General features: G+C 58.3%; 46 protein-coding genes, 1 tRNA gene, 1 rRNA gene and 5 pseudogenes (1 of these 53 running past the window's edge). 22 read left to right on the top strand and 31 right to left on the bottom strand.

Features of this window, described 5'->3' with window-relative positions:
* The 3 genes in view from BLQ55_RS00255 to BLQ55_RS00245 are tightly spaced (each overlapping or abutting the next) and all read left to right on the top strand, a layout consistent with a single transcriptional unit that may run on beyond the window.
* Positions 1-766, top strand: partial view of an ABC transporter substrate-binding protein gene (locus BLQ55_RS00255; RefSeq protein ID WP_092202487.1) — the 3' portion only. The gene continues 248 nt to the left of window position 1, outside the view; 766 of the gene's 1,014 nt are visible here — the last part of the coding sequence; its start codon lies off the left edge, out of view; the stop codon is at positions 764-766.
* Positions 763-1,779 (top strand): FecCD family ABC transporter permease, encoded by a 1,017-nt coding sequence (locus tag BLQ55_RS00250; RefSeq protein WP_092202485.1) that lies wholly within the window; start codon positions 763-765, stop codon positions 1,777-1,779. The genes BLQ55_RS00255 and BLQ55_RS00250 overlap by 4 nt, the downstream gene beginning before the upstream one ends.
* Positions 1,776-2,567, top strand: coding sequence for an ABC transporter ATP-binding protein (locus tag BLQ55_RS00245; RefSeq protein WP_092251764.1), 792 nt, complete (start codon positions 1,776-1,778; stop codon positions 2,565-2,567). Before BLQ55_RS00250 ends, BLQ55_RS00245 begins: the two co-directional genes overlap by 4 nt.
* A gap of 49 nt (positions 2,568-2,616) precedes the next feature.
* Here the strand turns inward: BLQ55_RS00245 and BLQ55_RS00240 are convergent, their stop codons facing one another.
* The 5 genes and pseudogenes from BLQ55_RS00240 to BLQ55_RS00225 form a co-directional block, all read right to left on the bottom strand.
* Positions 2,617-4,842 (bottom strand): OsmC domain/YcaO domain-containing protein, encoded by a 2,226-nt coding sequence (locus BLQ55_RS00240; protein WP_092251762.1) that lies wholly within the window; start codon positions 4,840-4,842, stop codon positions 2,617-2,619.
* 51 nt (positions 4,843-4,893) lie between these two features.
* A complete protein-coding gene (locus BLQ55_RS32725; protein ID WP_371128511.1) occupies positions 4,894-5,706 on the bottom strand; it encodes a methyl-accepting chemotaxis protein in 813 nt (270 codons plus the stop codon).
* 111 nt (positions 5,707-5,817) lie between these two features.
* Positions 5,818-6,840 (bottom strand): annotated as a pseudogene (locus tag BLQ55_RS32720) (HAMP domain-containing protein); the annotation flags it as partial.
* Between the two features lie 726 nt (positions 6,841-7,566).
* Positions 7,567-8,628, bottom strand: coding sequence for an ankyrin repeat domain-containing protein (locus BLQ55_RS00230; protein ID WP_092252116.1), 1,062 nt, complete (start codon positions 8,626-8,628; stop codon positions 7,567-7,569).
* 79 nt (positions 8,629-8,707) lie between these two features.
* Complete coding sequence (locus BLQ55_RS00225; RefSeq protein WP_092251758.1) at positions 8,708-9,925, bottom strand: MFS transporter; 1,218 nt, start codon at positions 9,923-9,925, stop codon at positions 8,708-8,710.
* A gap of 330 nt (positions 9,926-10,255) precedes the next feature.
* Here BLQ55_RS00225 and BLQ55_RS00220 point away from each other — a divergent pair, with 330 nt between their 5' ends.
* From BLQ55_RS00220 to BLQ55_RS00195, 5 genes and pseudogenes are all read left to right on the top strand, one after another.
* Complete coding sequence (locus BLQ55_RS00220; RefSeq protein ID WP_092251756.1) at positions 10,256-12,313, top strand: methyl-accepting chemotaxis protein; 2,058 nt, start codon at positions 10,256-10,258, stop codon at positions 12,311-12,313.
* A gap of 103 nt (positions 12,314-12,416) precedes the next feature.
* Positions 12,417-12,493: transfer RNA gene (locus tag BLQ55_RS00215), tRNA-Met, on the top strand.
* Between the two features lie 279 nt (positions 12,494-12,772).
* A pseudogene (locus tag BLQ55_RS00205) lies at positions 12,773-13,717 on the top strand (DNA/RNA helicase, superfamily II protein); the annotation flags it as partial.
* A 90-nt stretch (positions 13,718-13,807) separates the two neighbouring features.
* Positions 13,808-14,650, top strand: a complete 843-nt coding sequence (locus BLQ55_RS00200; RefSeq protein ID WP_092251752.1) for a coiled-coil domain-containing protein — start codon at positions 13,808-13,810, stop codon at positions 14,648-14,650.
* Between the two features lie 66 nt (positions 14,651-14,716).
* Entirely contained in the window at positions 14,717-14,905 is a 189-nt protein-coding gene (locus BLQ55_RS00195; RefSeq protein ID WP_092251750.1) for a hypothetical protein, read from the top strand.
* A gap of 667 nt (positions 14,906-15,572) precedes the next feature.
* Here the strand turns inward: BLQ55_RS00195 and BLQ55_RS00190 are convergent.
* The 3 genes from BLQ55_RS00190 to BLQ55_RS00180 are packed head-to-tail and all read right to left on the bottom strand — an operon-like array spanning position 15,573 to position 20,375.
* Positions 15,573-16,994 carry an SEFIR domain-containing protein gene (locus tag BLQ55_RS00190; protein WP_092251748.1) on the bottom strand — a complete coding sequence of 474 codons (1,422 nt, stop codon included), beginning with the start codon at positions 16,992-16,994 and terminating at the stop codon, positions 15,573-15,575.
* Positions 16,995-17,031: 37 nt separating this feature from the next.
* Entirely contained in the window at positions 17,032-18,663 is a 1,632-nt protein-coding gene (locus tag BLQ55_RS00185) for a UvrD-helicase domain-containing protein (protein WP_092251746.1), read from the bottom strand.
* Positions 18,664-18,665: 2 nt separating this feature from the next.
* The gene (locus BLQ55_RS00180) at positions 18,666-20,375 is read right to left on the bottom strand and encodes an ATP-dependent nuclease (RefSeq protein WP_092251744.1); all 1,710 of its coding nucleotides are present in this window, start codon (positions 20,373-20,375) and stop codon (positions 18,666-18,668) included.
* Positions 20,376-21,372: 997 nt separating this feature from the next.
* Between BLQ55_RS00180 and BLQ55_RS00175 the strand changes: the two genes are divergently transcribed.
* Positions 21,373-22,347 carry a hypothetical protein gene (locus tag BLQ55_RS00175; RefSeq protein WP_143011679.1) on the top strand — a complete coding sequence of 325 codons (975 nt, stop codon included), beginning with the start codon at positions 21,373-21,375 and terminating at the stop codon, positions 22,345-22,347.
* Between the two features lie 135 nt (positions 22,348-22,482).
* Positions 22,483-22,704 (top strand): annotated as a pseudogene (locus BLQ55_RS00170) (hypothetical protein).
* 245 nt (positions 22,705-22,949) lie between these two features.
* Here the strand turns inward: BLQ55_RS00170 and BLQ55_RS00165 are convergent.
* Entirely contained in the window at positions 22,950-23,864 is a 915-nt protein-coding gene (locus tag BLQ55_RS00165; protein ID WP_092202423.1) for a LysR substrate-binding domain-containing protein, read from the bottom strand.
* 112 nt (positions 23,865-23,976) lie between these two features.
* On the opposite strand from BLQ55_RS00165, the gene BLQ55_RS00160 reads away from it, so the two are divergent.
* Genes BLQ55_RS00160 through BLQ55_RS00150 form a run of 3 tightly spaced genes read left to right on the top strand, consistent with a single transcriptional unit; the run spans position 23,977 to position 26,032 of the window.
* The gene (locus tag BLQ55_RS00160) at positions 23,977-24,333 is read left to right on the top strand and encodes a hypothetical protein (RefSeq protein ID WP_092202421.1); all 357 of its coding nucleotides are present in this window, start codon (positions 23,977-23,979) and stop codon (positions 24,331-24,333) included.
* Complete coding sequence (locus BLQ55_RS00155) at positions 24,333-25,259, top strand: DMT family transporter (protein ID WP_092251740.1); 927 nt, start codon at positions 24,333-24,335, stop codon at positions 25,257-25,259. The genes BLQ55_RS00160 and BLQ55_RS00155 overlap by 1 nt, the downstream gene beginning before the upstream one ends.
* Before the next feature lie 44 nt (positions 25,260-25,303).
* Positions 25,304-26,032, top strand: coding sequence for a helix-turn-helix transcriptional regulator (locus BLQ55_RS00150; protein WP_092251738.1), 729 nt, complete (start codon positions 25,304-25,306; stop codon positions 26,030-26,032).
* Here BLQ55_RS00150 and BLQ55_RS00145 read toward each other — a convergent pair.
* From BLQ55_RS00145 to BLQ55_RS31090, 11 genes are all read right to left on the bottom strand, one after another.
* Positions 26,019-26,717 carry a 4'-phosphopantetheinyl transferase family protein gene (locus BLQ55_RS00145; protein ID WP_092251736.1) on the bottom strand — a complete coding sequence of 233 codons (699 nt, stop codon included), beginning with the start codon at positions 26,715-26,717 and terminating at the stop codon, positions 26,019-26,021. The two genes, BLQ55_RS00150 and BLQ55_RS00145, sit on opposite strands and share 14 nt — an antisense overlap.
* Positions 26,714-27,085 carry a hypothetical protein gene (locus BLQ55_RS00140; protein WP_143011678.1) on the bottom strand — a complete coding sequence of 124 codons (372 nt, stop codon included), beginning with the start codon at positions 27,083-27,085 and terminating at the stop codon, positions 26,714-26,716. The genes BLQ55_RS00145 and BLQ55_RS00140 overlap by 4 nt, the downstream gene beginning before the upstream one ends.
* A gap of 10 nt (positions 27,086-27,095) precedes the next feature.
* Complete coding sequence (locus BLQ55_RS00135) at positions 27,096-28,370, bottom strand: GNAT family N-acetyltransferase (protein ID WP_092251732.1); 1,275 nt, start codon at positions 28,368-28,370, stop codon at positions 27,096-27,098.
* A 192-nt stretch (positions 28,371-28,562) separates the two neighbouring features.
* On the bottom strand, positions 28,563-29,120 hold the full coding sequence (locus tag BLQ55_RS00130; protein WP_092202409.1) for an RBBP9/YdeN family alpha/beta hydrolase: 558 nt from the start codon (positions 29,118-29,120) through the stop codon (positions 28,563-28,565).
* On the bottom strand, positions 29,110-30,822 hold the full coding sequence (gene cmlS, locus BLQ55_RS00125) for a chloramphenicol-biosynthetic FADH2-dependent halogenase CmlS (protein ID WP_092202407.1): 1,713 nt from the start codon (positions 30,820-30,822) through the stop codon (positions 29,110-29,112). Before cmlS ends, BLQ55_RS00130 begins: the two co-directional genes overlap by 11 nt.
* A gap of 15 nt (positions 30,823-30,837) precedes the next feature.
* Positions 30,838-31,458, bottom strand: a complete 621-nt coding sequence (locus BLQ55_RS00120) for an LbetaH domain-containing protein (RefSeq protein WP_092202405.1) — start codon at positions 31,456-31,458, stop codon at positions 30,838-30,840.
* On the bottom strand, positions 31,455-32,822 hold the full coding sequence (locus tag BLQ55_RS00115) for an ANL family adenylate-forming protein (protein ID WP_092251730.1): 1,368 nt from the start codon (positions 32,820-32,822) through the stop codon (positions 31,455-31,457). Before BLQ55_RS00115 ends, BLQ55_RS00120 begins: the two co-directional genes overlap by 4 nt.
* The gene (locus tag BLQ55_RS00110; protein ID WP_092202401.1) at positions 32,819-33,514 is read right to left on the bottom strand and encodes an SDR family NAD(P)-dependent oxidoreductase; all 696 of its coding nucleotides are present in this window, start codon (positions 33,512-33,514) and stop codon (positions 32,819-32,821) included. The genes BLQ55_RS00115 and BLQ55_RS00110 overlap by 4 nt, the downstream gene beginning before the upstream one ends.
* Position 33,515: 1 nt before the next feature.
* Entirely contained in the window at positions 33,516-34,400 is an 885-nt protein-coding gene (locus tag BLQ55_RS00105) for a hypothetical protein (RefSeq protein WP_092202399.1), read from the bottom strand.
* Between the two features lie 26 nt (positions 34,401-34,426).
* Positions 34,427-34,735: a hypothetical protein gene (locus tag BLQ55_RS00100; protein ID WP_092202397.1), complete on the bottom strand. Its 309-nt coding sequence runs from the start codon at positions 34,733-34,735 to the stop codon at positions 34,427-34,429.
* Positions 34,732-34,950, bottom strand: coding sequence for a hypothetical protein (locus BLQ55_RS31090; RefSeq protein WP_139207984.1), 219 nt, complete (start codon positions 34,948-34,950; stop codon positions 34,732-34,734). Before BLQ55_RS31090 ends, BLQ55_RS00100 begins: the two co-directional genes overlap by 4 nt.
* Before the next feature lie 10 nt (positions 34,951-34,960).
* Between BLQ55_RS31090 and BLQ55_RS00095 the strand changes: the two genes are divergently transcribed.
* From BLQ55_RS00095 to ggt, 3 genes are all read left to right on the top strand, one after another.
* Positions 34,961-36,190: a cation:proton antiporter gene (locus tag BLQ55_RS00095; RefSeq protein ID WP_092202395.1), complete on the top strand. Its 1,230-nt coding sequence runs from the start codon at positions 34,961-34,963 to the stop codon at positions 36,188-36,190.
* A gap of 47 nt (positions 36,191-36,237) precedes the next feature.
* Positions 36,238-38,622 (top strand): penicillin acylase family protein, encoded by a 2,385-nt coding sequence (locus tag BLQ55_RS00090; RefSeq protein WP_092252114.1) that lies wholly within the window; start codon positions 36,238-36,240, stop codon positions 38,620-38,622.
* A gap of 163 nt (positions 38,623-38,785) precedes the next feature.
* Entirely contained in the window at positions 38,786-40,624 is a 1,839-nt protein-coding gene (gene ggt / locus BLQ55_RS00085; RefSeq protein WP_256326502.1) for a gamma-glutamyltransferase, read from the top strand.
* Here the strand turns inward: ggt and BLQ55_RS00080 are convergent.
* From BLQ55_RS00080 to BLQ55_RS32710, 4 genes and pseudogenes are all read right to left on the bottom strand, one after another.
* Positions 40,606-40,839 carry a helix-turn-helix domain-containing protein gene (locus BLQ55_RS00080; protein WP_092202394.1) on the bottom strand — a complete coding sequence of 78 codons (234 nt, stop codon included), beginning with the start codon at positions 40,837-40,839 and terminating at the stop codon, positions 40,606-40,608. The two genes, ggt and BLQ55_RS00080, sit on opposite strands and share 19 nt — an antisense overlap.
* Before the next feature lie 7 nt (positions 40,840-40,846).
* On the bottom strand, positions 40,847-41,401 hold the full coding sequence (locus BLQ55_RS00075) for a DUF2975 domain-containing protein (RefSeq protein ID WP_092202392.1): 555 nt from the start codon (positions 41,399-41,401) through the stop codon (positions 40,847-40,849).
* An 88-nt stretch (positions 41,402-41,489) separates the two neighbouring features.
* Positions 41,490-41,921: pseudogene (locus BLQ55_RS32715) on the bottom strand (methyl-accepting chemotaxis protein); the annotation flags it as partial.
* A gap of 108 nt (positions 41,922-42,029) precedes the next feature.
* A pseudogene (locus tag BLQ55_RS32710) lies at positions 42,030-42,716 on the bottom strand (PAS domain-containing protein); the annotation flags it as partial.
* 308 nt (positions 42,717-43,024) lie between these two features.
* On the opposite strand from BLQ55_RS32710, the gene BLQ55_RS00065 reads away from it, so the two are divergent.
* Complete coding sequence (locus BLQ55_RS00065) at positions 43,025-44,443, top strand: short-chain fatty acid transporter (RefSeq protein WP_092202388.1); 1,419 nt, start codon at positions 43,025-43,027, stop codon at positions 44,441-44,443.
* 113 nt (positions 44,444-44,556) lie between these two features.
* Positions 44,557-45,726, top strand: a complete 1,170-nt coding sequence (locus tag BLQ55_RS00060; protein ID WP_092251728.1) for a hypothetical protein — start codon at positions 44,557-44,559, stop codon at positions 45,724-45,726.
* A 130-nt stretch (positions 45,727-45,856) separates the two neighbouring features.
* Here BLQ55_RS00060 and can read toward each other — a convergent pair whose 3' ends face one another.
* Entirely contained in the window at positions 45,857-46,501 is a 645-nt protein-coding gene (gene can, locus BLQ55_RS00055) for a carbonate dehydratase (RefSeq protein WP_003185433.1), read from the bottom strand.
* A gap of 132 nt (positions 46,502-46,633) precedes the next feature.
* Here can and BLQ55_RS00050 point away from each other — a divergent pair, with 132 nt between their 5' ends.
* A complete protein-coding gene (locus tag BLQ55_RS00050; RefSeq protein WP_092202383.1) occupies positions 46,634-47,038 on the top strand; it encodes a serine kinase/phosphatase in 405 nt (134 codons plus the stop codon).
* A gap of 184 nt (positions 47,039-47,222) precedes the next feature.
* Here the strand turns inward: BLQ55_RS00050 and rimI are convergent, their stop codons facing one another.
* Both rimI and BLQ55_RS00040 read right to left on the bottom strand, forming a co-directional pair.
* Positions 47,223-47,675, bottom strand: a complete 453-nt coding sequence (gene rimI, locus BLQ55_RS00045) for a ribosomal protein S18-alanine N-acetyltransferase (RefSeq protein ID WP_047229376.1) — start codon at positions 47,673-47,675, stop codon at positions 47,223-47,225.
* The gene (locus BLQ55_RS00040) at positions 47,668-48,447 is read right to left on the bottom strand and encodes an energy transducer TonB (protein ID WP_092202381.1); all 780 of its coding nucleotides are present in this window, start codon (positions 48,445-48,447) and stop codon (positions 47,668-47,670) included. The genes rimI and BLQ55_RS00040 overlap by 8 nt, the downstream gene beginning before the upstream one ends.
* A gap of 181 nt (positions 48,448-48,628) precedes the next feature.
* Here BLQ55_RS00040 and mksB point away from each other — a divergent pair, with 181 nt between their 5' ends.
* From mksB to mksF, 3 genes are read left to right on the top strand one after another with little or no spacing between them, the layout of a single operon-like run.
* On the top strand, positions 48,629-49,909 hold the full coding sequence (gene mksB, locus BLQ55_RS00035) for an Mks condensin complex protein MksB (protein WP_060743131.1): 1,281 nt from the start codon (positions 48,629-48,631) through the stop codon (positions 49,907-49,909).
* Positions 49,899-50,600, top strand: a complete 702-nt coding sequence (gene mksE, locus BLQ55_RS00030) for an Mks condensin complex protein MksE (protein ID WP_014340217.1) — start codon at positions 49,899-49,901, stop codon at positions 50,598-50,600. Before mksB ends, mksE begins: the two co-directional genes overlap by 11 nt.
* Entirely contained in the window at positions 50,597-53,437 is a 2,841-nt protein-coding gene (gene mksF, locus BLQ55_RS00025; protein WP_003205592.1) for an Mks condensin complex protein MksF, read from the top strand. Before mksE ends, mksF begins: the two co-directional genes overlap by 4 nt.
* Before the next feature lie 262 nt (positions 53,438-53,699).
* Here the strand turns inward: mksF and BLQ55_RS00020 are convergent, their stop codons facing one another.
* The 4 genes from BLQ55_RS00020 to rrf all read right to left on the bottom strand — a co-directional run bounded on the left by BLQ55_RS00020 (position 53,700) and on the right by rrf (position 57,528).
* Positions 53,700-56,003, bottom strand: a complete 2,304-nt coding sequence (locus BLQ55_RS00020) for a PqiB family protein (RefSeq protein WP_092251726.1) — start codon at positions 56,001-56,003, stop codon at positions 53,700-53,702.
* Positions 55,996-56,619 carry a paraquat-inducible protein A gene (locus tag BLQ55_RS00015; protein WP_092202375.1) on the bottom strand — a complete coding sequence of 208 codons (624 nt, stop codon included), beginning with the start codon at positions 56,617-56,619 and terminating at the stop codon, positions 55,996-55,998. Before BLQ55_RS00015 ends, BLQ55_RS00020 begins: the two co-directional genes overlap by 8 nt.
* Complete coding sequence (locus tag BLQ55_RS00010) at positions 56,606-57,265, bottom strand: paraquat-inducible protein A (RefSeq protein WP_092251724.1); 660 nt, start codon at positions 57,263-57,265, stop codon at positions 56,606-56,608. The genes BLQ55_RS00015 and BLQ55_RS00010 overlap by 14 nt, the downstream gene beginning before the upstream one ends.
* A 147-nt stretch (positions 57,266-57,412) precedes the next feature.
* Positions 57,413-57,528: ribosomal RNA gene (gene rrf / locus BLQ55_RS00005) — 5S ribosomal RNA — on the bottom strand.
* Positions 57,529-57,671 lie beyond the last annotated feature (143 nt).

The raw sequence follows: 57,671 nt of genomic DNA, 5'->3' as shown, positions 1-57,671 counted from the left end.
GAACGACAAGATCGAACGCCTGGCCGATAACGAGCCGAGCTTCGAGGCGGTGATCGGCAAACGTCCGCAACTGGTGGCGGTGGAACTGGAATGGATGGTCGGGCCGCAAGGCGTGGTCGGTACCCGCCAGCAGTTTCATGAACTGAAGATCCCGACCTACCTGATGCCCTCCGATTGCGAGGCCAAGGATAATCTGGTCGGTGCGGATGGCACGCGGCTGGAGGCGTTTCGCATCGACAGTATCTACAAGAGCATCAGCCAGTTGGCTGAAATCTTCGACGTACAGGAGCGTGGCCAGCAGTTGAACGCCCAACTCAAGGCCAGCCTGGCGAAGTCTATCGCCACGGTGCAGGCCAAGGATCTGAAGCAGACGAGTGCGCTGTTCTGGTTCTCCAGCGCCAGTCTGGACATTGACCCCTACGTAGCCGGGCACAAGGGCATTCCTGACTTCATGCTCAGTACCCTGGGCGTGCGCAACGTGGTTGAATCCGATGAGGAATGGCCGACCGTCGGCTGGGAAACCATCGCCAAGGCCAACCCGACCTTCCTGGTCATTGCCCGCATGGATCGCCGACGTTTTCCAGCGGATGACCATGAAAAGAAGCTGCAATTCCTGCGCAGTGACCCGGTGACCCGCAATATGGACGCGGTGAAAAACAACCGCATCATCATTCTCGATGCGATGGCCATGCAAGCGAGCATCAGAATGTTCGACGGCCTGGAAACCCTGGCGACGGCCATCAGCGGCTACGACCTGCCGAAATGATTCCGACGCTGATTCGAACGTTGCTGGCGTTGGTGACGCTGCTCCTGGCGGTGATTGCCGGTGTGGCCATCGGTGAAACGAGTATCGAGCCGAGTGTGGTGTTCCAGGTGCTGGCCAACAAACTGTGGGCGGCAGGTTATACCCTCGACCCGATAGACGAAGGCATCGTCTGGAACTACCGGCTGACCCGTGCGCTGGTGGCAGCGGCCTGCGGTGCGGGCCTGGCGACCTGCGGGGTGATCTTGCAATCGCTGTTGCGCAACCCGTTGGCCGATCCTTACCTGCTCGGCATCTCCGCCGGCGCCTCGACAGGCGCGGTACTGGTGGCGCTGCTGGGCATTGGGGCGGGTCTGGTTTCGTTGTCGGCCGGGGCCTTCGCCGGGGCCGTTGCCGCGTTCGCCGTGGTCGTTTTGCTGGCCCGTGCCAGTCGCTCACCCGCTGGCACCGGGCAGATCATCCTGGCCGGCATTGCCGGCTCGCAGTTGTTCAATGCGCTCACCGCGTTTCTGATTACCAAGTCCGCCAGCTCCGAACAAGCTCGCGGCATCATGTTCTGGTTGCTGGGAAATCTCAGTGGGGTCCGTTGGCCGTCGGTGTGGCTGTCGGTGCCCGTGGCATTGATCGGTCTCGCGGTGTGCCTGTGGCATCGGCGGGCGCTGGACGCCTTTACCTTTGGCGCCGACTCGGCCGCCTCCCTCGGCATTCCGGTACGCCGGGTGCAATTTCTGCTGATCAGTTGCGCGGCACTGGTGACAGCGGTGATGGTGTCGATCGTGGGCTCCATCGGTTTCGTCGGGCTGGTCATTCCCCATGCCGTGCGTTTGTTGCTGGGCACCCGGCATGCGCGCCTGTTGCCGGCAAGCGCGTTGGGTGGCGCGGTGTTCCTGATCGCCGCCGATGTATTCTCCCGAACGCTGATCAAAGGCCAAGTCATCCCGGTCGGCGTCATCACTGCACTGGTGGGCGCTCCGGTGTTCGCGTTGATCCTGATCGGTCGGAGAAATGCCCGATGAATGCCGTCACCGCTGTCATCGGCGAATCCGTGCTGAGTTGTTCCGGCCTCGGGTTCCATGTGCGGGACGCCGAGTTGTTGCACGATATCCACCTCGACATCCGTCGGGGCGAAACCCTGGGCCTCGTCGGGCCCAACGGTTCGGGAAAATCCACACTGCTCAAACTTCTGGCGGGCGTACGTGCCCCCAGCCGGGGCGACATTCAGCTCAACAACCAGCCCCTCAAGACGCTGGCACGGCGAACCGTCGCGCAGACCCTGGCCGTGGTTGAGCAACAGGCCGACACACTGGATGCGATCAGCGTGTTCGACGCCGTTGCCTTGGGCCGAACGCCGTGGCTATCAGCCTTGAGCCCGTGGTCAAACGAAGACGCCGCCATCGTCCAGCAGGCGCTGTGGGACGTCGATGCGGCGCACTTGAAAAACCGCACCTGGCACAGTCTGTCCGGCGGTGAACGCCAACGTGTCCACATCGCTCGGGCCCTGGCCCAGCGCCCACAGATTCTCTTGCTGGACGAACCCACCAATCACCTGGATATCCAGCATCAGCTCGCCATCCTGAAAGTCGTGCAAGCGCTACCTGTCACGACGGTCATCGCCCTGCACGACCTGAACCAGGCGTTGACCTGTGACCGCCTGGCGGTACTGGAGCGGGGTCGGCTGGTGGCGCTAGGCAAGCCTCTGGAGGTGCTGACCCCGCAACGCTTGCAGGCTACGTTCGGCGTGCACGCCCATTACCTGATCGACCCTTTCGACGGCGCGCAGATCCTGCGATTTCGTTCCGTTTGACTGAGCCTCGGGGTTCGGAAAAAACCGAACCCCATGCAAGTGCCGGGATTCAGCCAAGCGACGGGGCGAGCCCGGAAGGTAAAGCCGACACATTGGCCCGCGCCGCGTGCAGTTTTTTGTAGCTGTCGATCAGGCGCAGGTGTCTATCGAGACCCTCCAGCTTCATGCTGGTCGGCGTCAAGCCATGGAAGCGCACGCTGCCGTCCACCGAGCCGATCGCCGCATCCATCCGCTCGTTGCCAAACATCCGGCGGAAATTGGCCTCGTAGTCTTCCAGTTCCAGGTCTTCGTCCAGCTTCATCTCCAGCACCACATTCACGGCCTGGTAGAACAACCCGCGCTCAACCGTGTTGTCGTTGTACTGCAAGAAGGTTTCCACCGCTTCCTTCGCCTCTTCGAACTGCTGCAAGGCCAGATAGATCAACAGCTTCAACTCCAGGATCGTCAACTGGCCCCAAGCCGTGTTGTCATCGAACTCGATGCCGATCAAGGTGGTGATGTCGGTGTAGTCGTCCAGCTCGCTTTCCACCAGACGCTCGACCAGCGCTTGCAGTTCGTCTTCGTCCAGGCTGTGCAGGTTCAGGATGTCGGCGCGGAAAAACAGCGCTTTGTTGGTGTTATCCCAGATCAGATCGTCCACGGGATAGATTTCCGAATAACCCGGCACCAGGATGCGGCAGGCTTTCGCGCCGATGTGCTCGTAGACCGCCATGTACACTTGCTTGCCCATGCCTTCGAGAATGCCGAACAAGGTCGCGGCCTCCTCGGCATTCGAGTTTTCACCCTGGCCGGAGAAGTCCCACTCCACGAATTCGTAATCTGACTTGGCACTGAAAAAGCGCCACGACACCACGCCGCTGGAGTCGATGAAGTGCTCGACGAAGTTATTCGGCTCGGTCACCGCATGCCCCTCGAACGTCGGTTGGGGCAAATCGTTGAGGCCTTCGAAACTGCGGCCCTGCAACAATTCGGTCAGGCTGCGTTCCAGCGCCACTTCCAGGCTCGGGTGTGCGCCGAACGAGGCAAACACACCGCCGGTACGCGGGTTCATCAACGTGACGCACATCACCGGGAATTCGCCCCCCAGGGAGGCATCCTTCACCAGGACGGGGAACCCCTGCTCTTCCAGCGCCTGGATACCGGCCATGATGCCCGGGTACTTCGCCAGCACGTTGGCCGGTACATCCGGCAGTGCGAATTCACCTTCGATGATCTCGCGTTTGACCGCGCGCTCGAAAATCTCCGACAGGCATTGCACTTGAGCTTCGGCCAGCGTGTTACCGGCGCTCATGCCGTTGCTCAGGAACAGGTTTTCAATCAGGTTGGACGGAAAATACACCACCTCGCCGTCCGACTGGCGCACGTACGGCAGCGAGCAGATGCCGCGCTCTTCATTACCCGAGTTGGTGTCGATCAGGTGGGAGCCACGCAGCTCGCCGTCGCGGTTGTAGATGTTCAGGCAATACTCGTCGAGGATTTCCGCTGGCAGCGCATCTTTACGGCCAGGCTTGAACCAGCGTTCGTCCGGGTAATGCACAAACGCCGCGTTGGCGATGTCTTCGCCCCAGAACTGATCGTTGTAGAAAAAATTGCAGTTCAGTCGCTCGATGAACTCGCCCAACGCCGACGCCAGGGCGGCCTCTTTGGTCGCGCCCTTGCCATTGGTAAAACACATCGGCGAGTGGGCATCGCGAATATGCAGCGACCACACATTGGGCACGATATTGCGCCACGAAGCGATCTCGATCTTCATGCCCAGGGCCGCCAAAATACCCGACATATTGGCGATGGTCTGTTCCAGCGGCAGGTCCTTGCCGGCGATGTAGGTGCCCGCTTGGGAAACCGAATTGGGCATCAGCAACGCCTGGGCATCGGCGTCGAGGTTGTCCACCTCCTCAATGACAAACTCAGGCCCGGCTTGCACGACCTTCTTCACCGTGCAACGGTCGATGGAACGCAAAATACCTTGGCGGTCCTTGTCGCTGATATCCGCCGGGAGTTCGACCTGGATCTTGAAGATCTGGTTGTAGCGATTTTCCGGATCGACAATATTGTTCTGCGACAGGCGAATGTTATCGGTGGGAATATTGCGCGTCTGGCAATACAACTTCACAAAGTAAGCCGCGCACAACGCCGACGAAGCCAGGAAGTAATCGAACGGCCCGGGGGCCGAGCCGTCGCCCTTGTAGCGGATAGGTTGATCGGCCACCACCGTAAAGTCATCAAACTTGGCTTCAAGTCGAAGGTTGTCGAGAAAGTTGACCTTGATTTCCATACGGGATTACCAGCATCACGAGCAAAAAATAGGCGGCCATTATCCGCTTTTTCAATCGGAAGTCTTGTGCTTTAGCCCACCCCTTTTGACCTTGAAACGTCCCAACACACGCTGCATCAGTGAGGCTCGCTCCGAAAGGTCCTTGGCCGCCACCGCGCACTCTTGCGAGTTGGACTGGTTTTTCTGCGTCACTTCATCGATCTGCTCCAAGCCGATGCTGGCCTGCTGCAAGCCCGAAGCCTGCTCGCTGGAGGCCTGGTAGATCAGCGAAACCAGGTTGGAAACCGCGCTGGTGCCGGTGACGATGTTTTTCAGCGATTCGGCGGTCCGGCCGGCGATGATCATGCCGCGCTGGGTCTTGCTCGATGAGTCGGCGATCAATGCCGCCGTCTGCTGGGCGGCCTCGGCGCTGCGGGCGGCCAGGCTGCGGACTTCGTCGGCGACGACGGCGAAACCGCGCCCAAGCTCACCCGCCCGGGCGGCTTCGATGGCCGCGTTCAGCGCCAACAGATTGGTTTGAGCGGCAATATTGTCGATGGTGGTGATGATCGCGGTGATGTCCTTGCCCGAGTTATCGATTTCAGCCATCGCGGCAATCAGCTCGCTCATCAACTTATCGCTCTCCCCCGCATCGGCCCGTGATGCCTGGGATTGCTCATCGGCTTTCTTGGCGTTGGCGGCGTTGTCCCGGGTCTGCGCAGCCATTTGCGTCATCACCGCGCTGATTTCGGTAATGGACGACGCGGAGTTCGACGCACCATCGGACAACGACTGGCTCAGGTCGGTGACCTGCGCCGAGCTGCCGGTAATCTGGGTGGCGCTGGTCTGCACCTCGGAAATCAGCTGGTTCAGGTTGCTGACCATCTTCTCCAGTGACTTGCCGAGGGTATCGTGGGGCGACGACAACCGGACCTCCAGGTCCAGATCCCCTTCGGAAATACGCTCGGCCACCCTCACCTGCCGCTGCAGGCTTTCGGACATGTCATTGAGTGCGGCAGACAGTTGCCCGACTTCATCCTCGGATTGCTGCACCAGGCGGCGCGAGAAGTCGCCCAGGCTGATGTTGGCGGCCAACGCCGCGGCCTCGCGGATCGGCCCGACGATTTTCGCCGTGGCGAACCAGAGGGCGACCAACGCCAACAGGGAAATGCCCAGCCCTACCGACACTTGCCAGATGCTGTTGCTGATACTGCGCGCTTGCAACTCCTGCTCCAGGGCGATGGCCTGGGCCATGACCACGGCCTTGGGCAAGCGAATCAGCACCGCCCAGGGCTTGCCTGTGCGACCGAGGGCAATGGGCATCAGCACTTCGATATTCTGGGTTTGCGGATTGAGCAGGCCGTCACCCCGACCGCCCTGGATATCGCTGAGCACTTTTTCCCAGGAATCAGGCAACAAGGCCTTGATGGATTGCCCGATCAGGTCGGTGCGCTGGCTGTCCGCGACCACCAGGCCCTGGTTACTCAGGATCGAAACCGTGCCTTTGCCGCCGTAGAGCTCGGCAGACATCTGCTCACTGAGTTTCTGGATAAAGGCGATATCGAAGTCAGCCCCGACCACACCGTAAAACTTGCCGTTGGCCACGATCGGCACCGACAGGGTGGTCAGCCAGACGTTCTTGCCCTGGACCACATAGGGAATGGGATCGAGCACGCTCTCCTTCAGGGTGTCGCGCGGGCCGCTGTACCAGCCGCCCTTGGGCACACCGTTGGGATGGCGATCCGGGGAGTCATACTCGACCAGTGGCTGCACCGCGACACGACCGTCGGCGCTGCGAGTCCAGTAAGGCGTGAAACGTCCCGTCAGGGGATTATTGCCATCGGCAGCATTACGGAACGCCGGATCCTGGCCGTCCAACGCATCGGGTTCCCAGCAGGAGTAGGTGCCGTTGAAGTCCGGGTTATCCTTGAGGACGCTGAGCAATACGCTGTTGATCTGCTCGCGCCCCAACGCCAAGGGACTTTGCGCGGCCTTGCTGGCGGCAAAGGTGTTGGCCATGGTGCGGGCGGCGTCCAGCGCATTCTGCAACTTGGCCTGGATGGCATTGGCACGGGACTCGGCCAGGTTCTGGATTTCCCGGATCGTTGACGTTTCAACCAGCGCCGAGACTTCGGAAGCGACGTATTGCTCATTGGTCCGAGCGGTAAACAGCCCGTAGACAACCAGACTGACGGATGCAACAAACAGGCATACGCCTGCCGTGACACAAATGCGTGCCTGCAATGACTTGAACTTCATATCATCCCCTGCCTGATTCTATTGATTGCCAACGCTAAAGACGACGGCCTCTAACTTGTGCACGACGCGGCAAATAACAATCGATCACGGCTGTTTACGCTGCCCACAAGACAAACGCCTTGAAAGGGCACGGCGATGCAGCGCTTTATAAATATTTGAAACGTGGCAGGTTGGGGCGTAAATCCGCTCTATCCACCTGAAAGCAGCTAGAGGTATTCAGATCAAGAACCGAAGGCCTTAAGTGCCAGGGCACATAAGGGCGATAGGTGGAAAGAATGCGCGATCCCTGCTTTTCCAGTAACCCTGGGGTTACGCTTGAACAATATCGCAGAATCCATTCAGACCAATAACCACAGCACCAAATTAACACGCTCGACTTTTATACAAAATCGAACTTAGGCGTTATACAAAACAGTACTTTGGTCGTAATTCAACACCGACGCACGAGGTGTCGCGCCGGGCTATTGGATCCTGAAGAGGTGGGCGTCACCTACCGTAGGAAGGTGCCGCCAATGGCACCGGCTGCGGGTTGGCGATCACCCAACGCACGGCCAATTCACAGAGACGATCAGTCTGCTCGCCATCATCGTTGCCACCCCGCAGGACGGCGGCCAGTGTCCGGGCTTGCGCGAGGTCGGCCTCAGGCAAGGGCACGGCGCTGCCCAGATGATCGACCAGAGCCACCAACATCGTTTTGAAATCGGCGTCCCAGTTGGCCGATCCGTTGTGGTGGATCTCTCGGGAGATACGGCCACTGATGCGGATCACCTCACCCTGCGCCGTCGTTGCGGCGCCCGAGGATGGCACCAGCAACTCCCACAATTGTTGATGCTGGTCTGGCCAGCCACTGGCCGTCACGACGATGGCGGCCTGACCGTCGTGAACCTTGCGAGAGGCAACGGGCGCGACGTCGAAAAGGCGATAAAGACGGGTCAGGGCAGCGTCCGTTGCCTCGAGGTAGTCCGGGTTGAAAGAGGCTCGGTGAAATTCGAATTCACGGCCGATGCGTTGCACTTCAACGAGCATGCCTTCATCGCGCTGCAGCCCTGCCGCCAACAGGGTCTGGGCGATTTTCGCGGTGGCCTCGATATCGGCGTTGCGGGTAGTGGCCAAGGCAATATGCAGGACACCGTGCCCCTGCCGACTCTTGGCGTCGACATTGGCGCCACGGCGGATCAGGGCCGCGATGGCCTCGGCTTTGTGGCTGTTGGCCGCGGCATGCAACGGCGTGTAGCCCTGGTAATCCTGCGCCTCGATATCGGCGCCCAAATCCAGCAGCAGGTCGATACCCCCGATCCAACTCGAACTGCGATGATGCAGGGGCGTTCGTTGGTAAGTGTCACGGGCATTGATATCGGCGCCCTGCTCCACCAACCAGCGGACCAGTTCGTCGGGACAGTTGTAAAAGCCCAGCGCGGTGCTCTTGCTGTAACCGCCGGTGGCTTCAAGCTCGCACGCATCGAACACGGCGACCAGCTCGGCAAACGAGGCCTGTTCCAGCAACTGACCGAAATCCTTCGGCAGTGTCTTGCGTTTACGCTTACCCATGGCGGCGGTCACCGTTCTGATCAAAAGATTTTTCAGCATAAAACTCGATATTCATTGGTAACGGCCATCTGGAGGCGGATCAGACTTTTTTGGTCCTCGGCAAGAAAATCGCCAGCACCCCGAGCAACGGCAAGAACGAGCACAACCAATACACGTACTCAATGCCACGAATGTCCGCCAGATGCCCCAGCAGCGCGGCGCCAATCCCGCCGAAGCCGAACATCAGCCCGAAGAACACGCCGGCGATCATCCCGACATTGCCCGGCACCAGCTCCTGGGCGTACACGACGATGGCCGAGAACGCCGAAGCGAGGATGAAGCCGATGACCACGCTGAGGATGCTGGTCCACAGCAGGTCGACGTGAGGCAGAATCAGGGTGAACGGCGCCACGCCGAGGATCGAGAACCAGATCACCGCCTTGCGCCCGATCCTGTCGCCAATCGGTCCGCCAAAAAAGGTCCCCGCCGCCACTGCGCCGAGGAACAGGAACAGGTACAACTGCGAAGAGGCCACCGACAGGTCGAACTTCTCGATCAGATAGAACGTGAAGTAGCTGGTAAAACTGGCCATGTAGAAGTACTTGGAAAACACCAGCAGCCCCAGCACCACCAGCGCACTCAAGACCCGGCCCTTGGATAGGCCATGGGTGGCCGCCTGGCCTTGCTTGAGCTTGAACAGGTTCAAATGATTGGCGTACCAGCGGCTGATGCGGTACAGCACGAACAACGCAAACAGGGCGAACAACCCGAACCAGGCCACATTGCCCTGCCCGTAGGGAATGATGATCACCGCCGCCAGCAGCGGGCCGAAGGCAGAGCCGGCGTTACCGCCCACCTGGAACGTCGATTGCGCCAGCCCGTAGCGTCCACCCGACGCCAGTCGTGCCACACGTGATGCTTCCGGGTGGAAGGTCGACGAGCCGATACCGATCAATGCCGCCGCCAATAGGATCAAGGCAAAACTACCGACCATGGACATCATCACAATGCCGATCAGCGTGCACACCGTCCCGGCCGGCAGCAGCCAGGGCTTGGGATGGCGATCCGTGTGATAGCCGACCCAGGGCTGTAACAAAGATGCGGTCAACTGGAACGTCAGGGTGATCAGGCCAACCTGGGTGAAGGTCAGGCCATAGCTGTCCTTGAGCATCGGGTAGATCGAGGGCAGCACGGCCTGGATCAAATCGTTGATCAAGTGCGCCAGCGCCACGGCGCCGATGATGCGCATGACCAACGGGCTGCTTTGCGCCGGGGCGGCAACGGAAGGGGTGGCGGCCTGGGTATTGCTGATAGCCATGGGAGTTTCCATACGAGAGGGTGCACATGGGCAGGTGCGTCAATGTGCCATTTTTCGGTGCGACAAGGCTATCCCCTTAGCTTGCTATCGACCTTGAAAAAATTGTCCCATTCCAAGGTGATAGCCCAACGCCATGGTCTGAATCTTGCCTTGTTAATGAGCTATAACGCGGCTCCTTACAAAGGAGACCGAGAATGGGAAGTTTCGCTACAGAGCTGGCCTACCAAGCCGATTTGGACAAACTTTCGAGGCCTTTTAAAAGGGCACCCGTTTTAGCACTGTGTAAAAAACGCACAAAAACAGTGCATGGGTGTTCAGGGGAGTATGGGCATGCAGGCGTTTCTATCACCGGGAATCAGGTTATTGGGGCATTTCGGCTTCGCCCGCAAATTCCAATTGCTGTTCCTGCTTTTTATACTGCCGCTCATGGGCAGCCTGTGGCTCATCGGCCAGGACTATCGCGACAAGCTCAGCCTGATTTCCGGAGAGCGTGCCGGCGTTCGCCAATTGCTGGCCCTGGATAATCTCGACAACCTGCTCACCGCCCAGCGCAACCGCGCCGCCCGCTGGCGCGCCACCGAGACCAATCGGCAGCCGACACCCGCGACGCTGGCCGCCATGGCGGCCTTCGATGCGGTGCAGCCGGCCCTCAACCAGGCCGCCAGTGACCTGGGCACCACCTTGCAAAGCGAAGGTGCCGAAGCCGACACGCTTGCCCGTTATCAAGCCCTGCAAACCAGCCTCAACGGTCTGGACTCCAAGAGCCTGGGCAGCGTGGGGTGGTGGCCGGACGGCTATGACCGTTTCACCGCGGCCCTCAGCGCCCTGCAAGCCTTGCGCGAACAAATGGTCATGGACAACCGCCTGACCCTCGCCTCCTGGCTGGAAACCTACCTGCTGACCCAGATTTCGACCCAGCAGACACCGGACCTGATCGAACGGGTCGGCCGCCTGGCCAGCGTTGGCCAGGCCTCCGTGGTGTCGGGCCAGTTCACGCTGCAGAGCCGCCTGCAACTGCGGGACCTGCGCAGCCGTATCGGTGACGCCCGGGACCAACTGGTCAAGACCGGAGCATTGCTGGAAACCCGCCTGCCCAGCGATTTGCAAACCTGGGCCGGACAATTCCAAGGCAGCCTCAAGCACTTGGACGCCGGCCTGAAAGTGCTGGATGACGGCGTGTTCGGCGGCTCCATCAACTTGAAGCCGGAAGACTTCGAAAAACACATGGACGCCCTCCTCACCGACTTGGCGACCCTGCGGCAGGAATCACTGGTGGCATTGGATACGCGGCTGGATCACTACCAAGGTTCGGCGATTCGCCAGTTCGCCCTGGTAGCGACAGTGCTGGGCTGCCTGCTGCTGGCGGCGCTGTATCTTTTTGTGTGCCTGCAAGCGTCGATCCGGCGCAGCGCCAGCGGCATCACCCTGCTGGCCGAGGCCCTGCGCGACGGCAATCTCAGCCTGCAAGTGCCGGTGCAAGGGCGCGATGAATTGGCGGCCATCAGCACCGCCCTCAACGTCGCCGTGGTGCAGTTGCGCACCAGCCTGCTGGGGGTGGATCACGAAACGTTGCAGTTGAGCAATGCCGTGCGCACCCTCAATACCCACTCCAGCGGCGCCCTGGGAGAAGTCGAGGCCCAGCAGATGCAAATCAGCCAGATCGCCGCCGCCGCGACGCAACTGGCCGCCACCTCCCAGGGCGTGGCCAAGAGTTGTGAACAGGCTTCCGACAGTGCCCAGCAGACCCGCCGCATCGCCACCGACAGCAGCCGTGACAGCCAGCGCACCACGGCGAGCATCCAGCAGCTCAACCAGCGGCTCAACGAAACCGCCGCCGCACTGGGGCGAGTCAGCGAACAAGGGCAGCAGATCCAACTGGTGGTCGATACCATCCGTGGCGTGGCCGAGCAGACCAATCTTCTGGCCCTCAATGCCGCCATCGAAGCGGCTCGCGCCGGGGAACAGGGCCGTGGTTTCGCCGTGGTGGCCGATGAGGTCCGCAGCCTGTCGCAACGCACCCAGTCTTCCACGCAACAGATTGCCGGCACCGTCGACAGCCTGCGTGCCACAGTCAACGAGGCCGTCAGCCTGATGGAAGCCGCCTGCGGCCAGGCCCAGACCGACGCCCAAGCCGTCACCGGCCTGGGCGAACGGCTGGGAGAAATTGCCAGCGCCGTGCAAAGTGTCACCGACACCCTGGCGCAAATCGCCACCGCCGTGGATGAACAAGCCAGCACCGCCGACGAGGTCAGCGGCAATATCCAGCAGGTCGACCAGGCGGCCATGCGCTTGCTCGAAGGCGCACGGGCCGTGAACGTGGCGGCGGACACCCTGAGCCAGGGAAGCAAGGCCTTGAGTGCCAACACGGGGAGATTTCAGCTCAGCTGACGGGGATTTGCGGCAGGGATTGTTAAGCGGTTGAAAGCGCAGAGAAATATTTCAGATTTACGCTTGACACATCTTCGTTACCGGCGAATAATGCGCGCCACTTGGCTACATAGCTCAGTTGGTTAGAGCATAGCATTCATAATGCTGGGGTCCGGGGTTCAAGTCCCTGTGTAGCCACCAAGTACCGATCCATAGATGTCTACAGCAGTCTATGAATCACCTCAAGAAGCCCGCCTCGTGCGGGCTTTCTTGTTTCTGGCTGTCCACCTCTGTCTACCCCTACCCTTCCCCACCGCAATGCAAAGCCAGCCACCGTGGCGCTTTATCGCTTCCACCTTCGGCCCGACGCCGTTGAACTGGTGCAAACGCGCCGACGGCAAAACCACTCAATAGCGCCGCAAGATCTGCCCGATCCGCGTCCTATGCTGAGCCTTGATAACCGACCCAGCGCGATGACGCACCGGCAAGGCTCGCGCCAATGATCGAGGACAAGCAGGCCGACAGGTACAGGAGTGGCGCTTGCTGTTTCTCTCCACGGGCGAGAAGACGTTGGCGCAGCACATGGCCGAGGCAAACAAGGAACTGAAAGCCGGCATGGAAGTGCGCATGCTCGCCGTACCGGCGGACGCCAGTAAAGGCCTCGGCATGTTTGACGTGTTGAGTGGCTTCGACGACGCAGCGGCCCTCTCTGACGCGCTCAAGGCTCGGGTAGCCAAATACTACGGCACGCCACTCACCGCGTTCCTGGCGGCCCTTTGCGAGCCCGGGAAGATGCACGGATGGTCGACCATCCTCCGACGGACTTTGGAAGGGTTCGTTGCCAAAGCCCTCCCCGCCTCGGCCAGCGGGCAGGCACATCGAGCCGCTGCACGCTTTGGGCTGGCCGCAGCAGCTGGAGAGCTGGCCACTGCGTTCGGTATCACTGGCTGGCCTGACGGCACCGCAACCACGGCGGCACGTGTGTGCCTGAGCGCGTGGCTGAATGAGCGTGGCGGTGCCGGAAACCTTGAAGGCGATGCGATCTTGGCCCGTCTGCGCCAGATCATCGAGCGCTTTGGTGAAAGCCGCTTCACCCGCTGGGAAACCGCCGCCGCGAAGATCGACGAGCACGGGCCACGCACCATCGACCGCCTGGGCTTTCGCAAGACGCTAGAGCACGGCATGGGCGACACCATGCACACCACCCACACCTACTATGTGCTGCCCGAGGCATGGCGATCCGAGATATTCCGGGGCATGAACATCAACGCAGTGAACAAGGAGCTGCTGCACCGGGGTGTGCTGGAACCTGGTAGCGACGGCAAGGCATCGAGTTTGGTCCGGTTGCCCGGTCTAGGCCCGCAACGCTGCTACATCGTGAAGACGATTCCGGGAACGGATGAGAGCGAGGCTCGGGCTGCCTGAAGGCATCCTACTGATCGAGGTAGCGCCGGCTCATTCCCGGCCTCGCCAGCCGCTCAACCCAACCCCATCGAATAGCACAGAGACGAAACTATGAACGACATCCAAGAACTGAAAGACCGCCGTGAACAACTGACCACCGAACTGGAACGCCTGCGAGCCGAACTCTTGCAATATGAGACTGCTCTAGCCGCCCCCGAGTCTATCCAGCGAGGCCGGGAGCGGGACGTGCAGGATCAGTACGCCGACCGGAAAAGAAAATGTGATTCGCTGGACTTTGAAATTGATCGGTTGAATCAAAAAATTGTTCGACGCGAAAACATCGTCAATCACGAAACGCTGATGGCCGGATACCGTGATGCCATGACGACCTGGAAAGCCGACGAGCACGAGCTCAACGAAAAGCGGCAGAGTGTCGGCGTCCGCCTGAATGAAATCCGTCAGCAAGCCACAGACGAAATGGCGAAGGCACGTCAGGCCGAGACAGAAGCGGCGACTGCCTTTGCCCAGGCTGTCGCCTGGGGCGATACCGAGGGCGAGAAGACCGCGAATGCTGACGCTCAAAAAGCCGCGAAAAACCTCGCGACAGTAGCCGAGCAAAACCGTCGTCAGCAGCTGATGATCAGCGCTCTGGAACAAGAGCTGGCCACCATCGATCAGCACATTTCTGAAGCGCAACAAGAACATCAGAAAATTGAGAACAAGGCGCTGCACCTCGCAAACGCGGTGCTCGAAGAGAAGTGGAATGAGGCCGCTCAAGCATTGCTCGATGTTGGCGGACAACTTTGTGCGGCGCGTCGAATGATCGACCGAGATCCGGTTGCGCTGTTCAAGCTCAACGTTCCAGAGCAAGGCGAAAACTTCAACAGCTGGGCTTGGAGTGACCTCTCTGAGCGCTCAGCGCGGTACGCCGTACACGACGTGCTGGCCTTGTAACGACCCGTCCTGCCTGAAACAGCCCACGTGTGTGGGCTGTTTAAACAATGCCCAAGGACCAGCACTATGAACACTGCCACGCAGAACAGCCTCAGTAGTACCGAAACGTTGAAAGCGAGGAAAGCCCATCTGAGCGGCCTGCTAAAGCTCACGGACTCTCGCTGGCAGAAAAATACAACGATACAAAGCCTCACCCTCAATGCGATCAAAGCAGAGCTGTGCCTCATCGATCAGCAATTAAAGCGCCGAAGCTAAGTACTATGGAAGCCGCTTGGCTTCCATAGCTGTCCCCTATCCAACAATTCGACTGAACCGACAGGTTCAACGATGCCGCTGCCCTTATTACACTGGTCCGAAAAGCAGCTTCGGTCGAAAGCAAAATAAATAGTTCATAAATACACGACTGCCCCAGCTCTTAACCTTCAAATTTTATCAAACTCAGAGATAAGGAATCAAAGACGCAATTTTACATCAATATATTTAGAGTCACCTCGCGAGGATCAAATGATAATGCTAAACCACCTGACATTGACAAATTTTATACCCTCGAACTGCATTTAAACCGCAAAAGGACATCACATGAGGATCGAAGATGAATAAAAAAACAAGCTATTTCTGGCTACCCGAAGAGGAAGGAAATACCCCCCTAAAATGCCATTAATTTGACAATGGTGGAAAAATTGAATTAAATAAACGGGGTAATAAAAATTGTTACGCTACAAACGCAAGCTACAAGATTTTAGGTAATCAATAGCACTGCATTCTCTGTGAATCGGATAGTAATCACCATTGCGACCGATCCGTCCTTGTTCCGTAATATCTCTCTGGACCTTACAAGCGAAGGGCCTATTGCTCTCGACCTAACAGCATTACTCTCTCAAATGCCCCCATGCAGCCGGAGGCAATAGTTAGGCCAAGGTCGTCAGGGTAAGCTTCCGAGATCATCAAGATTCAAAAGTCTCTTCCAGTCGACGCCCAATCTACCGAAACCGTAGTAATGACCTCCGCGCTGTGTAGCATCAACCGCGAACTTTTCAAGTTCAGTTTTGCCATTCACTTTGAGAACTTGCTTCAGGTTCTCAAAATACTGCGCTGAAGCGGACCTAATAAAAATTTCAAAAGCGCCTGGAAAGTGGCCTAAGTACACGAGAGTTTTAGGCCACCAATGTCCACGGTGAATCTCACATCGTGTAAACAAAAGGAAATCCGCTTGCATTAGATTGGAAAAGTCTATGCCACTAGTACTATTTAACTCCTTTGTAAGATCTGCGCTTAGCGATAACCTATTAAGGTTAAGACGACTATTCCTCTGATTTAACGCGCCAACATCCTTATAAAAGCACTCGTAGCCGGAAAGGTACGCTACCGAGCGACGTGAGTTAACGTAATAAGACCTATCCAACAATTGAGCCACTATAGAAAATTTACCATATTTCAGACAAATGGTTATAGCATACAAAAATATCTCATGAACAATGAACTTATAGTTATCAAAATCCGTTTCCCTCCAAACATTTAGGTGCTCAGGGGCTTCTTGATATTTCAAAATACTCTCTAAAAACTTGTGAAGAAAATCCGCAGCTTCTTGTTGATCCAAATAACGTACCGCACTTGTAATCACTTGCAGCAATTCGTTCCTACACGAAACAAACTCTGTAATATTTTCAACAACTTGATCATCAAACAGCACTTCACTATTCAGCTTAATTCGGATACGTTCCAAATTCTCCGAATACACCATCAGGTACTCCTCTAACGCAGCACCAGCAATATTTTTCCCTTCTTTAATTAAGGTTATGGCTCTGCGAGCCAATGGAGCAGTACCTAAATTTATAGCAACTTCTTTATTAAGAAAATCGGGTTTTTTCCCTAGCTTCGGCCGCTGATACTGAGGCTGTCCGTAGATACATCGAATCAGCTCTTCGAATCCTTCAGAATAGGTTTCTGGACTGCTAAGATCAATGTACAGTCGAGAATGATAGAAAATGGGCGTATACGCTTTACCTTCTTCGTCCTTTTCCGCGATGACCGCGATAAATCTTTCTTGGTCGACTTGCTCATACACCTTCTTAGAAATAATTTGAGTCTCTGTCCCTACCCCACCTCGCCGCTCATCGGCCTTTTCCGAATAGTTCTTATCTGAAATTATTAAAACCTTATCAATAGTCTTATCGGCTACCATTGACTCCATAAAGGCAACAGCATCTCCCCCAGGTCTCAGATCCCATTTATCAAGTTTAACCTCTACTCCTGAAGCCATAAGATTTTCTGCAAGATCCAGAACCCAACGTTCATGAGAAGGACTTGACCAGCTATATGAAATAAAAACTTTAGGCTCTTTCAAAATCTAATCTCTCAAGTGTCTATCCATTAGAAGAAAATCATCTTTTGACGACTTTATAAAGATTTTCCAATCCTGGCAATCTCAAAAAACACGACTGTTTGGCGACTGATGCAAAACCCTTTGCGTTGATCCGTAAACTTGTTGAGATTAACACGCAGGCCAGCTTCGCACGTGTAATACCTACATAATGAAGATTCAGGTCCTGTTCTATATCAGGATAATAGACTTCCTTGGGATTCCCTATAAGCTCTTGATAGGGCAGGCTCCACTCTACCAGATCCAGGTGAATAACTACGTCAAACTCCAGTCCTTTAGATTTATGAAGAGTCATGCATTGAATCTGATGATCTCCAGAAGGGTGATACTGAGATAAAAGCTCTGGGTCCCCAATGACATGTGCCAATGCAGCTTTTTCAGCTTCACTACCATCACTCCCGTAGAAGCTTTTAGCTGCTTGAAGAAGGTTTAGCACAAGATCCTCAGGCGGCACTTCTCGGATGCGACGCACCATTAATCGAAGCTTTTTTAGTCGATCCCGACTGCCTTCTAAGTTCAATGCATAAGCGACGATCAAGTCGTTCGCCCGCTGTGTCATATCAAAGCGATACGACAACAATGCACGCCAAAGCAGAGAGTTTTTTGACTCAATAAGAGCTAGTGCATCATCAGAATAAATCATGCATGGCAACGTGAGCTTTTCACGAAGCCGCTTCAGCCCTTTATTACTTCTGGCGAGCACTGCCACTTTGGAGTAGTTAATCACCGCGAATTTTTTAACCAGTTGCGGTATGATAATGTTTAGTTTTGATGCAGCCTCGAATTCATCGCCCTCTACTTCGCATCGATAGATAGTTATCTCGTCAGCTTCCAGCAAAGCACAAGTCGGGTCATATAGTCTGTTGGCATAATTAGATACAGATGGATGACAACGATGATTCTTACTAACCGTCATATGATTAAAATTAGGCGACGCAATAAGCTCGCGTATAAATTTAGGACTACCGTCGCGCCAGCCATAAATTGACTGCTGTACATCACCAACACATACGCCTTGAAGCCCACACTCTAGCAATGAAACAAACAACTCGTGTTGTATAGCAGAAGAGTCTTGATATTCGTCAATATAGACAGTTGCATATCGCGCTCTAATATACCGCCGGCAGGCCTCAGACGAGTTCAAGATATAATTCGCTAGATAGGAGATTGATTCAAAAAACAGACACCCCATCCCCAAAAGCTGCTCAAATGCAGGAAGGTAGGATTCAAAGTTGCCGGGACACAGCCTTCCTTCAACCTCGGCAACTGATTCAATCAGTTTCTGTTCTTCAGAGCTAAGATCTCCCTTGAATTTGGGCTCCAGGTTAGGCAACGATACAGGAAACACATGACTTGCAAATGGGAATATAATTTCGGAAAGGCAGAAAGCGTCAATTGTTCCAAAAAAACTTGCCGCAACATCTTTCCCCCCCTGTTTACAACGCTGCTCCAATTCTTTACTTGCCTTGCGCGTAAAGGTGATTGCTAGGACTCCTTGGTATCGCTTTAGTCCGTCCAACTCATTCCGGATTTTCTCAGCCATGACGGTTGTTTTACCGCTACCTGGGCAGGCGGTAATTACCAAGTTACCTGTAAACTCAATTGCCGCCAGTTGCTCATCTGTTAGCTTCATGGTCAGGCATCCATTGCTTCAGCTACGCAATACAGCAATGGACGAGCTAAATCGCCTTCGCCAATATTTTTCAAAGCCGAAGAGTACTCCTTGAGATATGCTCGCATTCTGATAGCTTTTTTAGCCTGTAAAAAACTCACAGCTTCGGCTACTGTTTTCTTTTTCGCATACGCCTTAATTTCGCTGGGCATCTCATCAGCCAGATCATTTTCTAGATCAATCTTTGAAATGAACACACCCTTGGCATTAGTAATTTTACTAATGTTAGCCCACAGTCCTGAGGTAATAAGGTCACGTTGAGATGTGCCGGCCTTCATGTGAGGCAAACTGGGTTTGCCAGCCAACCGCAACGATCTATTTAAACCATCCAAACGCCGTTGAGGCACTTTGTTCACTTTAATATCAGAGACGTCATTATCCGTTCTAACCGTCCATGGTATCTCCATAGCATCCAAGATCTTGGCGTACACTTTGAAACTTATGCCATCCACTGACAGGATTGAGATATTAAAAAAATCAAGATCAAGATCAAGTGCTGTTGCCAGCTTATGGTAAAACAATTGCTCCGATGGACCTTCGACGAGCAGAACGCTTTTTGCAAAAAAGGCTTCTGCCGGCAAAATACTCATGCGGTACCCAAAGTCCTCCCATGCTGCGCTAACGCATTTTGAACATCCTCCACTAGCTGCAACACTTCTCCCCTTTTTCACTTTAATATTCACAATAGACTCTGGTGAGAATCGAGCAGCTATTTGAGGCGAGTGCGTTGTAATCAGTACCTGCCCAGGTAATTCGTTAATCAGGTAATCGGCAAGCTTGCGTTGTTGGTGGGGGTGCAAGTGCGCTTCAGGCTCTTCAACACAGTAAAATACTACCTCACTGTCAGGATCAAACTCTCTCTCACTTTTTGCCTTCCAAAGAGCAAGCAAAATTTGATTATTTCGTCCATCTCCGCCAAGAGATACCTTAGAGCCAGAAGTGGCAGCTCCAAGCTTGAGATTATCGATAAACTGCTGCGTTTCGATTGCTCCCGAGTCCAAATGAACAGTATAAGAAGAAAGATCATAAGAAAGCTTTAATAATTCCTCGTTAACCGCAGCCGTGGCATACTTCACATAATTTAAACTACGAACCTTTTCATTTAATTTATTTAAGTCACGCTCAATCAGCTTTAATTGTTTTCGATCTTCTACTGCATCACCAGCCTCCAACTCCTCTTGTGATATTTTTAAAAGCTGCTTTTTCTCAAGCGCAATAAACCGATCTAGATCACGCTTAGACTTAACATACCGCAAATTAAGGTACTTTAAATAAAACCTACTGTTAACTTCATTTAGTAAATCCGCCGAACTCCCACAATATAACGCATAGCTTAGATCCGCCTTATCTGCAACATAACGCAGCAGACATTCCCCCTCATCACTAACGTTCCCTTTTAGTACGGAAAGGACCGCATCCTCCACAATTCCTGTAAAAAAAATGTCAATGCAAATTTTGTTGGCTTGTTTGCCATTTTCGTCAAAATGAAAGTCGGACGGAAGAGGCTCCAACTCAAGCTCAGGCAAAGTTTTATCAAGGAGCAGTCTAATTGCGCTAATTAAATTAGTTTTGCCACTATCATTCCCTCCGATTATCAAGGTGCTCTTGTTAAATTTTATTGTGGCCTTGTGATAGTTCCTATAGCCAGATATTTGTACGCTTTGAATTTCCATCACTAGTCCTTGTGTAGAATGAAGGCAAGGTTTTCGACAGCTCACGGGGCCATTACATTGATAGCACCAGTATCGCATGCAGATTTGATAGCTACCACTCAGAGCAGAGTAATCACACCCGCGCCCTCCTAATCGGTTGCCCTCCGAGCAGTTAGACCTTCACAGCGAGCCATTAAGGAGGGCCGTTTTTAATCGAAGAGGTGAGTTCATCACGCCGCCCCGCTTTAACGATATCGCCAATCGAACACTTCTCTCGAAGCGTAACACTAAGAGCTTCTGTAACACTCGATACGCCTTCGTAACCCGCGTGATGTAACGAGAAATAAACCATTTAAAAACATAAGCTTAGAGACGCCTGTTACATGCGTAACCTCCGTAACACCGCTTTAGCGGCCTCCCCTATCCCCTAGCATGGAATGCCGTCAGCGGGCGAAGTTCTGTGTGTTCTTGAGGAGGGTCATCGATCATCGCAACTGCCAGGAGCCTTGACGATACCGAGAGGGCTGGGGTCGGAGATCCGCAGGACCGCGAGTGTAGGGATGTCCAAATTGGTGAACAGATCACCCGTCGAGCAACGGTTCACCAGAGCGGTTGCTCAAGGCTATTGGATATTTGCCGGGACCCTAGGCATCCTGAGGAATACGGGGCAAAGAACCCGCAGCATCTTGTTAGCGACTGAGTTTTCTACGTCGGTTGACAGGTTGACATGGTTGACCGGGTTCAACCGTTCGCTATCAACAACACAACCGCTCACCTTTACCGTTGCGGTGACGACCCCCTTTTTTCGTCAGGATCCTTTCAATTTCAACGTTGAAATTTCAGTAAGCTGCAATCTCTGTCGCTACCTAGATCCCGCGGGTTTCCGACCCCGTACAAAGGGAAAACCCTCAGGGGCCCCGCACCGATTTAGCTGGCACAAGCTATGCTTCAGAGCTAACCGATGTGACATAACGGTTACTCTTACCACCCACCTTGTTTCATCAGGGTATGACCTATTTTGAATAAACCTCGGTTTCCCATTGACATCACCGGTGCCGTCTCAGCTCTGGAAGCCCATCCAATTCTCACCGCCATGTCGGATGAGGGGTGCCACCATGAGCAGGAAGGGTTACGGCTCCCTCTTGGGATCTACAACATTTCGATTTCTCGAGTATCTGACAAATTGATTCGGCTGTGTCGGAGGGTAGAAACGTATTTCAATATGCCGAACACTGGGGATCCTGAAGGCGATACTCGTGATGTGCTGCTGGAAATCATCGATTACGTCGAGCTTTCCCTGTACGCAGCAGCAGAGCACGTTGATGATGTGAAATCGATCTGCAGTGGATTTTTCAAGCACACCAGCATTCGTGATAAAAACCAGGCATATAAGGCACTCGATAAGGCAGTGAAGCAACACAAACACTTTGTAGCTTCCGCAGCTAACGCCATCAAGCATCAACAATCACGGATTCGTCTAGCAACGCTTGAGTTCAAGGACGAAGCGCATGTGGGAGCATTGCATGGCTTTTTCATCGAAGGTGTCGCCGACGGCGTTGTCGGCCCAAGCTCGACTTTTCACAGATCAAAAAAGCTATTTTCTCTAACGAGCCTGGCTTGGGAGATTGTATTGTTCCTTTTGCTAGTCTCACGAGATCTGGCGACTTTTTTGCGATCCGTCTGCGTACAGCGTGAGGGCCCTGTAAGAGTCGCGTCTGAACAATTCGCGATGGCAGTGGTGGCTGCAGCCCGTTTGCCAATTTACGATTTCGGTGAAGCTCATCCTTTCTCGAAAGCCACCATACAACTGAATTCCCCGGAACCATCCCTGCATTTGCTGGCGTCTTCGCTATACGGTTCCATTCGGTCTGGTTGGTCCATGTCATCAATACCCACTTTTGGACAGCTCAAGTCCCAATATGAAGGCGATGGAAAGACAACGCAATTTCAACTTTTTCAACCAGAATCCGTTTCCTTTCAGCGTTGGACGTAGTATCGAGCGCAATAAGCAAATGCTGCTGCCGCATCGTATATCCCTCGCTGCACTCCCGAAACCCTCGACAAATAGACACAAGTGGGCCGTCTCTTACGAAGCAATTTCTATGACCCTGGCCCCTGGAGAACGCTCATGGACGATGTCTCGCTACTCGCATCATTGCTAAAGCGCATAAATGAAAACCAGCTGGCATTGGCGGCTGCTATTGAGGAGCTGTCGAACTGAGTTGAGCAACGAGGATCTTCAGAGGTGGCACAAAACATCAGAGGGGCACTGGACACCCTGGATGAGAATTCAGGATTCATTACCCTCGCTCTGGCCTCACTGGCGGCAGAAGGTCGGACAAAGAAGTAAATATCCGCCTTCATCGGAGCCTACCACCGACCATCTGCTGGCGCTTTACCTAGCGGGGATCCCACGATATCAGCAGGCAGAAACCGGCAGCGTGTATGCCTACATGTATGCCTAATTTAAAAATACGCTAATAAACCCTTTAAATACAAGATCTTAATAGATCAGTTCAAATGACTGTGTACCACCAAGTACTAAAAACGGCCTATCGAAAGATAGGCCGTTTTTTTATGCCAAAAAAAGGCCGCTCAGCAGGCCGGCAGTCGACGTGCCTGGCTGAGCTCTCGCAGATACGACTCGACCTCCTCACCCAGCCATTCGGCAAACTGCTGCCGCTTGGCCTCGACGCGCTCGCGGTCTGGCAGCAGCAGCCAATACGGATAGGCATACGGCACCGCATGCTCGCTCAACTGCACCAGTTCACCACGCCCGATGGCGTCATGCACCAGGCTGCGACGCACCAGCGCGATACCCTGCTTGAGTCGCACGGCCTCCAGCACCAGGTTCGAATCGTTGCTGCACAGCCCCTTGCGCGTGACCTCGGTGTCCAGCCCCGCCGCCTCGCACCAGGGCTGCCAGGAGTCCATGGTGAAAATGATCGGGCTCGCGACGATCTGCGCCGGCGTATGCGGTAGCTGTCCGCCATTGAAGCCCGGGGAAGCGACAACGATCATTTCGTCGTGAAACAACAGCTGTTTTTCCACCAGTTCCCAGTCGCCCCGCCCCATGCGCACGCTGACGTCCACCGCCTCCTGCGCCAGATTGGTCACGGTGAGACTGGCCTGCAGACGCACCGTGATATGCGGGTAACGCGCCTGGAATCGACCGATGCGCGGCAGCAGCCAGGAGAAGCCGAAGGAAGGCATGACCGCCACCACCAGCTCCGAAGCCTTGGGCTGCGCTTTAACCTGGCGAGTCGCATCGGCGATGTTCTTCAACGACTCACGCACCTGCAACGAGTACAACCGACCGTCTTCAGTGATGCGCAAGGTACGTCCCTCGCGCACGAACAGTGTCACGCCCAGCATCTCTTCCAGCACCTTGAGCTGCTGGCTGACCGCCGAATGAGTGACGTGCAGCTCCGTCGCCGCCAGGGTGACACTGGACAAGCGGCTGACAGCTTCGAAACTGCGCAGACAACTGAGGGGAGGGATCACCATCATGTAAGCCCCGCTAACAATTACTTCAAGAAATTACTGATGTTTTTACCGAAATCAGCCATTTAATGTAAGCGCAGATGTATTTTCCAATGACTTTTTCAGAAGGAAGACCAAGGTGCGTACGTTAACGGTCTCTTTCAGTGCCAATTCCCAGGGGTCATCCGACGGCGAGCCGGACTGGGTCTACATCTATCTTCGCCCGACCGAGCTGATGTCGTTGCACTTGCGCCAGGACATCATCGCTCACGCCCTGAGCGGCAGTCATTGGGTGAGCTGGGAAGGTCGCGACATGCTCCTGGAGCAGAGCCAGACCCTCAGGTTGAGCGCCGGCAAAGCGCTGATCGACGGGACCGGGGTGCTGCAGCTTGCCTTGGCGCCGGCGCCACAGGAAACCATCAAACGCTTGGGCCAATGGCGCATCGCCCCCCTGTTACCGAGCCGGGTCCAGCCGCTGCGGATCGAGATCCGCTGATGGCACTGTCAGTGGCTGGCGAGGCGACGGGCCTCCATAGCCGACTGGGTTTCGCTGTCACGATCCTGGCGTCCACATTTCTGATGGGCTCAAGTTTCGTGTCGGGCAAGCTATTGCTCGAGCAGGGAGTCGATCCCTTGATGCTGGTGGGCTGGCGATTCTTCCTGGCCGCGCTGGCAACCTTGCCGTTGGTATTCATGCAAGGTGGTTCCTGGCGTGCCAACCTGCTCCCACGCCACTTGGACGCCCGGCAGGTGCTGGTGATCGCCATCATCGGCCTTACCCAGACCACGGCCGTGATGAGCCTGCTGTTCCTGGCAATGCGCACCGTCTCGGCCTCCACGGCCGCGATCCTGCTTTTCACCAACCCCGTGTGGGTCGCGGTAGGCAACCGACTGTTCTTCGCGCAGCCGCTCAAGGCCAACCGTCTGTTGGGCTTGGTTACAGGCTTGATCGGCGTCGCGCTGGCCATTGGCGCTGACTTTGCAAAAGACCCACAGCCTGGCGCCTGGATCGGCGTGACGCTGGGCTTGGGCGCCGCCGTCAGTTGGGCCACCGCGACACTGATCATCAAGCGCAACCCGGTGGCGGTCGGCACGTGGACCTTGAGTTTCTGGCAACTGTTCATCGGCGCCCTGGGGGCACTCGCCTGCGCCCTCCTGGCCGGCGAACACTGGCCCGATCACCTTTCGATCCAACAGTGGGGCTGGTTTGCCTGGCTGGCCATACCGGCCTCGACCGGCTCGTTCGGGCTGTGGTTCGTCGCGCTGAAACAGGCAGACGCTACCAGCACCAGTGGCTGGCTGTTCCTGGCGCCAATGTTCGCGGTGCTGCTGTCCTGGGCCGTACTGGATATCCAACTCTCCGCTTGGCAATGCCTTGGGGGTCTGTTGGTCGCGGCTTCGATCTGGCTGATGAACCGTTGATCGCATCCTGCGAGCTGAGCCGGCAATCATTGAAAAGGAAATGAATGATGTTATCGCAAGCGCTTGAGTTTCTTCTGGACGGCCCCGGCATCTCGACCAGCAGCGATCTGTTCGATCGCTTGAAAGAACCGGTTCTGCAATTGGGCTTTGGCCGCTATGAACTGCGCCTCAGACCAGACAGAAACGCACGGGAGCGCAGCGAGCTGGTCATTGGCGATTACCCACAAGCCTGGCATGAGGCCTACGAACAGGCAGGCTACGTCAGGATCGACCCGGTCATGTTGCACTGCATGCATAATGTCACGCCCATCGTCTGGACCGAGCGACTGTACAGCTCACCGCAACAACACAGCCTGCGAGCGCTGGCCGTGGCGCACGGCCTGGAACATGGCGTCACCTTCGCCCTGCACGGCCCGCAGGGCCAGTTCGGGACTTTGGGCCTCAATCTCCAGGCACGCGACGCCGATCGGGCGCAATCGATGATCAGACACCACATGGGTACGCTATCGATACTCAGGGACGCAGCCCTGCAAGCCGCCCTGGCCCTGATGGTTCCGCCAGCGCCCGTTAACTTGGTCAAGCTGACCCGGCGTGAAAAGGAAATACTGCGCTGGAGTGCCTTTGGCAAGACCAGTTGGGAGATCTCGAATATCTGCTGCTGTTCGGAAGCCAACGTGGACTATCACTTCAAGAATATCCGTCGAAAGTTCAGCGTGACGACGCGTAGCGCTGCCGTCGTCCAGGCCCTGTCGATGCAGCTCATTCAGATCTGACACAGCAAGGCATCCGGCCAGGCGCCGGGTGCCAGCTGAAATCGAGTTCTGGCGACCACTCTCCGCACAGGCCCAACCATGAAGGCAACAGATCGGCTGTAAGCACCTCGCCGGTGAGTGTGCCGACCCCTCCGGCCAGGTTGAAACTACGCTGGGAAGGGGCGGCATCTTCGGGGCAACATAAGCATCGCGTATCACCGCGTATCCCACTCCCCCGGTATTTGAGCAGACTCTCGCGCCGGGTCCACAACCATACAAAGTCGGCTTCCCGCGTACCCTCATCGCGACTCTGGAGCCAGCGACGCTCACTCTCGCAAAAGTATCGACGTACAGCACTGCGCCAGAAGACCGGGGCGGCACCGTCCTCGTAATCAAGGCCCAAACGGGACGACCCCACGACCAGCAGGCCCAGACGTTGTGCATAGGTCACACTGGCGAATAGTCGGGGGTGGGTACAAAGACGCAATTGCCCCGATGCCTGCTGTTCGATCACCACCCGTTGCGGATCGCACTGCTCAAGCCCGGCCACCGTCAGGCGCAGGGCAATGCGTGCGTTGAGGTAACGAACTCGCTGACGCTCGCCCAAGGTCGCGGCGTGTCGCATCTGCTGTGCATCCAGCACGGCATGCCACGCGGCATCAGCCTGTGCATGGACCGGGAAGACAACCAACTGCAACGCGCTCATGCAGATTGTTCACGGGCATTGTGACGGACCTGCAACCGGGCATAGAACAAAGCATAGGCTCCCGCCAGGCCCAATACCGGGAGCAGGGTCAGCACCGGATCCGGCGTGCCGATCATCATGTGCACGCTCAGCAGCACAGCCGCGTAGATCAACATTGCCCAACCGGCCACTCGCACCGCAACGGCCTGGTGCGGGCTGCTGCCGATCCGGCGGCTGATAAATGCGGAGAACGCGAAAGTAGCCGCGAAACTGAGCAGCCACTGCGCCAACGCCGATTGCGCCATGGCCATCCAGGGTAACTGACGGGCGCAGAATGCCACCCAACCGGCGTACAGGGTGGCCGATGCGGTGGAGCTGACAAGCCTCACGACCGAAGGATTAACCCATGAGTTTCTTGAGCGCACGCGCGATCCCCCGCTTGACCCGTATCCCCGTGGCCGACACCCGGAATTGAGCGGCCAGCTGGGTGATGTGCTGGCGATGCACGCTGTGCCCGATGGTAGGACCGAAGACAAACAGCCACTGGGGCAAATGCCAGTCGAGATGGCTCAAAAGACGGCCAACGTCGAAATACATCACGCGCACGGTTTCACCGCTGTAGGGGTGTTTTTTGCTGATCGGCAGGCATTGCGCTCCTAGACGGGTGTAGATCGGCACCAGGAGATCGATGGCGTCCAGCACGATGTACCGGCTCTGCAAATGCAGGGTAATCCTGCCCAGTTCGCGCAGCAGCGCCAGCATCACGTGATGCCCGGCGTACTCGGGCAAAATGGCGACCCGGGACATCTCGACAAAGCCCGCCGCCCACAACCATTGAGGCAAGGGCGTCGACATCTCGATCTCGCAGCGCTCACGATAGCCGCTGTTGACGACGACACGTCCCGCCCCCACACATTTGTTGCCCAGCCGCGCGCAGACCTGGATGGCGTAAGGGTCCCATTCATCCCACAAGACTCGCGGATCCTGCACGTCCTCCAGCCGACCGTAGTGGCGGTTGGCAGCCAGGCGGCACGTCAGCAAATCGTCCATGGCGCCGGTCCCTTCGATAATCGCGACATGGGTCAGGCGACCGATGGCCGGACTCTTGCGTAGCGCCACGGGCAGGCTGTCGAAGGAGAAGTGCCGACGCTGGCACAGCAGCATCAACGCCACGGCGGTGCTCGAGGGTTTGTCCAGCACCCGGAAATGACAGAGGAAGCGGCCCTGGTCCTCGAAACGCCCCAGGACCTGCACACGCACCATGGCCAGGCCACTCCACGGACAGTTGAACTGCAGTTCCAGATCCATGCCCGGCACGATCACTACATCTCGGTCCAGTACCTCGAACGCACCGTTGAGCGGGCTGAGGTAATGCAGTTGTACGGTCAGGCGACGATTGAACAGTGTGGGACTTCGCGCCGCCGCCCTGAGTGACGCGTCGGTGCGATCGCGCTCATTCAGGTACGCCGGCCTGGAACCGCAGCTCACCAGCTCCAGGCAGGCCCGGTCATTGCCTGACCAGCGGCCCTGCATGTTTACCGGCACTTGCGGCCGATGCAGGCACTGCTGGAAACACAGCGCCACGGTGAAAGGCTCGGGGTTGGCGCTGTAGAGACCGGCCGGCACTTCAAGCACGCAATGCGCCTCGTCCCGGACCGCCAACGTGGCCGGCACACTGTGCCCTTCAAATCGCGCATGCACCGGGATCCGGTGGCACTGCCCCTGCGCAACCCCTCGAACCGATGGCGATAATGCGGCTCCAAGCTCATCGCCCGGCAGCACAGACACGGCATTAGCTGACATAGCATCGTCCTGATGGCTTAAAGAAATACAGGCCGCCATGGGCAGCCTGTGTGCAATCGTCACTCAGTGATTCAGTGACCGGGCAAAGGATTGCAAGAGGTTGTAGCCCTGATCCCAGTACCCCAACTGCGATTTCCCGTTGATGTGGCCCAGCTCGCCCAGGTTGGTGCAGCCGCAACCCAACTGGCGGGCGCTGCGCTGCACGTAATCCAGGTCTCCGTAGGGATCGTTCTGGCTGGTGATCACCGTGACCGGAAAGTCGACGCTCAGTTGGTCGGCCGGTCGGAAGCCGCGGGCCTGCTCCGGAAACTGCTTGCCATTGGGGTCCGGTACCGCGACCAGAAACGCGCCGCGCATCAGGTCCGAGCGATGTCGCGCCGCCCACTCCAGCAGCAACAGGCACCCCAGGCTATGGGCGACCACGACCACCGGTCGCTGCTGCCCGGACAACAGCGCCTGCAAATCCGCGACCCACTCCTCGCAGTCCGGGTTATCCCAGTCACGGTGCTCCAGCCACAATGAATCGGGATGCTCGGTATTCCAATGCCGCTGCCAGTGGGTATCGCCGGAATTGCCGACGCCCGCCAGGAAAAGCCAACTGAACCCCTCGTCATACTTCATATTCGACCCCTACCCCATCGAAGCGCAGGCGATCCTGCACCAGCACTCGTTGCCCATGCTTGTCGAAACCATCGAGCAAACCGGCCTCCATCAGCCGGATAACGAACTGCGAGGAGTTCACCTCCCCCACTTCGTTGAGGCGCACCATCAACTCCTTGTAGCCGAATTTCTGTTCGTAGAGGTCCTTGAACAGCTGCACCAGGGCTTCGCTCACGGTGTACTTGGTCATGTCCTTGCCGGCCCCGTTGGACAGGATCCGCTTGAGGCTCAACTTGAAACTCAGGGGCTCGATCTTGAAATAGTCGGCGGTCTCGACCCGGTCGCCCAACCAGTTGAAGCTGGCGATGCGGTTCAACTGTTTGGTCAAGTCGGAGATCCAACGCACGCGAGCCGGGTTAAGCTCAGCATCCATGAACTCGTCGGTCAACTCATTGCGCTGGTGCCGGCCGATGGCAATCATGGTGGAGGCGCGGTCCTTGAAGTCGCCAATCTGCGGGCGGTTCTGTTTTTCCCCGTTGACCAATTGCTCGAACCACTCCTTGCGCTTCAGACGTTCGTCGGCCGACTCGCTGATGCGACGCTTGGTCCAGAACTCGGATTCCGGTTCAGTGAACGAGGCGAACGTGTAGAAGGACGCCAGAAACTCGTGGTACTGGTTGTAGGTCTCGCTGTAGCTGCGGTTGTACCAGGCGTGGACCTTTTCGTTCTGCTCCGGATGCTGCATCAGGTAGTCAATGCTGCTGGCCGCGCTGACCGCCGACTGCGAGGCCAGGTGCACCCCCTGGGAGAACAATGGGTCGGTGAAGCAGGCCGAATCGCCACACAGGAAAAAGCGGTTGCGGGAGAAGTATTTGGTTTCGTAGGACCAGTCACGCACCAGCTTCACATCCTCGCAACGCTCCACACCGTTGAGGATCGACAGGGCTCGCTCGCTCTTGGCCAGGGTCTTGTCATAGAAAGCATTGAGCCCCATGGCCTTGATATCGGCCAGCTTGCTCTGGTCGACAATGGTACCCACGCTGTAGATACCGTCCTTGAGCGGGATCATCCAGATCCAGCCATCTTCGAAGGTGATCGAGAAAGTGGTGCCATTGAGGTCGTTCTTGAACGGGTCCGGGGTCTTGAAGTACGACCACAAGGCCACGCTCTTGTAGAACTCGTCGTACTCACGCAGATCCAGCTTGCGCACCAGCGGGCTATTGCTGCCTGAAGCGTCGATCAGGTAATCGGCCGTGAAGTCGCTGGTCTCGTCCTTGTGCCGTACCGTTACGCTGACGTTGTCGGCCTGCTCGGTATCCACATCGATGACGGCTGCCTCCTCGAACACGCGCACACCGCGCTCGCGGCAGGTGTCGAGCAGCATCTGGTCAAAGTCCGAGCGCAGAACCTGAATGGCGTGGTCGAACACCCAGTCTTCGGTCTTGGGCGTGCTGAACGAGAAGGTCCACGGCGCTTCGGTCTTGCCCCACAGGAAGGTGGCGGAAGGCTTGAGCACGTAGCCGGCCTGCGCAATCTTTTCACTCAGCCCGAGGCGGTGCAGGATCGACAACGTGCCCGGCAAGAAAGACTCGCCTACGCGGTAGCGCGGGAACTTCTCTTTTTCGAACACCGTCACCTGGTGCCCGAGTTTTTGCAAGGTCAACGCTGCGATGCTGCCAGCAGGACCACCACCCATGATAATGACGTGTGCAGACTTGTTCATGCGGGTACTACTCCTTTAGACCAGTTGAAGGATTTTCTGGCGGGCCGTGGATGTGCAGTGCGAATGCGCCGGGATGCACTCGCTGAGGGTGCAACCGGCCTGGATCGTCACATCGTCTTCAATCACCGTCTGGGGCGTGACCACGGTACTGAGCCCGATGAAGCAGCGATTACCGAGGGTCACGCTGTTACCGGCATTGAAATGCGGTGACAGGAAGTTGTTGTCGCCCAACTGCGAATGGTGGCCCACGCTGCAGTGGTAATTGATCATGTTCCAGGAACCGATCCGGGTGTTGACACCCACGTGGCAATCGGCGGCGATGACATTGCCGCGGCTGGCGCGCAGGTCCAACCGATGACGGACGCTGGGGTGGATGAAGTTGGGCGCCAACAAGCGGCCATCGCTGAAGTACGCGTCGATCAGTTGCTGGCGCAAGGCAATATCGGCCACCCCCAGAACGTAGCGATAACGTGGGTCCAGGCCTTGGGCGGGCCACGGCGCGGCAGGTGCGGCATCGCCCCCGGCCTCATCCGGCACGATCAGGTGACGCACCACTGCCAACGGCTCGATGTCTTGCAGGTAGGTCGCCAGCTCCAGCGCGAAGCGCCCGGCGCCGAGGATCACGATATCGCTCATGAGAGCACCGCCCGGGTCTTCTTGAACCGATTGGAAAAAGCGATTTCGTCGACCTTGTTGACTTTGACGGGCAACTTGTAGGCTTCCAGGCAACTGCCCAGATGCTCGAGCACATGCTGTTTGAGGGCTTTCTTGCTCTCCACGCCTGTGGCCATGACATCCATGTGGACGGCCTGGCCAGTGATCGCATTCGGCACGCCGTACACCACACAGTCGTCGATCAGCGAGCTGCGCAGCATCACGTCTTCGATTTCGGTGGGAAGCACCTTGAGCCCTCCGACGTTGATCAGCTCCTTTTGCCGTCCCTGGATCCGCAGATAACCCTCTTCGTTCTGCTCCACCAGATCACCGGTACGGAACCAGCCATCTTCGGTGACGTTATCGGTGTCCTGGTTCAGGTAGCCGACAAACTGGCTGCGGGTCTTGAGCTGCAACTCGCCATCGACAATGCGGTACTGAGTGTTCGCATCGGCCAGCTTGAAAAAGGTGCTGGCCGAGGACTGGCTGACCGTAGCGCTGATACCCGTTTCACTGGTGCCGAATGTTTGCAGCATCTTGGCCTTGGGAAACGCCTGCTGGACCCGTTTGAGCAGGCTTTGCTGCATGCTTTCAGTGCCATAGGTGATCAGCCGTACCGAGGACAGGTCATGCTGTTCGTGATGCCGCCCCATCAGGATCAGGTTAAGAAAGGTCGGGCTGACCGGCAGCACCTTCACCCCATGCCGCGCGACCAGCGCGCAGATCGATTCGGGCGCCCGATCGACCGGCATCACCGCGCACCCGCCCACCGCCAGCGTGTTGAGCAAGGAATTCAAGCCGCCAATGTGGTCGAACAACAGGAACATCAGGATCGAAAGGGGCTTCTTGCGCTCCTTGCCCAGCTTGGTGTCGATCAGGTCATCCAGGTCATGCAGGATCGCCTTGGGTGCGCCGGTACTGCCGCTGCTCAGCAACACCAGGCCCGAGCGCCCCTTCTCCCGCAACGCGCTGTAGTACTCAGGGCTTTCGTCGGCAATCGGTTGTGCCAGCGAGTGATGCACCCAGGCATCGTCGACGATCTCGATCCGATGCTGACACCGTGCGGCACCTTGCAGGGTTTGCAGGGAGCGCTCACTGAGATCGACCAGCGGCGCCACAATATTGCGGTTCAGGTACAAGGCCAGCAGCGCAGCGACGCCAGGCACGCTGTAGTCACTGTTGAGGATGACCGCATCCCCCGGCTTGACGCCGCGGTCGACCAGCCAGGCCAGGCACTGCTGCACCTTGGCATGCAGATCGCTGTAGGTGCATTGCTGCTCGCCGTGCAACAGCGCCACGCGCTGCCCCGGTTCGGCCAGCGTTGCCAGCAAGGCATCACGGCTCATTGCACACCTCCCAGGCTGAGGGTTTCACCCGTCACAAAAGCCGACTGGCTGGAGATAAGAAACTTCAAGGGTCCGATCAAGTCGGTAAACACACAGGGCCTGGCTATCGTCTGGCGCTCGATCATCTTCTGTCTGATCTCTTGAGGAAGTGTGCGGGTCAAAGAGCTTCGGTACAGCGGTAACACCAGGTTATTGATGCGAATGCCAAAAACCGAAAGTTCCTTGCTCAACGTTCGGGTCAGCTGTTCGACAGCGGCTTTGCTGGCGGCATATATCGATTGGCCTGGAATGGCCCAATGGGTCGCCACGGTAGATATATTCACGATGACACCCGGATGCTCGTTCTTCTGCATTAACTTGACGGCTTCGCGGGTAACATTCATCAAGCCAAATACATTGCTCGCAAATAAACCCTGGACCGTCTCGGCAGGCGTCAACTGAAAAGGCGCCATATTGGCTTCACCGGCGTTATTGATCAGCACATCCAGCTGCGCATGACTCAAGCGAATATGCTTGATCATTTTCCTGACCGCACTGGCATCATTCAAATCCAGACAGAAGTGCGTGTAGCGTTCATGCTCAATTGAACCTTCACCACGACTGCAACCAATGACGACGTGGCCCTGTTCCAGAAAATACAGCGCCGCTTCTTTACCGACGCCTTTGCGGGTACCCGTCAACAATATAATCATATCAATGCAACTTATATCCGATGAGTAGCGGCAGGCTGTACAGCGGTTTTATCGGTGCACTTGCCAAACTGCCAGAAGCAGGCTTTACCAATGACGGAACTTCGCGCTTGATCAACCGCGTACCGCCCAGGGGATACCCTGCCAGTTCCGCCGCATTACTCACCAGGCACTGAACGCGCATTTGCAGGCATAAGGACAATCGCCAACTGTCGAGACTGCGTGCAAACAACTGCGGGTTGCCGATGAACAGCACCCGGCCGATCGGCTCGAACCAGCGCCGGGTCATGCGCTTGACGATCAGGTAGCAGGACTCGCCGGTCAGTGAATCGACGATCATCAGGTGCCGACACTCAACCCCCGAGTGATCCTGGAAGACCACGCTTTCCTGCTCGCTCAGCCAGCCCGCGACTCGATGGACATCGGTTTCCAGGCGATAGCGCCGACGTATCTTCAACGGATTGGGGAAGGGATACATCAGCAGCAGCTCGGTTTCCAGGTCGATAAAGCCGAACTTCTTGCTGATCTCGTAGACATCAGGCGTGGGCGTATAGTTGAGCAGCGTGACTTTGCGCATCGACAGTACCGGCAACAACAGTTTCAGGCTTTCCTTGCGGTACTCGGCCTGCACGTACCAACTATGCAATTCGCAGAAGCGCTGCTGCCCGTTGCAGGGCTGGGTGGTAAACAGCAAACCGAGAAAACCCACCACCACGTCGCCGTCGAGCATCACATAGCCGAAGTAGTCCTCTCCCCCGGACCAGATATCGGCAAACATGCGCTTGCGCACATTTACGCCAATCCAGTTGGAGTTCAAGGTGGACTCGCGCAACAGCTTGCACACCGGGTACATGTCACTGCTCAGCGCTTTACGGACCGTCACGTTCACGTCAATGCTCCCTGCGTGGCGTTCATTCAGGCAGAGGCCAGTTGAGGAACCTGTTGCTCGGCGATAATGAAATCAATCAAACAGGCAACGCTGCTGAACGGGCTGACGGTCTGTGACACCGCTTTTTCCGACGTCAACGAGATTTCAATATCCAGTTCGTCGTCCAGGCCTTCTTCTACCGCCGCCAGAAAGCTGACCAATTGCATGGAATCGAACACCCCGGTAGTACCATAAAGCGCCAACGTTTCGATATTTTGCAAATCGATCTTCTCTTTACGCGTGGCATTAACTTCAATCAGGGCTTGATGAATGATCGTAAATATCGCGTCTTTCATAATCGACCTTCCAAATTATCGGCAAACAGGAGTCGAGCACGACTAACAAGCCGCACAACAACGAAGCAAGGAAAATCTAACAGGTTCATCTCATCAAAAAAAACTACCAGATCTGGTAGTTTTTTTATCCCTGCGCGCTCCGCTAACATCCGCTGATTATCTGCCAGCACGCTATATAGAGCCCGGTGGCGGCGTACCCTCAACTCTTCGGACAAGGTAACCCCCATGCTCTTCTTGCAAATCGTTTTTATAATATTAACGGCCAAGGTTGCGGGTGCTTTTCTAAAAAGACTAGGGCAGCCAGAAGTGGTAGGCGAGATGATCGCAGGGTTTGTATTGGGCCCTTTAGTACTTGGTTTTTTCTTTCCCGACTTCCACCATGCACTATTTAAGGGCGACGCTGTTACACAATTAAAGGTGCTCAGCGACCTCGGAATTCTGCTGTTCATGTTTGTCGTCGGCGCCGAGTTCCGTATGCCTGAACAGCACTCCCGCTACGCCCATGGCAAAGTGCTGCTGATCGCCGGTTGCAGCATTGCCCTTCCCTTCATTCTGGGCGTTGCGATCGCGCCTCTTCTCTACAGCACCTTCGCACCTGCCGGCGTCCCCCATCTAGGCTTCAACCTGTTCATTGCAACGCTGTTTTCGGTCACCGCGTTCCCGGTTCTGGCGCGCATTCTGAAGGAGCGACGGATGCTCGACAGTGAGGTCGGTGCGCTCTCGCTGATGGCTGCCGCCGTGAGTGATGTCTGTGCCTGGGTGTTGCTGGCGATCACCGCGATGAGTTTGCAATTGGACCGTCAATGGCAGGAATTGGCTTTGCGGTTGTGTGGCCTGGCAGCCTTGTGCGGCGCTTCATTCTGGTGCGTGCGTCCTTTGTTGAGGCGCTGGATAGCCCACCTTGAGGGCAGGCGTACCTTGACCCTGCTCGCGGTACTTGTGTGTGGTGCGCTGATGTACGGCAGCATCACCGAATGGCTGCAAATCCATGCAGTGTTCGGTGCTTTTCTGTTCGGCGCGTGCCTGCCGCGAGACCAACGGCTGTTGAACATGCTGGTCGAGCGAGTGGAGCACATTGCGGTCATCGTGCTGATGCCCGGCTTCTTCGCCCTCGCCGGGCTCAACACCACCGCGGCGACGTTTTCGAGCGTCGGTGTAAGCCTGCTAGGCCTGGTGCTGCTGGTGGCAATCGCCGGCAAACTGTTGGGCGGTGCATTGGGCGCCCGCTTCGCCGGTTATTCGACACCGGTCGCCATTGACATCGGCGTATTGATGAACGCCAGGGGCCTTATGGAACTGGTGGTACTGAAAATAGGCCTCGACCTGGGGATTATCGGCAAAGAGCTCTTTACTCTTTTTGTCATCATGACCGTCGTCACCACGGTCATGACCGGCCCCTTGCTCAACCTGCTGCAACGGTTGCGTCACGCTCGCCAAAGGCTGGGTGTGCAATGACCGCCCTCAACGTCCCCCTGCCCCCCACGGCCCTTGCTAAACCAAGCATGCTCAAGCGCATCGGTGTCTTCGTTGCGGCGGCGCTGCTGATCGGCGTTACCGTGATCGCCATCTACCTCTATGGCAAGCAACCGCAGCGACAGGGGCTGGCCAGCCTGCCTGGACTACAGTCGCCAGTCGAGGTGCGGTTCGATGAGCGTGGCGTACCGCATATCACTGCCGGCAACGAGCCCGACGCATACCGCGCCTTGGGTTACATACACGCCCAGGACCGCCTGTTCCAGATGGAAATGCTCCGGCGCCTGGCCCGCGGTGAATTGGCCGCCGTACTGGGCAGCAAGTTGCTGCCCACCGACAGACTGTTCCGCACCCTGCGTATCCGTGAACAAGCAGACTGGCAGGTGGCGCACGCCGATCACCAGAGCGCGACCTGGCAGGCGTTGCAGGCGTACCTTGACGGTATCAACGCCTATCAGATGGAAAATCCACGCCCTGTAGAGTTCGACTTGCTCGGTATCGAGAAGAGGCCGTTCACCGCCCAGGACGTCTACAGCGTGGTCGGCTATATGGCCTACAGCTTCGCGGCGGCGTTTCGTACCGAACCCCTGCTGACCTACGTCAAGGACACGCTGGGTGCGCCCTACCTGGCCATTTTCGATCGCAGTTGGGACCCAAAAGGCGCCCTTGGCAGCCAGGCACTGAACGCCACCGATTGGCAATCGATGGCGGCGCTGGCGCAGCTCAGCGAACAAGCCGTGAACCATTCGGGGCTGCCGCAGATGGAGGGCAGCAACGCCTGGGTTGTCTCGGGTCGGCGCACGCAAAGCGGCAAGCCGCTGTTGGCGGGTGACCCGCATATCCGTTTTTCCGTACCATCGGTGTGGTACGAAGCCCACCTCAACGCCCCCGGCTTCGAACTCTACGGCGATTACGAAAGCCTCGTGCCGTTCGCCTTGCTGGGGCACAGCAACGACTTCGCCTGGACCCTCACCATGTTCCAGAACGATGACATTGATTTGATTGGCGAAACCACCAATCCCGACAACCCCGATGAAGTCTGGTACCAGGGCCGTTGGGTCGCCATGCAGGAAGAACAGCAGAGTATCGAAGTGCGCGATGCCGAACCGGTCATGCTGCGCCTGCGCCGCTCCCCCCACGGCCCGATCATCAATGATGCGCTGGGCGACAATGCTCCTGGCCGGCCCATCGCCCTCTGGTGGTCGTATCTGGACGGCGATAACCCGGTGGTGGATGCCTTTTATCGGCTCAACCGCGCCAACACACTGGACAAGGCTCGCACGGCGGCGTCATTGATCAAGGCCCCGGGACTCAACGTGGTGTACGCCAACGCCCAAGGCGACATCGCCTGGTGGGCGGCTGCGCGATTGCCCAGGCGCCCGTCCCAGGTCACCGCGGATTTCATTCTCGACGGCAGCACCCCCGAGGCCGACAAGGACGGCTATTACCCGTTCAGCGCCAACCCGCATGAAGAAAACCCGGCCAGGGGCTACATCGTCTCCGCCAACGCCCAGCCCGTCTCGCCAGATGGCATGGCGATACCCGGTTATTACAACCTGCCCGACCGAGGTCGACGCCTGACCCGAGAACTGGGCCGGGACGATCAGTGGAACAGCGAAAAAAGCACCCGGCTGCAACTCGACACCCAGACCGGCTATGCCCAACGTGTGTTGCAACCGGCGCTGCCAATCCTGCGCGCGGCGATTGCCGACCCGCGCCAACGCCAGTGGCTGGAGGGGCTTGCGCAGTGGCAGGGCGACTACCCGCTGGACTCGATCGACGCCACGCTGTTCACGCAGTTCCTTTACGACCTGAGCTATGGCGCCCTGCACGATGAGCTGGGCGACACGATGTTCCAGAACCTGTTGAGCACCCGCGTAATAGACGCTGCGCTGCCGCGCCTGGTCGCCGACGAGTACTCGCCCTGGTGGAAGGACAGGACACAACCGGACGTGCAGACGCGGGCCGACGTTATCGTTCGTGCCTGGAACACCAGCATCGCCCATCTGCGGGCCACCCTGGGTGACGACTCCACGCAGTGGCAATGGGGCAAGGTGCATCAACTGACGCAGGCGCATCCGCTTGGCAGCCAGAAATGGCTGGCGCCGCTGCTCAACGCAGGCCCTTACCCGGCCCCCGGGAGCCACGAAGTGCCGAACAACTTCTCCGCACCGCTGAGTCCGGCGCCCTGGTCGGTCACCTACGGTCCCTCGACGCGACGGGTCATCGACCTGGCCACGCCGGACAAAGCCCTCGGCATACTCCCGGTGGGCCAGAGCGGCGTTCCGTTCAACAGCCACTATGAGGATCAGGTCCTGCCCTTCATGCGCGGCGAGTACCAGGCCTTGCACCTTTCATCGACGGACGTGGCCCGGCATACCCAAGGCACCCTGACACTGACGCCCGCCCCTTAGGTTCATCGGCCCTGGATGCCACGCCACACTGCGGCGTGGCAAATGCACTGTCGAACCCTCGAGACTGGGGATGGCGCGTGAACAATTCGGCTTCTGGTTTGCGCCCTACACCTCCCATCGCTACAGTCCTCCTCTATATTCCACGCCACGGATGGAGCAACACGTGCCTACAGACTTCAAACCGAACCTTCGCCTGTCAGCCTTTTCGTTGCTGGCTGTCGCCCTAACGCTCGCGGCCTGCAAGGCGCCGCCTTCCTCCACCGCGACACCGGCCTTGCCCGCCCCACCGGAGGTCATTTCCGGCTTCCGCACCGATCTGCAGACCCGCTACGCCGAGAAGCACATGGCCGCTGCGGCCAACCCTTTGGCGGCCGAGGCCGGGCGCGAGATGTTGCGGCGCGGCGGCTCGGCCATCGACGCGGCCATCGCGATGCAGGCCGTGCTGACCCTGGTGGAGCCGCAATCCTCGGGCATCGGTGGCGGTGCGTTCATTGTGCTGTGGGATGGCAAGGCCGTGCGCACCTATGACGGCCGCGAAACGGCACCGGCAGGTGCCACCGAAAGACTTTTCCTGCAAGCCGACGGCAAACCCATGTCTTTCACGGCGGCGCAGATCGGCGGTCGCTCCGTGGGGACACCGGGGGTGTTGCGTGGGCTGGAATTGGCCCATCGCAAACATGGCCGCCTCAAATGGGCGACGCTGTTCGAGCCAGCCATCACGCTGGCGGAACAAGGCTTTGCGATTTCCCCCCGCCTGCACACGTTGATCGCTACAGACCCGTCCTTGCCGGGCTCGCCAGACATGGCCGCCTACTTTCTCAACGCCGATGGCAGCCCGAAGGCGGTTGGCACGGTGCTGAAGAATCCAGCCTTGGCCGGCGTGCTCAAGCGCATCGCCAACGAAGGCCCCGATGCGCTGTACAAAGGCCCGATCGCCGAGGAAATCGTCGCCAAGGTACAAAACCACGCCAACCCCGGCAGCCTTTCGCTCAATGACCTCCAAGGCTACACCGCACGGGAGCGGCCAGCGTTGTGCACCGACTACAAGCGCTGGCAAGTCTGCGGCATGCCGCCACCGTCTTCGGGCGGGGTTGCCGTGGCGCAGATCCTCGGGACATTGCAAGCCCTGGAACAGCGCGACAGCCACGCGGCCCTCGCGCCTTTGAAACCGGTCAAGACCGACAAGCCCGCCGGCATCGAACCCACCCCCGAAGCGGTGCACCTGATCGCCGAAGCCGAGCGCCTGGCCTATGCTGACCGCGCCCAATACATTGCCGACCCGAACTTTGTCGCCGTGCCGCTCAAAGGCTTGGTCGATGCCGGGTACCTGGCCAGCCGCGCCAGCCTGATCGGCCCTCGCAGCATGGGCGTCGCCAAGCCCGGCACGCCACCGGGCATCCAGGTGGCCTACGCCCCGGACCGTTCACCCCTGCGTATTTCCACCTCGCAAGTGGTGGCCGTGGATGACCAGGGGGGTGCCGTGTCCATGACCACGACCGTGGAATCGGCGTTCGGCTCACACTTGATGGTCCAGGGCTTCATGCTCAACAACCAGATGACCGATTTCTCGTTCATCCCCGAAGAAAATGGGCAAAAAGTCGCCAACCGCGTCGAACCGGGCAAGCGCCCACGCTCGTCCATGGCACCGACGCTGATCTTCGACCGTCGGGGAGAACTGGTGGCCGCTGTCGGCTCCCCCGGCGGCTCCCAGATCATCGAATACGTCGCCAAGTCAATGATTGGTCTGTTGGATTGGGACCTCGACCCGCAAACCGCCATCAACCTTCCCAACTTCGGCAGCCGCAACGGCCCTACCGAACTGGAGCGGGGCCAATTCAGCCCGGCACTGATCCAGGCGCTGAAAGACAAAGGCCATGAGGTGAGCGAGATCGACATGAACAGTGGCACCCAGGCCATAGTCCGGGTGCGTGACGCGCAAGGGAAAACCTCGTTGGCCGGTGGTGCGGATCCAAGGCGCGAGGGTCAGGCACTGGGCGATTGATCGTGCTCGCCCTGCGGTTGATAGACCAGCAGATCTGCAGGCTGACAGTGCAGATGGCTGCAAATGGCTTCGAGGGTCGCCAGGCGTATGCCCTTGACCTTTCCTTGCTTCAACAAGGAAAGGTTGGCTTCAGTAATGCCGATTGCAGCAGCGAGGTCCTTGGATTTGACCTTGCGCAGGGCCAGCATCACATCGAGTTGAATAACGATGGGCATGGGAATCTCAAACGAATGTTCTGTTTTCCGAATCGACTTCACTGGCCTGGGACAGTATCCGGGCAATGATCGCAATACAGGCGGCAAGAAATAAAGCCACGAAAGACGGCGCGGTGATACTGAAGGTCAGCAATCGCTGGCCGACCGGCGCATTGATCGTCATCAGCAGGCTCAGAAACGGCTCGCAGATGAAGTCCAGCAGCACCCACAACGCCACCGCGCGCCCCGCATTTCCCAGATAAGCCGCTGCCGCGGTGGAAAAGTATTGCCCTTGGGCGTAGTGCTTGAAGAGCCTGCGCAAGTGGGTGAGCCCGACCGCCAGGGCCAACAAGGGAATGCTCGTCAACAGTACGCCACCCAGGCACTGCCATCCCGTCAAGCCCATCGCCTCTTCAGGCAAGCTCGACAGCTGCCGCTCGGTCAGGGCAAACCCCAGGCCGTATCGGGAGGCCGCTTCAGGATACAGCCAGGCCACGGCGTTGACGACCATCATCGCGACCATGAAAACAAGGGTGACGGCTGCCATCCGCTGGCTGTACAGGGCAAGACGATTCGAGTGCATGTAAGGCTCCAATAGAATAAGGGAGCCCAGAACATAGCCAAGAAATTATCGCAAAACAATAATTAATATGTAAAAAACAATAATACCTCTACGTGGACAGCTGATTGGCAAACTGACTCACGGCATCGACCACCTTCTTCGCCCCGTCCTGGATCTCGACGATCACCGTCCCCGCCTCGGCAGCCAGGGCCAGGCCATGTTCGGCCTGGTGCTGGCCGTCGGTCATCAGCGCCACCGCGTTGCGGGCCATATCCTGGTTCTGGCGGACCACGCCGACGATTTCCTCGGTCGCCTGGCTGGTACGCGATGCCAGTTGGCGCACCTCATCGGCCACCACCGCAAAGCCCCGCCCTTGCTCGCCGGCCCGGGCCGCTTCGATGGCGGCGTTGAGCGCCAGCAGGTTGGTCTGTTCGGCGATGCCGCTGATGGTCTTGACGATGGTACCGATCACCTGGGATTGCTCGTTCAACGCCTCGATGCCTTCGCCAGCGGTTTGCATGTGCCGGGCCAGGTCGCGCATCACGTCCACGGCCTGGGTCACCACAGTCGTGCCGCGCTGGGCGCTGTTGTCGGTCTGCAACGAGGTGCTGTAGGCAATGTTGGCCGCTTCGGCGACGGCTTTTTCCTGGTTGACCTGATCCGTGATGTTGGTGGCGAACTTGACCACTTTGTACAATCGCTCGTTGGCATCGAGCACCGGGTTGTAGGAGGCTTCCAGCCAGACCTCGTGGCCGTTGCTGTCGATGCGCTTGAAGCGCCCGGCCACGAACTCGCCACTGTTCAGGCGCTTCCAGAATTGTTGGTAGTCCGCGCTGTTGTACTCCTCGGGCTCACAAAACATGCGGTGATGCTTGCCCTTGATCTGCGCCAGGTTATAGCCCATGGCATTGAGGAAGCGATCGTTGGCCGTCAGTACGTGACCGCCCAGATCGAACTCGATCACCGCCGTTGAACGCACCAACGCACCGATGAGGTTTTCATGTTCACGGGACCCCTCGATGGTGCGGGTCAGGTCATTGGCATACATCGAAAAAAAGCGGATTCGCCCGTCGGCATTCCGTACAGGCTGGAGGATCGAACGCAACCAGGCCTCCTGGCCATTGCCCCGCAGCAAGCGCACGGCACCGGAGAAGTGTTCACCGCGGGTCAGCGCCGCCTTGAAGCGAGCCTGGAACTCATTGGATTTCAAATACGCGGGCACCAGCTCATCCACAGGCCGGCCGATCAGGTCCTGGCTCTTGTAGCCCATGTCGTCGAGGAAGTTCTGATTGACCGATTGAATCCTTCCATCGGCATCCAGGGTGAGACCAAGCATTTCACGGTCCAGGCTTTCCTTGACTTGCATAAGGCTGGACAGTTCTTGGCGAAGAGCCAGTAGCTCCTGCTTCAGGCGGTTGTTGAACATGGGCAGCTCCAGGAACAGCGGAAAAATTAATAGGCTGTTCCCTTGCCATCGGCCCGGTATTTTTTTTCTAAAGAGCGCCGCGAGCCCATTGAAAATATTCCCGGTGACCTCGAACCCGATATACCTCCCATGGTCACTGGATTGTTCTACTGTTGCCCTGACCTTTGAAGCCTTGCCGCCATCAATAACCCATAACCATAAAAACGAGGTAATTGTCCGTGACCACTGACATCGAAGACAGCCGTTCCGCCCGCTTCGCCTTGCGCTGTTCCAGTTTCGCCGAGCGCTGGTTCCCCGACTCCTGGGTCTTCGCCGCCCTGGCGGTGCTGGTGGTCGCCGTGGCGACGCAATTCATCGGCGCCACGCCCACGGCGGCGGCCATGGCATTTGGCGACGGCTTCTGGAGCCTGATCCCGTTCACCATGCAAATGGCCTTCGTGGTGATTGGCGGTTACGTGGTCGCCAGCTCGCCGCCCGCCGTCAAGTTGATCGATCGCCTGGCGCGCATTCCGACCAACGGTCGCTCCGCAGTAGCGTGGGTGGCACTGATTTCCATGGTCGCGTCGTTGCTCAACTGGGGACTGTCGTTGGTGTTTGGCGGCTTGCTGGTACGCGCCCTCGCCCGCCGCACCGATCTGAAGATGGATTACCGCGCCGCCGGTGCCGCCGCCTACCTGGGCCTGGGCGCGGTCTGGGCGCTGGGGTTGTCTTCGTCGGCGGCGCAACTGCAGGCCAACCCGGCCAGCCTGCCACCTTCGATCCTGTCGATCACCGGCGTCATTCCGTTCACCCAGACGATTTTCCTCTGGCAGTCGGGCGTGATGCTGCTGGCGCTGATCGTGATCTCGTTGGTTGTCGCCTACGCCACCGCTCCCGGCCCCAACAGCGCCCGTGACGCCGCCGCTTGCGGGATCGACCCGAGTTTCAGCATGCCGGCGTTGCAGCCCCGTACCCGCCCGGGAGAATGGCTGGAGCACAGTCCGTTGCTGACCATCGCCCTGGTGCTGCTGGCCGCCGGCTGGCTGTTCCATGAGTTTTCGACCAAGCCTGCGATCAGTGCCATTTCCGGGCTCAACACCTATAACTTCCTGTTCATCATGCTCGGCGCCTTGCTGCACTGGCGGCCGCGCAGCTTCCTCGACGCCGTGGCCCGCGCGGTGCCGACCACCACGGGCGTGTTGATCCAGTTTCCATTGTACGGCTCGATCGCCGCACTGCTGACCACGGTCAAGGGCAGCGATGCCCAGACCCTGGCCCACCATATCTCGACCTTTTTCGTCCAGATCGCCTCCCATGACACCTACGCCTTGCTGATGGGCGTCTATTCGGCGGTCCTGGGCTTTTTCATTCCTTCCGGCGGCGGCAAGTGGATCATCGAAGCGCCCTACGTCATGCAGGTGGCCAACGACCTGAACTATCACCTGGGCTGGGCCGTGCAGATCTACAACGCCGCCGAAGCGCTGCCCAACCTCATCAACCCGTTCTATATGTTGCCGTTGTTGGGGGTGTTGGGGCTGAAGGCGAGGGACTTGATCGGCTTTTCCTTCGTGCAGTTGCTGGTGCATACGCCATTGGTGCTGGCGCTGTTGTGGGCGCTGGGGACGACATTGAGTTATTTGCCGCCAGTGATGCCATAAAGCCATAAAAAAGGGCCGATATTTCCATCGGCCCACTTCTTCTCCGGCTCGGTCTGTTTCAGTATGGGTACGCCCTGCTTTTGAGGGTCCCTCACGCTGAAAAGGATCTGAGCATGTTCAAACTCGCAGCACTTCCTCTTGCCGCCCTTACCCTGAGCGCCACCGTCCACGCCGCCGACGTTACCAAGATCGACGTACAACTGGGCAACACCGAGCGTGTCACCCGCCTCTTCGCCTACCCCAACAACTGCAACGTCATTTGTTTTCGCGACTGGACCCTGGAGCAGACCGTCCAGCATTACCTGACCCAAAGTGTGCAGCGCGACGGCTACGGCACCGCCAAGGTCCAGGTCAACATCGACAACGATAAGGTCTATGCCAGCATCGACGGCGTGCCCAAGAATTACGGCCAACCGCTGAAGGCGCTGCTCGACGCCGGGGACCTGGCGTATAACGGTGCCTCGAAACTCAACAGCGACAAGAAATGGTCCTACAACTGGTACCTGTTCCTGCCGCTGGGCATGGCCCTGGAAAACCGCAAGAGTGTCGAGTTGCTGCACTTTCCGCCGGATTACTCCCTGACCCAGGCCCAGGATTACCTGGAGTCGGCGACCACCGATCGCTGGGCCACGCTGCTGACCGTGAACGGCATCGCCATTGCACAGACACCGGCCTACCAGACCATCATCGACATCGCACCCATCGCAGCGCCGTCCAATGCTGGCAGCACATTGGAGGGGCTCTACAGCTACTTCAACGATTACCAGACCACCATGGTCAAGCAGGTCACCCAAACCGCCAGCGGCGCCGCCTTGCCGATGGTGGCCTTCGGAGCGCCCGTTCGGAACTGGATCAAGACCCAGTACGGCCAGACCGTTGGCGTGCTCGGCCTGGCGACCATCACGCCGACCGCGGGGGTCAAGGTCCCGGTCCTGGGCTCCAACCACCCGAGCTATATCTGGTATGCCGCTGACAAGGAAAACTACGACGGTGACGAAGCCAAGGCCGATGCCGCCGGCTTGAAAGTCATGGGCCAGGACCTGAGCGCCGCCTGCTGGCAAGCCGGCATGGGCAGCAAGCCGGGCACCGACCCGAACACCCTGCTGAACCAGTGCACGCAGACCTGGCAGGTCACGCAAAAGGAAAAGACCTGCGAGTTGTTCTATACCTCGGTGCGCAAACTGAGCGAGGCAGATGCAGCGAAAAAATGCGAAACGCCAGCGATCAAGTCGCAACTTCCGCAACTTAAAGTGCCCATGCCGCTGCCTGCCGAGGCGGTGTAAACCTTGAGGCGCCTTCCCGCGTCAGTTTGCACTGACACGGGAAAGCGCCTTTGGCTCCTGTCAGACTCGACAGTAGATACTTTTCCACGGCACTGGCGTCGTCAGTGTCACCGCGACTGACGAGCCGGCGTCAGGGCGCGCCGACCGGACGCAGCCGATACTGCGGCGGCAACTGCTCGAACCCGCTGATCGTGGTGTCCAGGCTCTTCCAGCGTCCGTCCTTGATGCCGTAGATGCAGCCATGAATCGACAGTTTCTGCCCACGGTGCCAGGCGTTCTGCACGATGCTGGTATGGCCGACGTTGGCCACCTGCTGGATCACGTTGAGTTCGCACAGGCGGTCGACCCGTTCTTCTTCGGTCGGCAACTGGCCCAACGCCTCGCGATGCTCGTAATACAGGTCGCGAATCGAGCGCAGCCAGCCGTCGATCAAGCCCAGCTGGCGGTCCTGCATCGAGGCACGCACGCCGCCACAGCCGTAATGGCCGGTGACCAGGATGTGTTTGACCTTGAGCACGTCCACCGCGTACTGGATCACCGACAGGCAGTTGAGGTCGGTGTGCAGCACCACGTTGGCCACGTTGCGGTGCACGAACAGATCGCCCGGCAGCATGCCGACGATCTCGTTGGCCGGCACCCGCGCATCGGAACAACCGATCCACAGATACTCCGGGGTTTGCTGACGAGCCAGCTTGGCGAAAAAGTCAGGATCCTCCTGCTTGATCGCATCGGCCCAGCGCGCGTTGTTATCAATCAGATCTTGTAATTCGTTCATGCTGTCTAGCCTCGATAGAGAGTGCGCAACTGTGACAGACGACCGTCGGTCGAGGTCACGTCGGCGATGCATTGGAATTCCTGGCTGCGCTGTCGGTCGACACCAGTAAGGCCCACAGTATGAGGAATAGCCATGAATGATTCACGACGCCCTTTCGATGCGACGCAACCGGAACCCATCGACGACAATGAGGATCGCATGGGCTCGATGCATGAGTTGGAGTTCGACGACGAGCAGCCCAGCGCGAAAATCGGCGACGAACTGCCACAAGACGAACGCGAACAGCTGATGCCTCGTGAACGCGTGCGTGAAGCAGGCATGACAGGCGCCTCGACGGATGATCACGAACCGACCGACGATGACATGAGCCCGGAAACCCTCATTCACGAAGACGGCGCCCGGGATGCCTTTGAGACCGGCGACGACGAACAGGCCGATTGGGACCTGAGCATCGTGAACGAAAATGACATTGGTGGCGGCGACGGGCTGGACGAAGCGGAGATGGCCGATATCGATCCGTTGGATGGCAAGCGTTGACCCGGCAATCGCCATCGCGAGCAAGCTCGCTCCCACATGGTTTTGTGTTGATCACAACTTGATGCACACCGCCAAGCCCCTGTGGGAGCGAGCTTGCTCGCGATAGCGGTGGATCAGTTTGCATCGATGTCGAATGTACCGCCGTCTTCGCGAGCAAGCTCGCTCCCACAGGGGTCACGGCGCTTCAGTCCACCAAGGTACACGCCATGACCACCGCATCCTCGCGCCCACCCACCGCCGGGTAGTAATCCCGGCGTCGGCCCACTTCATTGAAGCCATAGCGCTCATACAAGCGGAACGCCGTGCGGTTGCTGTCGCGCACTTCCAGGAAGCATTCCCGGGCCTCGGCCTTGTAGGCAATCGACATCAGGTGTTCCAGCAGGCGCAACCCCAGGCCACGGCCCTGGTTTTCCGGCTTGACGGTAATGTTGAGCAGGTGCGCCTCGTCCAGGATGATCTGCACCACGCCATGGCCCACTTGCTGCTGGCCTTCGAACATCAGCCAGATCTGGTATTTGCCCAGCCCGTCGAGAAATATCCCGCGGGTCCAGGGGTGGCTGTAGGCGGCGTATTCGATTTTCAGTACAGCGTCGAGGTCCGCCTCGGTCATCGGGCGGAACGATACAGCGTCACTCATTCGATTCTTTCCAGCGCGCCATCAGCCGGCGCATGGCTTGCCAGACATCAGCCTTGCGCTGTGGCGTTTCCATTAACAGTTCCAGCCCGGGCAATGCCCAGGCCGAGCCCAGGCCTTCGACCTGCAGTTCGCGATTGAACGCTTCGGCATCCGCCTCGCCGGCAAACTTCACCGCCGGCAGGCCGATCAGCCACAGACACACGCAGGGCTCGTCTTCGAGACGCGCCGAAACGAAGCCCTGGACGAAATCCCGCGCCGCTTCCGGCCCCTGGTCCATGGTGCCGCGTGACAACAACGGCCAACGCACCGGCTCACCGATGATTTGCGGGCTGTCCGGCAGACCGGCGGCGCGCAGCATGTCCTTGAGCAGCAAGTAGGCCGGATCGCGGCTTTGGAACGGCTCGCCCGTGGGCAACTCCACCAACAGCAGGCAACGCCCGGCCCGCAGCAGTTGCAGGGCGAAACGCGGCGGGGCGACGTAGGGAGCCTTGGGCGGCGCCTCGACCACCTCCTCCACCGGCTTGGCATTGGTGCGGGTCGAGGCCAGGCTCGGGCGCGGCACTTCGATTTTTGGCCGCTCGGGCGCTGGCGCTGGCGGCTCGGCGACCGCCTTGGCCACAGGCGCCGTCACGGCCGGCGCGATGTACTCGGGCTCGGGCGCTTCCAACAGCTCGGGCCGCGACGGGGCAGCGAACGGCAATTCGGTACGCGGCAGCCAGTTGACCACCTGCATGGCGGTCAGATAGGCGCGGCGACGGGACTCGATAAGCAAGGGTCGGCCACTTGTGGATAACTGAAAGTGGAAGCGATTCTACCGCCCTTCGACGCGGATCGCTTCCCTGTTGGAGCAATAGTTGATCAATAGAGAACGACAGTCCGTCCAGGGGGTGAATCGCAACCGGCTCGATGCAGTACAATCGCCGCTTTTAATTGCCAACCCGACGGCCATTGCGATGATCGAACCCAAGCGCGTCTTGCGCGCCCTCGCTGAACACTGGGCATTGCTGGAACCTTTGTGCGAGCACTTCGACCAGGGCACCCTGAGCCTCAACGAATTGCGTTCACAGCTGGCCGCCCAACAACTGGACAGCACGCCCCAGGACATCACCAACCTGCTGGACGTGTGGATCCGCCTGGACATCCTCGTACCGGTGGCGAAAAGCCCGAACCGTTTCGAGCTCAACGCCCAGATCCATGATTTTCTCGCTTACCTGCGTCGCGAACACCGCCTGGGCCTGTGCCTGGAAATCGAAGCCTACCTGCGCCACCTCGAGCGCCTGGCCGGTTACATCCAGGACGCCTTCGACATTCGCGACGGCAACGACCTGGCCCGCCAGTTGCGCCTGCTGGACATGCGCGTGCGCGACGTCCTCAAGAAACTCGCCAACGACGAACAGGCCCTGGTGGCCGTGGCCGAGCGGGCCAAGACCAGCGACCGACAGATCCCACTGCGTCAACGCTACGCCGAAGTGTTGGCGACCTGGGACGAATACGTCGAGCCGATGATCCAATTGGTGAACGCCGACGGTGCCTTCGAGCAAGGCGTGCGCAAGGTCGAGAACGTGCTGTTGCGCATGCTCACCGAACAGCAGCGCCTCGGGCACCTGGTGGACGACGACATGCTGCTGCGCACCCACGCGCGCATCCTCGAGATGCAGACCAGCGCCCAGTTGACCCTGCGCCATGCTCGCGAGCTGCTACTGCCATTGCGCGAAGAAGCCCGCCGCCACAACGCCGTGACCCGTGGCGCCGCACTGGCCCTGGCCGCCATTCGCCGCAAAGGTATCGACGCCGTACCGCAAGCCGCCATGCCGCTGTTCACCCGGCCGCAAAGTACCTTCCTGGGCAGTGCCAGCCAGGTCGAAGCCTATGTCTATGCCCTGGCCCGTTTCGAACCGAAACCGGCGCGTTTCCCCAAGTCCCACAAGACCCACAAGGGTGGCGAAGCACCGCGCGCGCCACGCACCGTGCGCGAGATGGTCGAGCGTTGCGAAGATGCCCTGCCGATGCCGGACCTGATGACCTGGCTGCTGGAACAGGAACCGGACGGCGCCACCGACGAATTGCTGTACTGGTTCTCGCGCCTGTCGCGGGAAAAACGCTTCAAGCGCGAGCGCCTGGAGCGCCGCGACTACCATACTCACGAGCATCAGGTCAGCCTGCGCTCCTTCGCCCTGCTCTCGGCCGGCGACACCGCCGCCGAGGATTCTGCGAGCATCCCCCATGCATCTTGATCTATCCGAACTGTCCCAGCTGGCGCCGATCTTCCGCGAGCTGTTCAAGGGTTACCACGTCAGCCGCCGCGACCCGGAGCTGTACGCCCAACTGTCGAACTTCCAGGACCAGTACCGCACGCTGTTCAAGGCCCTGGGCTTCGAGCTGGTGTGCGACACCCGTGGCTTCTATTACTTCGTGCCGGACCTGGCCGCCGCGGCGGTGAACAAGACCGCCCAGCGCCTGGCCCTGTTCACCTTCATCCTGGTCGAGCACCTGGCCGACCAGGGCCGTGACCCGATTGCCGTGCTCGACGGCGGCAGCCTGGGCCGCGATGAGCTGCCTTCGCTGCTGGAAAAATACCGCGACCTGTTCATTCAGGCCGAAGTACAGACCCAGGAAGAGCTGGAAGAAAAAATCATGCGCCGCATGACCCAACTGGGTTTTGCCAGCGAAGAAAACGGCGTGTACCGCTTCCTGCCGCCGATGCACCGCTTCCTCGACGTCTGCCTGTCGGTCCAGCAGGACCGCGACCTGGCCGCCAGCCTGCACAGCGTGCTGCCGTTGCCGGCACCGGTATTGATCGACGAAGACAGCGACGAAAAACTGCTGCAGACCGATGATCCGCTGGACCTCAGCGAATTCGAAGGTGAAAGCGAAGAAGACGCCCTGGCCCGAGCCATTGCCGAAGAACAGGAGACCGACGCATGAGCAAGGAACGCTACGGCATCCGCCGCTTTGCCCTTTTGAACACCGCCGGCTACAGCCTTGGCTTGTTCCCGCTGGAAGAACCGCTGTCGGTGTACGGCGCGAACAACCTCGGTAAATCCGCCTCGATCAACGCCTTGCAGTTCCCGATCCTGGCGCGCATGTCGGACATGAGCTTCGGCAAGTACAGCCTGGAGCAATCCCGGCGCTTCTACTTCGCCTCGGACACCAGCTACATCCTGGTGGAGGTCGCCCTGCCCCACGGCCCGCACGTGATTGGCGTGGTCGGTCGCGGCCCCGGCGGCGGTTTCGGGCACCAGTTCTTTGCCTATGCCGGCAAGCTGGACCTGGCCCACTACCAGAAAAATGACACCTGCCTGCGGCAGAAAGAGCTGTTCACCAACCTGGAGCGCGAAGGCCTGAAAGCCTACGAACTCAAGCCGGATGAACTGCGACGCCTGCTGGTGGGTGGTCACACCTCGATCCCGCTGGACCTGACGCTGATCCCGCTGCGCTCCACCAGCGAGCAAAGCCTCAAGACCTTCCGCGCCCTGTTCATCAACCTGCTGCACATGCGTGAAATCACCGCGGCCAAGCTCAAGCAATTGTTCCTCGATGCGTTCGAGCACAGCCTGCGTTCCGGCAGCGTGGACTACATCGCCGCATGCGAAGAAGCCTTCCGCGACGTACGCCGCATGGAACAGGACTACAACTCCCTCGTGGCCGCCGGCCCGCTGGTGGAAGCCCTGGCCAATGGCGTGAAGCAGCGCGATATCCTGCGCGGCAAATTGCATCGCCTCTCGCCATTGCTCGATTCGTTGCTGGGCACCTGGTCGGACTACGCCAGTGCGCGCAAGGAAGAGCTGACCATCCAGGCCGAACACTACCGCAACGAGCAGGACTCGCTGCAGAACGACCAGCGCGGTGGCACCCAGGAGCTGATGCGCCTGGAGCGGGAAATCAGCGGCATCCAGCGCTGGCTCGGCGAGCTGTCGGTGCTCAAGCATCGCTTTGCCCTGGTGGATGACGTCAAGGTCCTGGAACAGCAACTACTCGCCGCCAAAGACGCCCACGACGAACTGGCCGGCGCCCTGGCCCAGTCCCGGCAATTCAGCGCCGAAGACCTGGAAGAGCGCCTGCGGGACCTGGAAAAACGTCTGAAGTCGGTCAAGCAGCAACTCGATCACGCCGACAACAACAGCTACGCCCGCCTGCGCGAAGAATTCTCGCAGCAGGATGTCGAACGCCTGATGCGCTTGTTCAACAGCGCCCTGTTCAGCCTGCCCCTGGGCGAACACGGCATTGCGCTGGACGAGAACGGCGAGTGGGTCAAATCCATGGAGCTGATCCTCGACGGCTTCAAGGGTGAGCGTTTCGAAGTGCCGGGGCTGTCCATCGACCTGTCCCACATCGAGCCGCCCGCCCTGCAAGCCCTGGCCGACCGTGCCGCGCTGCGGGACCAGAAAGAGCGCCTGGAAAAAGAACTCAAGCAGCTCAAGACCCAACAAGCCGTGGCCGCCGACCGCGCCGCGAGCAAGACCCAGACCGAGGCCCTGTACCAGCAGGTACTGGATGCGCAAAAAGCCCTGGAAGACTTCCGCCGCAGCCAGACCCTGAGCGCCGAGGAAGGCGAGAAGCTCGAGCAACTGGCGCAGATGGAAGCCGCCCAGGACGAACTCAAGCGCTCCAGCGATGCCTTCACCGAACGCGTCCAGCAATTGTCCGCCAAGCTGCAACTGGTGGGCCGGCAGATCGCCGACATGGAAGCCAAGCAACGCACCCTCGACGACGCCCTGCGCCGTCGTCAATTGCTCCCGGCGGACCTGCCGTTCGGCACGCCGTTCATGGACCCGGTCGACGATTCCATGGACAACCTGCTGCCGCTGCTCAACGACTACCAGGACAGCTGGCAAGGGCTGCTGCGCGTCGATGGCCAGATCGAAGCGTTGTATGCCCAGGTGCGCCTCAAGGGCGTGGCCAAGTTCGACAGCGAAGATGACATGGAGCGGCGCCTGCAACTGCTGATCAACGCCTATGCCCACCGCACCGACGAGGCCCTGACCCTGGGCAAGGCACGCCGTGCTGCCGTGACCGACATCGCCCGGACCCTGCGCAACATCCGCAGCGACTATGACAGCCTCGAACACCAACTGGCGCTGTTCAACCGCGAGATCAACAAGCGTCAGGTGTCCAACCTGCAGAGCTTCCGCATCGTCCTGGCGCCGAACAAGGAAGCGCTCAAGCACATCGACCAGATCATCCACAGCGCCGGTCAGTACGAGGAAGGCGAGACGCTGTCGGTGTTCGACCTCAGCCAGAGCGCCGAGCAGGACAACAAGAACGAAGAAGCCAAGGAATACCTGGCGCGGCTGGTGGCGGCGAATCACAACCAGCTCGGCCTGAAGGACCTGTTCGAACTGGCGTTCGAGATCACCAAGGTCAACGGCCAGCCTGTGATCCACACCGACATCGACGGCGCGGCGTCCAACGGCACCACCATGACCATCAAGGCGCTGACCAACATGTACTTGTTGCTGCACCTGATGGACCGCGAACAGGCCGGTCGCGTGCGCCTGCCTTACTACCTGGACGAAGCGGCGGATATCGACGAGAAAAACCAGGCGGCACTGCTGGAAACCAGTCTGCAACTGGGCTTCGTGCCGATCCTCGCCAGTGTGAAACCGCAAGTCTGCGCCAGTGTCGCCATCGACCTGGAAGGCGGCAGCGGCCCGAACGGCATCTACATCGACGAAGCGGACTGGAAATACATCCGTCGTCACGATGCGGTGAAGGCCACGGTGAATGTGCAGGCCGATGAGCCGGAGCTGGATCCGGTGTGAAGTGAATAGCCGGGCATGAAAAAGGCCGCGATCCAAATGGACCGCGGCCTTTTTCATGGTTATGCACAACCCTGTGGCGAGGGATGCGCCCGTAGGAGCTGTCGAGTGCAACGAGGCTGCGATCTTTCCACTGCCCATTGAGTCGAAAGCGAAAGATCAAGATCAAGATCAAGATCAAGATCAAAAGATCGCAGGCTTCGCCAGCTCCTACAGAGCCTGGCGGGAGCAAGCTCCCTCGCCAAAAGTGCTACATCCAATAACCTTATTTGCCAAGACTGATCTTCGGCGCCCAGATCAGCCATTCGTCTTCGAACTTATCGAACAATGGGAAAGTCTGCTCCGCTCGGGCCGGATTGCCCATTCGTTCACCGTCCGGCGTTGCGAACGCAATACCACCCTGGAGCAGCGTTTCAAGCGACTCGGTTCGCACCGTCGCGCCCTTGAACAGACCGAAGTCCAAACCGAAGCCACTGCTGTTCCAGAAGCGGGTGCCGCTGCGCACCAGTGGCGCATATTTGGGCTCGATCAGGATATGGATCAACACCCGGTCCGCCGTCTGGCCCAGTTCATAACCGGTGACCTTGCCCACCGTGATCTCGCGATAGGTGACCGGCACGCCGATCTTCAACGAACCACGGCGGGCCGCACTCAGCACCAGGCTCAGGCCCGCTTCGGGCACAGCGCTTTCCGGTGGGTTGGCCAAGGCCACGAAGGTTTTTTGTGGCCCGAGGTTTTTCGCCGAAGGCTGCACTTCAATGTATTGGCCTGTGACCAGCGTCTCCAGGTTGGAGGTCTTCATCAACCCCAACTCAGGCTTGACCACCCAGAACTGAGACCCGACCCGGGCGATACGCTCCGGCACTTCGGTGATACGCGCGGTGAGCAACACCGATTGCATGTCGGCACTGAGGTCGACCTCTTCGACCTTGCCTACATCCAGCCCTTTGAAACGGATCGGCGTACCACTGCGCAAGCCATCGGCGCGGTCGACCTTGATCGTCACGACCGTGCCCTTCTGCTGTGCGGCCTCGCGGTCTTCAAACAGACGGAACCGTGGAACGCGCCTTTTCAACGGCACATTGGGTTCTGGCGTCTCGAAGGAAATGCCGCCGGCCATCAGGCTTTGCAAGGACTCACTCTTGACCTGGATCCCGCCTGTCAAACCACCGGTGAGGGTAATGCCACTGGCGTTCCAGAAGCGTGTCGAGCCGTTGACCAGCCCTTCATATTCCTTCTCGATGTGCACACCAATGATCAATTGCTTTTTCTTGCGGGAGAACTGATAGCTCTGCACCGAGCCGACCTTGACCTGCTTATAGAGAATCGGACTGCCGACCTCCAGCGATCCGAGGTTTTCGGTCAGCAAGACCAGGTGCAGCCCCGGCGAGCGCAAGTCCAGTGGCGGGGCCTTCGCCCTGGCTTCGAACTCCCGTTGCGGCGCACCGCCCTTATCGCCTGGACGTATGGCAATGTAGTTACCCTTGACCAACGCTTCCAGGCCGGTGATACCTGCCAGGGAGATCGATGGCTTGACGACCCAGAACTGTGTGCCGGTGACTAGGTAATCTTCGGCCAAAGGGTCCAGGGTCAGTTCAGCCGTCGCGCTGGCCAGGTCCGGATCGACCTTGAGGTTCTTCAGGCTGCCGACCTGGATGCCTTTGTACATCACCGGCGTACGCCCGGCCTGCAATCCCTCGAAGTCGCTGAGTTTGACTTTCACCCGGATTCCCGCAGCGGCCGCATCAAAGTCTTCGTAGAGACGAAACGGCAGGCTCGGATCCGTTGGAGGACTGTCCTTGCGGCTTTCCGGTGTGGCGAATGCAATACCGCCGGCCACGATGCTGGCCAGGGACTCGCTGCGCACTTTCACACCCGACAGGTTGGCATCGATGCTGATGCCGCTGGCGTTCCAGAAACGCGTGTGTTTACGAACCAGGCTGGCATAGGTCGGCTCGATGAAGACTTTGACCTCGACTTTGCTCTGATCCTCGGACAGCAGGTAACTTTTCACCTGGCCGACCTGGATCTGTTTGTAGAACACCGGGCTGCCGCGGTTCAGCGAACCCAGTCGATCAGCCTTGAGGGTCAGGTGCAAACCCGGCTTGGCGTCCGACAGCGGCGGCTCTTCGGCCAGGGCCTTGAACTTGCGCGTCGACTCGCCTTCACCCGGACTGATCGCCACGTAGTTACCCGAAACCAGGGTCTCCAGGCCTGTGATCCCGGCCAGGCTCACGCTCGGTTTGACCAGCCAGAAACGTGTGCCGGTCTTGAGATACTGCTCGACGTCCTTGTTCATCTCGACCGTCGCGACCACGCCCTTGGAACTGCCTTCGTCATCGAGTTTGAGCGCCGTCACTTTACCGACCGTCATCCCTTTGTAGACGACTTCGGTTTTGTTGACCTGGATGCCTTCGCCACTCTCAAAGCGCACAGTGATCTCGATTCCGGTCTCGTTATAAGCCCGCCAACCGAGCCAGCCGCCGATAATCAGTGCGATCAGCGGCAAGACCCAGATGGCTGACCAGTTCGAAGCCGGTCGGGTTTTAGCGGTAGGCAAATCAGTCATGGTCGTTATCCGACTCCGTGTTATCCCAAATCAGTCGGGGATCGAAGGTTACTGCGGCAATCATTGTCAAAATCACTACGCTGGCGAAAGCAATCGCGCCAAGACCGGCTTCGACACTGGCGAGCCGCCCAAAATTCACCACCGCCACCAGGATGGCGATCACGAAAATATCCAGCATCGACCAACGACCAATGAACTCGATGAAACGGTACATAAGAATGCGTTGCCGTGCCGACATGGGCTGGTGCCGCTGCACGGAAAACAATAACAAAGCGATGCCCACCAGCTTGAAGGTCGGCACCAGGATACTGGCGATGAACACCACGGCGGCGATAGGAATCATGCCGTGGTGAACCAACTCGATGACGCCGGCCATGATGGTGCTCGGAGCGCCCTGGCCCAGTGAATTGATGGTCATGATCGGCAGCATATTGGCCGGGATATAAAGAATCGCAGCCGTGATCAACAAAGCCCAGGTTCGCATCAAGCTGTTCGGGCGACGGGGATGGATCAGCGCGCCGCAGCGAGTACAGGTTTGTTTGTCGGCTTCAGCGTCCTGCCGATTCAGTTCATGGCATTCCGTACAAATCAGAATGCCGGCATCAATCGCCCGCATGGGCATCTTCTCCTGATAACGCCTGCCAGATCTGATGCGGTGACATCACCACCTCCAGCCAGACCTGGACCAGCAACAAACTGATGAAACATACCAAGCCAAGGCCTAAGGTGAGGGCTGCCATGTCTGCCAACTTGACGATGGCCACCAGCACGCCCATGAGGTAAACCTCGAGCATTCCCCAGTCCCGTAGATGGTGATAAATGCGGTACAGCAACAAACCGTAGCTACGGCCAACGTCCAGGCGAATGGTCAACAGCACAGCCAACTGACAAAGCAACTTGAGTAACGGAATGCCCATGCTGCACAGGAACACGACTACCGAGACGCCTTGCATGCCGGTATCGAACAGACCCACTACCCCACTCCACACGGTGTCCTGGGAGGACTGCCCAAGCAGATTGAGTTGCATGATGGGTAAGAAGTTGGCCGGCACATATAACAGCAGGGCGGCGATCACCAAGGCAAGGCTGCGTTCGACTACATTGTGTCGGTGAGCATAAAGCTCATAACCGCAGCGGGGGCACTCGGCTTTTTCGCCATGGGCCAGTTGGGGCTTGCGCATCAACAAGTCGCACTCATGACACGCAACCAAATCGCTCAGGGGTAGATCTGGCAACCTATCAGTGTCTGACGGATCGGGCATAAACAGCTCTGGCTCAGCTAAGGTGGGGCTATTCTAGTGCTCCAGCTCGAAAATAACTGTGCAAATTTATTACGAGCGTTCGCAGACTTTCCTGCGGGCAAAACAAAACCCCTACCTGCGTCAGCAGATAGGGGTTTCGGAATTTAATCTTGACGATGACCTACTCTCACATGGGGAAACCCCACACTACCATCGGCGATGCATCGTTTCACTTCTGAGTTCGGGATGGGATCAGGTGGTTCCAATGCTCTATGGTCGTCAAGAAATTCGGTAGCCGGCGCGTGCCTTGCGGTCACGTTCCAGCGAATGGGTATGCGATAGTTTGTGTGTTGCAGTCGAGCGTCTCGAACTTTCGGTTCGTTTCGTCTTCACACACCGCAATCTGGTTCTCCTTCGCCCTGGGGCT

It is taken from the genome of Pseudomonas sp. NFACC13-1 (genome assembly GCF_900104425.1).
GTDB classification, from domain to species: domain Bacteria; phylum Pseudomonadota; class Gammaproteobacteria; order Pseudomonadales; family Pseudomonadaceae; genus Aquipseudomonas; species Aquipseudomonas fluorescens_AA.
The sequence above is the reverse complement of the archived record's forward strand: the minus strand, read 5'-3'. Positions and strand labels throughout refer to the sequence as shown.

Excerpts from the sequence above, each read along its gene's own strand:
- BLQ55_RS00250 (WP_092202485.1), top strand. The coding sequence starts at position 763 with ATGATTCCGACGCTGATTCGAACGTTGCTGGCGTTGGTGACGCTGCTC.
- BLQ55_RS00245 (WP_092251764.1), top strand. The coding sequence starts at position 1,776 with ATGAATGCCGTCACCGCTGTCATCGGCGAATCCGTGCTGAGTTGTTCC.
- BLQ55_RS00240 (WP_092251762.1), bottom strand. The coding sequence starts at position 4,842 with ATGGAAATCAAGGTCAACTTTCTCGACAACCTTCGACTTGAAGCCAAG.
- BLQ55_RS32725 (WP_371128511.1), bottom strand. The coding sequence starts at position 5,706 with ATGGTCAGCAACCTGAACCAGCTGATTTCCGAGGTGCAGACCAGCGCC.
- BLQ55_RS00230 (WP_092252116.1), bottom strand. The coding sequence starts at position 8,628 with ATGGGTAAGCGTAAACGCAAGACACTGCCGAAGGATTTCGGTCAGTTG.
- BLQ55_RS00225 (WP_092251758.1), bottom strand. The coding sequence starts at position 9,925 with ATGGCTATCAGCAATACCCAGGCCGCCACCCCTTCCGTTGCCGCCCCG.
- BLQ55_RS00220 (WP_092251756.1), top strand. The coding sequence starts at position 10,256 with ATGCAGGCGTTTCTATCACCGGGAATCAGGTTATTGGGGCATTTCGGC.
- BLQ55_RS00200 (WP_092251752.1), top strand. The coding sequence starts at position 13,808 with ATGAACGACATCCAAGAACTGAAAGACCGCCGTGAACAACTGACCACC.
- BLQ55_RS00195 (WP_092251750.1), top strand. The coding sequence starts at position 14,717 with ATGAACACTGCCACGCAGAACAGCCTCAGTAGTACCGAAACGTTGAAA.
- BLQ55_RS00185 (WP_092251746.1), bottom strand. The coding sequence starts at position 18,663 with ATGAAGCTAACAGATGAGCAACTGGCGGCAATTGAGTTTACAGGTAAC.
- BLQ55_RS00180 (WP_092251744.1), bottom strand. The coding sequence starts at position 20,375 with ATGGAAATTCAAAGCGTACAAATATCTGGCTATAGGAACTATCACAAG.
- BLQ55_RS00165 (WP_092202423.1), bottom strand. The coding sequence starts at position 23,864 with ATGATGGTGATCCCTCCCCTCAGTTGTCTGCGCAGTTTCGAAGCTGTC.
- BLQ55_RS00155 (WP_092251740.1), top strand. The coding sequence starts at position 24,333 with ATGGCACTGTCAGTGGCTGGCGAGGCGACGGGCCTCCATAGCCGACTG.
- BLQ55_RS00150 (WP_092251738.1), top strand. The coding sequence starts at position 25,304 with ATGATGTTATCGCAAGCGCTTGAGTTTCTTCTGGACGGCCCCGGCATC.
- BLQ55_RS00145 (WP_092251736.1), bottom strand. The coding sequence starts at position 26,717 with ATGAGCGCGTTGCAGTTGGTTGTCTTCCCGGTCCATGCACAGGCTGAT.
- BLQ55_RS00130 (WP_092202409.1), bottom strand. The coding sequence starts at position 29,120 with ATGAAGTATGACGAGGGGTTCAGTTGGCTTTTCCTGGCGGGCGTCGGC.
- cmlS (WP_092202407.1), bottom strand. The coding sequence starts at position 30,822 with ATGAACAAGTCTGCACACGTCATTATCATGGGTGGTGGTCCTGCTGGC.
- BLQ55_RS00120 (WP_092202405.1), bottom strand. The coding sequence starts at position 31,458 with ATGAGCGATATCGTGATCCTCGGCGCCGGGCGCTTCGCGCTGGAGCTG.
- BLQ55_RS00115 (WP_092251730.1), bottom strand. The coding sequence starts at position 32,822 with ATGAGCCGTGATGCCTTGCTGGCAACGCTGGCCGAACCGGGGCAGCGC.
- BLQ55_RS00110 (WP_092202401.1), bottom strand. The coding sequence starts at position 33,514 with ATGATTATATTGTTGACGGGTACCCGCAAAGGCGTCGGTAAAGAAGCG.
- BLQ55_RS00100 (WP_092202397.1), bottom strand. The coding sequence starts at position 34,735 with ATGAAAGACGCGATATTTACGATCATTCATCAAGCCCTGATTGAAGTT.
- BLQ55_RS00095 (WP_092202395.1), top strand. The coding sequence starts at position 34,961 with ATGCTCTTCTTGCAAATCGTTTTTATAATATTAACGGCCAAGGTTGCG.
- BLQ55_RS00090 (WP_092252114.1), top strand. The coding sequence starts at position 36,238 with ATGCTCAAGCGCATCGGTGTCTTCGTTGCGGCGGCGCTGCTGATCGGC.
- BLQ55_RS00080 (WP_092202394.1), bottom strand. The coding sequence starts at position 40,839 with ATGCCCATCGTTATTCAACTCGATGTGATGCTGGCCCTGCGCAAGGTC.
- BLQ55_RS00075 (WP_092202392.1), bottom strand. The coding sequence starts at position 41,401 with ATGCACTCGAATCGTCTTGCCCTGTACAGCCAGCGGATGGCAGCCGTC.
- BLQ55_RS00060 (WP_092251728.1), top strand. The coding sequence starts at position 44,557 with ATGTTCAAACTCGCAGCACTTCCTCTTGCCGCCCTTACCCTGAGCGCC.
- can (WP_003185433.1), bottom strand. The coding sequence starts at position 46,501 with ATGAACGAATTACAAGATCTGATTGATAACAACGCGCGCTGGGCCGAT.
- BLQ55_RS00050 (WP_092202383.1), top strand. The coding sequence starts at position 46,634 with ATGAATGATTCACGACGCCCTTTCGATGCGACGCAACCGGAACCCATC.
- rimI (WP_047229376.1), bottom strand. The coding sequence starts at position 47,675 with ATGAGTGACGCTGTATCGTTCCGCCCGATGACCGAGGCGGACCTCGAC.
- mksB (WP_060743131.1), top strand. The coding sequence starts at position 48,629 with ATGATCGAACCCAAGCGCGTCTTGCGCGCCCTCGCTGAACACTGGGCA.
- mksE (WP_014340217.1), top strand. The coding sequence starts at position 49,899 with ATGCATCTTGATCTATCCGAACTGTCCCAGCTGGCGCCGATCTTCCGC.
- mksF (WP_003205592.1), top strand. The coding sequence starts at position 50,597 with ATGAGCAAGGAACGCTACGGCATCCGCCGCTTTGCCCTTTTGAACACC.
- BLQ55_RS00020 (WP_092251726.1), bottom strand. The coding sequence starts at position 56,003 with ATGACTGATTTGCCTACCGCTAAAACCCGACCGGCTTCGAACTGGTCA.
- BLQ55_RS00015 (WP_092202375.1), bottom strand. The coding sequence starts at position 56,619 with ATGCGGGCGATTGATGCCGGCATTCTGATTTGTACGGAATGCCATGAA.
- BLQ55_RS00010 (WP_092251724.1), bottom strand. The coding sequence starts at position 57,265 with ATGCCCGATCCGTCAGACACTGATAGGTTGCCAGATCTACCCCTGAGC.